This is a genomic window from Holophagaceae bacterium (assembly GCA_016720465.1).
In the GTDB taxonomy this organism is placed as follows: Bacteria; Acidobacteriota; Holophagae; order Holophagales; family Holophagaceae; genus JANXPB01.
Map to the genome: position 1 here is coordinate 1,432,163 of JADKKO010000004.1, position 56,896 is coordinate 1,489,058.

Below are 56,896 nucleotides of genomic sequence, written 5' to 3' on the forward strand. Positions count from 1 at the left end.
GGCACCATGCGGACCTTTGAACCCGCCGTGCGCGAGCGGGCCATCGCCCTGATCCACGATACTTTGAAGGGCGTCTGCGCCATCCATGGCGGGAGCTATGAATTCAAGCTGGATGCCGACTCCAACCCGCCCGTGGACAACGATCCCCGCCTGGCTGCCGCAGTCCGTCCTTTGTTAGCCAACCTGGGCAAAGTGGTGGATCAAGCACTCATCATGGGCGCCGAAGACTTCGCCCACTACCAGCGGAAAATCCCCGGCTACTTCCTGTTTCTCGGCACCGGCAATCCCGCCAAAGGCAGCCTCAGCGGCAACCACACCCCCACCATGAACCTGGACGAAGACGCCCTCCAGACCGGCGTCGCCGCATTGGCGGCCATGGCGTGGGGGCACCCGGATATCCGTCCCTAGCATCGGGCTAAAGCATGACTGGTCCCGTATCTCGCATCGGCATCGACCTTGGCGGCTCGAAGATCGAACTCGCAGCTTTCGGGGCGGAGGGGCAGGAACGCTTCCGGAAGCGGGTGCCCACTCCCCAAGGGGACTACCAGGGCACACTCACCACCCTGCACGACCTGGTGCTCGAAGCCGAGCAGGAGCTGGGCCATCCGGCCACGGTTGGCGTCGGCACCCCCGGTTCGCTTTCTCCGCTCACGGGCCTCGTCCGCAACGCCAATTCAACCTGCCTGAATGGCCAGCCCTTCAAACAGGATTTGGAGGCCCTCCTCGGCCGGGAAGTCCGCATCGCCAATGATGCGAACTGCTTCACGGTTTCCGAGGCCAGGGACGGTGCCGGGGCGGGAGCGGATGTCATCTTCGGGGTCATCCTCGGCACGGGTGTCGGAGGAGGCCTCGTCGTGCGGGGCAAGCTGGTGGCGGGAGCCAACGGGATCGCCGGAGAATGGGGGCACAATCCCCTTCCAAACCCCGGAGCAACGGATCATGCGCCGCCGCGCTGCTATTGCGGCCGCGACGGATGCGTGGAGACCTACCTTTCCGGGCCCGGCCTGGCGCGGGATTACCGAGTGGCCACCGGGAGAGTGTCCACCCCGGAGGCCATCGTCCGGGGAGCGGAAGGCGGCGACCAGGCCTGCTCCGCGGCCCTGGACCGCTATGAAGCGAGGCTGGCCCGAAGCCTGGCCTCGGTCATCAATGTGCTGGATCCGGATGTGATTGTCTTGGGCGGGGGGTTGTCCAACATCCGGCGGCTCTACGAGAACGTGCCGCGCCTGTGGATTCCGCATGTGTTTTCCGATGCCGTCGCCACCCGTCTGTTGCTGAACCGGCATGGCGACTCCAGCGGGGTCCGGGGCGCGGCCTGGCTATGGGAATGAGCAGTCCGGATCCTGAGCCTGGACGCCCGGACAGGGTCTAGCGATTCCTGTTTTCTGCACTCGTATGGAAACGGGTTCCATGGGTCATTCAGAGCCCGGCGGGAAGTTTCGCTGGCTCGGGCGCCATCCCCCGCCACCTGGCCCAGCGGAGGCGCAGGCGGTCCATGTAGAGGTAGATCACCGGGGTGGTGTAGAGGGTCAGAAGCTGGCTGAAGAGCAGGCCGCCCACGATGGCGATGCCCAGGGGGCGGCGGAGTTCGGCGCCGGTGCCCATGCCGATGGCCAGGGGCAGGCCGCCCAGCATGGCCGCCATGGTGGTCATGGTGATGGGGCGGAAGCGCAATAGGCAGGCCTGGAAGATGGCTTCTTCGGGGCTCTTGCCTTCGCGGCGTTCCACCTCGATGGCGAAGTCGATCATCAGGATGGCGTTCTTCTTCACGATGCCGATGAGCAGGATGATGCCGATGAAGGCGATGACGCTCAGTTCGGTTCGGAAGGCCAGAAGGGCCAGCAGGGCGCCCACGCCCGCCGAGGGCAGCGTGGTCAGGATAGTGAACGGATGGATCAGGCTTTCGTAGAGGACGCCCAGCACGATGTAGACGATCAGCAGGGCCGCCAGCAGCAGCAGGGGCTGGTTCGCCAGGGAAGCCTTGAAGGCCTGGGCCGTGCCCATGTAGCTTCCGCGGATGGTGCCGGGCAGGCGGATGGATTGTTCGGCCTTGTCGATGGCGGCCACCGCGTCGCCAAGGGCCACGCCTGATGGGAGGTTGAAGGAAAGCGTGACCGAGGGCAGCTGGCCCTGGTGGTTCACGGAGAGGGCGGTGTTGCGCCGTTCCAGCTTGGTGAAGGCGCCCAGGGGCACCAGCTTCCCAGCCGTGGAGCGGACATAGATGCTGCGCAACCCTTCGGGCGTCTGCATGAAGGGATCATCCACCTCCATCACCACGTGGTACTGGTTCAGCTGGGTGTAGGTGGTGGACACGAAGCGCTGGCCGAAGGCGTCGTAAAGCGTATTGTCGATGGCCTGGGTGGAGATGCCCAGGCGGGCCGCGGTGGCGCGGTCGATGACCAGGGAGGCTTCCAGGCCTTTGTTCTGGAGGTCCGAATTCACGTCCGTCAGTTCCGGAAGGGTGCGCAGCTTCTGCATCATCTTCGGCGCCCAGTCGAAGAGCTCACTCGCATCATCGCCTTGGAGCGTGTATTGGTACTGGGTTTTGCCGGGCCGTCCGCCGATGCGCAGATCCTGGACGGGTTGCATGTAGAGTGTGGCGCCGGGGATATGGGCGGTCTTGCCGCGGAGCCGCGCGATGACCGCGTCGGCGTTCTCGCGGCCCTTCCGCTGTTCGAGGGGTTTCAGGGACGAGAACAGACGGCCGGTGTTGCCGCCGCCCACGAAGGCCGTGACATTTTCCACCGAGGGATCTTTTTGAACGATCTCGACGAACTCCGTCATGACGCGTTCCATGCTGCGGAAGGAGATGTCCTGCGCGGCCTCGATGGAGCCCGTGATGCGACCCGTGTCCTGCTGGGGAAAGAAGCCCTTGGGTATCACGATGTAGAGGATGATCGTCGCGACCGCCGTGGCGATGGCGGCGGTCAGCGTGGCGCGTTGATGGCACAGCACCCAGGCCAGGGAGGTCTTGTAGCGCCCCATGATCCATTGGAAGACCCGCTCGCTGGCCTGGAACACCTTCCCGTGGGTCTCGGTGCGTGAGGGCCTGAGCAGCCGCGAACACATCATCGGCGTGGTGGTGAGCGACACCACCATGGAGATTACGATGGCGACCGAGAGTGTCACCGCGAATTCCCGGAAGAGCCGGCCCACGATGCCGCCCATCAGCAGGATGGGGATGAAGACGGCGATAAGGGAGGTGCTGATGGAGATGACGGTGAAGCCGATCTCCTTGGCGCCATGGAGGGCGGCCTCCATGGGTTCCATCCCGGCCTCCATGTGGCGCGTGATGTTCTCCACCACCACGATGGCGTCATCCACCACGAAGCCTGTGGCGACGGTGAGGGCCATGAGCGACAGGTTGTCGATGGTGTAGCCCAGCAGGTACATCGCCCCGAAGGTGCCGATGAGCGAAATGGGCACGACCACGCTGGGGATGAAAGTGGAGCGCACGCTGCGGAGGAAGATGAACACCACGAGGATGACCAGGGTGATGGAGATCATCAGCGCCCGCTGGACATCCCGCACGGATGTGCGGATGGTGCGGGTGGTGTCGATGAGGACCTTGAGTTCCATGGCCGGCGGCAGGAAGGCCTGCATCTCCGGAAGGACGGCCCGCACCCGGTCCACGGTCTCGATGATGTTGGCGTCCGGCTGCCGGAAGATGGGCACGATGATGGCGGGCACGCCGTTGGACAGGGCGGCGTTCTGGATGTTCTCCACGGAATCCGTGACCCGGGCGACATCGGCGAGCCGGAGAGCCGCGCCGCTGCGATAGCGGAGGATGATGTCTTTGTAGGCATTCGCATCCATGAGCTGGTCGGTGGTGTCGAGGGACCAGGTCGAAGCCTTGGTGGAGAGATCGCCAATGGGCCGGTTGATGTTGGCGGCATTGATGGCGAAGCGGACATCCTCCAGCGAGAGGCCGTTGCTGTTGAGCGCGACAGGATTCACATCCACGCGCACCGCGGGAAGGGCGCCGCCCCACACGAACACCTGGCCCACGCCTTTCACCTGGGACAGCTTCTGCTGCAGCACCGACGAGGCGATGTCGTACATGCGCTCGCGGGGAATGATCTTGGAGGTCAGCACCAGCATCAACACAGGTGAGTCCGCCGGGTTGACCTTGCGGTAGGACGGATTGTTCGGCAGGTTGGCGGGCAGATCGCCCCGGGCTGCGTTGATGGCCGCCTGGACGTCGCGGGCGGCGGCGTCGATGCTGCGGCTGAGGTCGAATTGCATGGTGATGTTGGTGCCGCCCAAGGAACTTGCCGAGGTCATTTCGGTCACGCCCGCGATGCGTCCGAACTGGCGCTCCAGCGGCGTGGCCACCGACGATGCCATGGTTTCAGGGCTTGCGCCCGGCAGCCCCGCCTGCACCTGGATGGTGGGGAACTCCACCTGGGGCAGCGGCGATACCGGCAGGAACTGGTAGGCGATGGCGCCCAGCAGCGCCAGCGCGACGGTCAGCAATGTGGTGGCCACCGGGCGGCGGATGAATGGCTCGGAAATGCTCAAAGCAGGGGGCCCGCGATCACGATATCGGTTTCAGCTTCGTCGGTCTCGGCCCTCACGCGCCTCAGGCGTCGCGAGAGCCGGTCGAAGGCCAGGTAGATGACCGGCGTGGTGTATAGGGTGAGCACTTGGCTGAAGATGAGTCCGCCGACGATGCCGATGCCCAGCGGGCGACGCAATTCGGCGCCGACGCCGGAGCCCAGGGCCAGGGGCACGCCGCCCAGCAGCGCCGCCATGGTGGTCATGATGATTGGCCGGAAACGCAGCAGCGAAGCCTGGTAGATGGCTTCCTGCGGGGGCAGGCCGTCCTTGCGTTCAGCTTCCAGCGCGAAGTCGATCATCATGATGGCGTTCTTCTCGACGATGCCGATGAGCAGGATGATGCCGATGAGCGCGATGACGCTGAAATCCGTACGGCACAACATCAGCGACAGCAGCGCCCCGACGCCCGCCGAGGGCAACGTGGAGAGGATCGTGATGGGGTGGATGTAGCTTTCATACAACACGCCCAGCAGGATGTAGACCGTGAGCACCGCCGCGAGGATCAGCAGCGGCGTGTTGACCAGGGAAGCGCGGAAGGCCTGAGCGGTGCCCTGGAAACCGGCCTTGATGCTGGGTGGCAGGTCGACCTCCGTGCGCGCTTTCTGGATGGCCTTTACGGCATCGCCCAAGGAAACCCCGGGCGCCAGATTGAAGGAGATGGTGGCCGTAGGGAACTGGCCTTGATGGTTCACGGCCAGAGGCGCGGTGGCGGTTTCGATCCGGGTAAAAGCGCTGAGAGGAACGGCTCCGCCTGAAGCCGACCGTACGAAGATGTTCGAGAGGTCCTCGGGCCGCTGCTGCAGGCCCGGCGTCGCCTCCAGCACGACGCGGTACTGGTTCAGCTGGGTGAACATGGTGGACACCTGCCGTTGGCCGAAGGCGTCATAGAGCGCGTCGTCGAGCATCTGGGGCGTGATGCCTAAGCGCGATGCGGTGGTGCGGTCCAGGATGATCCGGGCCTGCAATCCCGCGATCTGCTGATCGCTGGCCACATCCCGGAGTTCCGGAATGGCTTGGAGGCGGTCCACGAAGCGCGGCACCCATTCCCCCAGCTCCTTGGCGTCGGCGTCCTCCAACGTGTATTGGTACTGGGTGCGGCTGACGCGGTCTTCCACGGTGAGATCCTGCACCGGCTGCATGTACAGCTTGATCCCATCCACCTTGGCGAGCTCGGGCTGCAATCTCCGGATGATGTCGCTGGCGCTGAGCTTCCGCTCATCCAGAGGCTTGAGGTTGATCTGGATGCGGCCGCTGTTGAGGGTGGTGTTCGTGCCGTCGATACCGATGAAGGAGGACAGGCTTTCCACACCGGGATCCTGGAGGATCACCTTGGCTAAAGTCTGCTGCCGTTCGGCCATTGCGGTGAAGGATACCGACTGCGGCGCCTCGGAGATGCCCAGGATCACACCCGTGTCCTGCACCGGGAAGAAACCCTTGGGAATGGCGAGGTAGAGCAGCACCGTGGAGGCCAGCGTGGCGACGGCCACGACGAGAGTGGCCGTCTGGCGCTTGAGCACCCAGGTGAGGGTGCGGCCATAGAAGGCGATGATGCGTTGGAAGATTCGTTCCGATGATTGATAAAAACGACTCTGTTCGGATGGCGGAATATGATGCAGCAGCTTGGCGCACATCATCGGCGTCAGGGTCAGCGAGACAACGGCGGACACCAGGATGGTGACGCTCAGGGTGATCGCGAATTCCCGGAAGAGCCGGCCCACGATGTCGCCCATGAAAAGCAGCGGGATCAGGACGGCGATGAGCGAGACGGTGAGGGCCAGGATGGTGAAGCCGATCTGGGCGGAGCCCTTCAGCGCCGCCTGGAGCGGCGTTTTCCCATCCTCGATGTAGCGCGAGATGTTTTCGATCATGACGATGGCGTCGTCCACCACGAAGCCCGTGGAGATCGTCAATGCCATGAGTGTGAGGTTGTTCAGGCTGTACCCCAGCAGGTACATCACACCGAAAGTGCCCACGAGCGACAAGGGCACCGCCACGCTGGGGATGATGGTGGCGGCCAGGGTGCGCAGGAACAGGAAGATCACCATCACCACCAGCGCGATAGTCAACAGCAAGGTGAATTCCACGTCCTCCACAGAGGCCCGGATGGTGGTGGTGCGGTCCGTCAGGATGGTGAGCTCGACAGAGGAGGGCAGGGAAGCCCGGAGCTGCGGCAGCAATTCCTTGACCCGGTCCACCACCGCGATGATGTTGGCCCCGGGCTGGCGCTGGATGTTCAGGATCACGGCCGGGGTCGCGTTCTTCCAGGCCGCCAGCCGTGTATTCTCGACATCGTCGATGACCGTGGCCACGTCGGAAAGGATGATGGGCGCGCCGTTCTTGTAGGCCACCACCAGGGGCCGGTACTCCTCGCTGGTGAGGAGCTGGTCGTTGGCGCCGATGGAATAGGCTTGCCGGGCCCCGTTGAAGCTGCCCTTGGCCTGGTTCACATTGCTCTGGCCGACGGCTGCGCGGACATCGCCGAGGGTCAGGCCGTAGGAGGCCAGGGCGCCGGGATTGGCCTGGATGCGGACCGCGGGTTTTTGACCCCCGCTGATACTGACCAATCCGACTCCTGGCAGCTGCGAAATCTTTTGGGCCAGCCGCGTGTCCGCGAAGTCCTCCACCTTCGACAGCGGCAGCGTCTTCGAGGTGAGCGCCAGGGTCAGGATGGGCGCGTCGGCGGGGTTGGTCTTGCTGTAGATGGGCGGATTGGGGAGGTCCCGGGGCAGGTAGGTGCCCGCGGCATTCACGGCCGCCTGGACCTGCTGTTCGGCCACATCGATGTTGAGGTCCAGCACGAACTGCAGCGTGATGATCGAGCTGCCGCCGGAGCTGGTGGAGGACATACGGTTCAGGCCGGGGAGCTGGCCGAACTGGCGCTCCAGCGGAGCGGTGATGGCCGAGGCCATAACGTCGGGGCTGGCACCCGGATAGAAGGTCACCACCTGGATGGTGGGGTAGTCCACTTGGGGCAGGGCCGAGACGGGCAGCTGGCGGAAGGCGAGGATTCCCACCAGCAGCAGCCCCGCCATCAGCAACGAGGTCGCGATGGGCCGCAGGATGAAGGGGCGCGAGGGATTCATGCTCGAGGCCCGCCATGGTTCAGTTTGGAAAGAAAAAAACCACGAAGGGACACGAATAAGACACAAAGGCTTTCGTTCATGCTCTTCCTGTGCCTTCGTGGCTGCCCCTCGTGAACGGTAGTCCCCCCGAAAGCCATGGCTACTTGCCTTTTCCTGGAACCACGCCCTCTGCTTTCGGAAGGCTCACCTTGCTGCCGGGCCTCAGCTTCTCAAGCCCGTCGGTCACCACCAACTCACCTGCTTCCAGGCCGCGCTTCACCGCCGTGTCATCCCCTTCGGTGCCCTGCACTTCGATGGGCCTCATCTCCACGGTGTTGTCGGCCTTGATGACATAGACGAAGGCCCCTTGGGGGCTGCGCTGGACCGCAGCGGTGGGAATGATCACGGTGTCGCGGACCGTGTCCACTTTCAGCCGCGCGTTGACGAACTGGTTGGGAAAGAGAGCTGCGTCCTCGTTGGCGAAGAGCGCTTTGAGTTTTACCGTTCCTGTCGTGGTGTCCACCTGGTTGTCGATGGCGGCAAGCGAACCAGAAGCGAGCCGGGATTTTAGATCCCGGTCCCAGGCCTCCACTGGGAGACGAACTCCCTTGCGGTTTTGCGCCATCACTCTCTGGATGCTGTCGGCCGGAATGGTGAAGACGATGTTGATGGGCTGGATGGGGGCGATGACCGCCAGGCCTGTGGGATCCGAAGCGCGCACCATGTTGCCTGGATCTACGAGCCTCAGGCCCACGCGCCCCGAGATGGGAGCAGTGATGCGGCTGAATGTCAGGTTGAGCTTGGCGCTCTCCACCTGGGCCTTGTCGGATTTCAGGGCGCCCTCCACCTGGTTCACGGTGGAGGTTTGGGCATCCAATTGCTGTTTTGGGAGGATGCCCTGCTGCACCAGGCTGCGGAACCGCTCCTGGTCCATGCTGGCGTTCTTGAAAGCGGCCTCGTCCTTCGCCATCTGTCCCTCGGCTTGCATGAGCTGGACCTGGAAAGGCCGGGGATCGATCTCTGCGAGAAGCTCTCCTTGGCGCACCGCCTGGCCTTCAGTGAAGTGAACCTGGACCAGCTGCCCGTCCACCCGGCTGCGGACCGTGACGGTATTCAAGGCGGTGACGGTGCCAAGTCCCGTGAGGCTCACGGCCATGTCGCCCTTCCGGGCCTTGGCGGCCACCACAGGCACCGCGCGGCCCGCCCCCGTAGCGGCGCTGGCGGCGGTAGTCTTCGTGGAACGAGATAGGAGGATGACTGTGGAAACCACGGCTACGCCCCCCACCAACAGCCAAAGCCGCCATCGTTTCAGGAAGGGAGCGCTCGACTGGCCAGTCTCAAGGGTCGGCGTGGAATTGGGGAACGAAGCGTCCATGGGAATCGTGCCTTTGGATGAGAATGCAACGTGATGGAACAAGGTCGGCAGTGAGGACCATGGAGTAACTATCGTAGCTTGAGGTAGGCCGGGGAACCCGGTATCTATGGATGATTCGGTCCATGGGCCGGCCCGATCCGGCGGAAATGGCCACGGGACCCACGCCTGTGCTGATTCACCGGGCCAGAGCCGGCATGAAACAACGATTCAAGCGCTGATGGGAAATAGAATGCCGGCAGCTACAGTCCCCGAGCCCATTCGGGCCGGAGGGGGACACGGCCTGCGAGGGCCGCGTCGATGGCGGCGAGGATCGCCTCCCGGTCCCGCGGGAGGCGGCCTCCGATGGGCAGGTAGTTCGAAGCGTGGTTGGAGCGGAAGATGGCGGCACTGGGGTGGGCTTCTTCAATGAACCAGCGAAGCTCGGTGAGCAATTCATGGATATCCGGAAGCTCGAAGCGGCCTTGATCCGCCAGCTTCGAGATGGGCGTGCCAGGCACCACCGTCAGCGTCAGGCTCGAGAGGAAGCGGGGGTCCATGGCCGTGGCCAGGCGCCCGGAAGCGCGCGCATGTTCTTCGCTCCGCTCCCGCCCGCCCGCGCCGAGCAGGAAGATCAGCGACTGCTCCATTCCGGCTTCCTTGGCCTTGCGGGCGGCCTCGACGTGTTCAGCCGCGCTGGCACCCTTCGCGATGCGCCGGAGGGTCAGGTCGTCGCCAGATTCGGGGCCGATGTAGAGCAGCGACAGCCCCAGGCTCCGCAACCGCAGCAATTCCTCCGGCGTTTTCTCCAGCAGGTTGCGGGCCGTGGCGTAGGTGCTGATGCGCCGGAGGCGGGGGAATGAGGAGCCCAGGGCGCGCAGGATGGGTTCCCACTGCCCGAGGCCCATGCCCAGTGGATCGCCGTCGGCAACGAAGACGTGCCGCACATCTTCCGCAAACCGGGCGCTGGCTTCGGCGATTTCGGCGAGGACCTCCTCGGTCGGTCTCGCCTCATACCGCTTGCTCCGGTACATCGCGCAGTACGTACAAGCGTTCCAGGAGCATCCGAGGGTCGCCTGGAGGATGAATGAGCCGGCTTCGCTCGGAGGCCGGAAGAGGGGTTCGTCGTAATGCATGAGGGAATTCTCGCGTATCGCGCCAGCTTAAGTGCCAATGATTCATTCAAGCCAATGCCCGCCTCGTCCACGCCCGGGTTGGAGTCTGGGGACCCGATGGTAGACTCCCGTGATCCTTCTGGGGTGAGGGCATGCGTGCTTCGCATTGGGTATGGATGCTGGCATTGGCCATGGGGCTGCCTGGGCTGGAAGGTCAGAGCGTCAAGGCCTCCTCGGCTCCGAGGACAGCCAGCGCATCCACGGAGATGGAACGGCAGGTGATCGCGGAAATGACCTTGGCCCGCACCCACCCGAAACATTTCGCGGTCTTTCTACATCAGCTCCGAGGCTGCTACGAAGGCGCCCTCTTCAGGGAGCCCGGCCGCATCCCCAAACGCACCATCGAGGGCGTCCATGCCCTGGACCAGGCCATCGCCTTTTTGGAGTCTGCGACTCCCGTCGGCCCCTTGGCGTGGGATGAGGCGCTTTTCCTCGCAGCCCGGGACCACGCCCGGGATCAGAGCCGCACCGGGGAAACGGGGCATGTTGGTTCCGATGGCAGCACCATGTCCCAGCGCATCGAACGTCACGGAAGCTGGACGGGCAGAATTGCGGAGAACATCGACTACGGCGATTCCGAGGCCCGCCGCATCATCATCAACCTCATCGTGGACGATGGGGTGGCCAACCGGGGCCACCGCCGCAACATCTTCAATCACGACCTCAAGGTGGCTGGAGCGGCCATCGCCCCCCACCGCACCTACCGCCACATGTGCGTCATTGATTTCGCGGCGGCCATCCTACCCGAAGGAGGGCGGCGCTGAGGGATTCCTCCGCGCCAACGTGTCTCCCGCTGTTGGCCCTGCCGGGTTCATCTCCAGGCTAGCGAAGTAAACCTTGACATTTCCATCTATAGAATTAAATTATTGATATATAAGATATTATTATTTGGATATCAATATGAAAATCGCGACGCGGAACCAAGCCAGATCCGAGATCGCCCAGAAGATCCGCGCCTTGCGGGTGGGCCGGCACTGGACCCAGGCGGAGCTGTCCAAAAAGCTGGGATTGTCGCAAGGGCGCTTCTCTGAAATCGAGCGGGGGCAGGGGTCTTTCACCGCGGAGCAGTTCCTGGAGATGTTGCGGCTCTTCAATGTCCCGATCTCCCATTTCGCGGCAAAGCAGAGCGGAGCCGGCTCCGGGATCGGGAATGCGTTGGCGCGCCTCGGGGCGGCCCACCTTCAGGAACTCCCGGATGTCCTCCCAAGCGAGCGCCTTGAAGAAGCTGGAGACGTGGTCAAGGAGGCGCTGCTCGGCGTGGAGTCGCCTGATCTCATCACTTCGCTCGCACCGGTCCTGGTCCGCAACATCGACTGCATCAACCTGCACAAGCTCAGTGCCCAATTCCGTGAATACGGTCTGGAACGGCGCTTGGCATGGCTACTCGAGAACACCCTTGCGGCCCTGCGGCAGGAGTTGTCCGGTGGACCTCCTCACACCGCGTCGAGCTTCTACCGGAGGGCGGAATTGATCCTCAGCGCCTCCTTGGGGAATTCGCCCTTCAACTGGCCGCAGATGAATGCCGATGAGGCGCTGGACCTCGTGGATGCAGGGATCCTCGATGAGAAAAGACTCAGTGAAGTCCAGAAATCAATGTCCGCCATCTCCCGCCGCTGGGGCATCGCGACCGCCCTCCAGCCGGATGATTTCATCACCGCGCTGAAAGCGAGCCGTGCCGCCGGTTCGGGATCTCCCATGTCGCCCGAACCGCGCCTTCGGAGTGTCACTACAAGGAAAGCGCGGGCCCTGGCGCATCGACCCGGCAAAGCCCAAACTCCCGATGCGGTTCCAACGGTGATCGAAGGCCACCTCATGCCGAAGCAGGTCGAGATGGATTGGGACTGACAAGTGTGGAATCCCTTTCGAAACCCAAATTTCCCAAACCAAGACCCTCAACCTCGACGAGGGCATCATCGCCGAAGCTGGCGGAGGCGCGCCCTGGCAAAATCTTTCACCTCCCAGTTCTCATTCCCTTCGGCGATTTTTTCCAGCAGCGCCAAATCCGTGAGTTTCATCATGGCCAGCTTACGGAGCGGCCACCAGCGCTCCTCTACAACGATTTTCGCCAGAACCGACTGGTCGGTGAGGGTTCGGACGGCCGCCTCGCGGGGCACCATGTTCGGATGGCCTAGGGCGATGCGGGCGAGCACGGCCTGATCCGTCAACCGCTCGATCGCGGGTGTGAATCCAGTCCGTTCGGCGATGGTGACCAGAAGGCCCTGATCGCGAATTCCCCTGATGGCCGCATAGCGAACCCCCCATTCCTTGTCCTCGATGACGATCTTCGCGAGCTGGGCCTGGTCGGTCAGCCTCGCGGCCGCGGCGATCCGAGCAGGCACCGCGGAGTTTTCGAAGGCGATCTTCGCCAGCGCCGCCTGGTCGGTAAGGTTCTCGACGGCAGCGCGGCGCACCACGGGTTCTTCGTCCTCCCAGGCGATCTTCAGTAAAAGGGCCTGATCCGTAATTTTGCCCACGGCATCTGCGCGGGAGGCGGCGAGATTTCTGGCGGCGGTGTCCCGCAAATCGGCAAGCCTGTCAGCGGCGGCGGTCTGCAAGAGCGGGTTCTTCTCCGAAGCCACAAGTTCCGACAGCGCGGTTTCATCGGTGATGTTCTTGATTTCGGCCCGGCGTTTCAGAGTCCAGTCGTGTTCAGCGGCTTTTTCACCCAAGGCGATCTTTTCCAACAGAGCCGGGTCGGTGACCACGGGCATCTCCAACCGAAGGCCCACCTTCCGCACGGTCTTATCTTTGCCGCTTGAGAAATCCAGGGGAAATGCGATTTCGTAACCTGCCACCAGATTCGGGAGCAGCCAGATGTAAGCCACTTGTCCCGTCCCTGACGCGCCGACGAATCCTTCCATCCCCGCCGTCCGGCTGGACTGGGCGTAGATGCCCTGATTCAAGTTCTGGAATCCGCTCAAGGCGAAAGCGAAGGGGCTTATGCCTTCCGCTTGCCACCGCCGAACAACCCTGGGTAGGTAGGTACACCCGGAAAGCCTGGGTAGCACGATCTTTTCGTTGGGTGCGTAGCTGTAGGTGCACACCAACGCAATCGTATCTTTGAGAGATCCGAGCTCCTTCAGGATCTCCCCGCTGGTTCTCCAGGAATAGGTGCTGTCCTTTTGATAGACCTTGATGCTGTCTAGCGGAAGCGCCTTCGCCGTGACGGGGAGTCCATCCGGGTTGGCGGGAATCGTGACGGCCGCGACAACGGCTTGCGGTATTCGTCCTTCCACGCCGGAAAGGTCATCGTAGTATTTCAGGTTCTGCGAAGTCGCCTTTTTTTCGGGCGCGCCCTGCTTGGGTGGCCCGGAACCGAATCCGAGAAGTTCGGTTGCGGCCAGGAGGCAGATAAAGGAGGGGAGAATTTTCCTTCTCATCTTGTTCTCCAAGGGCATTGCAATATGGAACCTCCAGTGGTCCCCCGAGGACGATATTGGACTTCGGATTCACTTAACCCAATAGGCAATCGTTCGAGTCTTGATTGGAGTCAGACTTACAGTCGGCTTTTTTGATTGGTAGCGGGGGCAGGATTTGAACCTGGTTTTGCCCTTCTGGCAAAACCCGCGGGCTGGCTGCGCACGGGGATCCGCTTCGCGGACCGGCTGCGGTCGCTCCCGCGCCCTACGCCTTCCCATGCGCGCCATCGCGACGCAGGCGCGCCCCGCCCGCCCGGGGCCGGGGGGGGGGGGCCCCCCGGGCGCCCCCCCCGGCGGCCCGGGGGGGGTTCAAATCCTGCCCTGACGTTTTCGGGCTCGCGGAGAATAGGAAGGACCCGGCGATCACCGGGTCCTTTGTTGGTAGCGGGGGAACATCGGGATTTGAACCTGGTTTTGCCCTTCTGGCAAAACCCGCGGGCTGGCTGCGCACGGGGATCCGCTGCGCGGACCGGCTGCGGTCGCTCGCGCGCCCTTCGCCTTCCCCTACCTGCGCGCCATCCCGATCGCAGGTCCAAATCCTGCCATGGACTTTTTCGGCGGCACGGAAAAACGAAGGACCCAGCGATCACTGGGCCCTTTGATTGGTAGCGGGGGCAGGATTTGAACCTGGTTTTGCCCTTCTGGCAAAACCCGCGGGCTGGCTGCGCACGGGGATCCGCTGCGCGGACCGGCTGCGGTCGCTCGCGCGCCCTACGCCTTCCCCTAACTGCGCGCCATCCCGATCGCAGGTCCAAATCCTGCCATGGAAATTTTCGGCGGGCTAGCTAAGGACAGGCTCCTTTTTTGGGCCAATGAAGCAGTGGGATTTGAACCTGGTTTTGCCTTCTGGCAAAACCCGCGGGCTGGCTGCGCACGGGGATCCGCTCCGCGGACCGGCTGCGGTCGCTCGCGCGCCCTTCGCCTTCCCCTACCTGCGCGCCATCTCGATCGCAGGTTCAAATCCTGCCGAGACGTTTTCGGTTGCTGGGAAAAGGAAAGGACCCGGCGATCACCGGGTCCTGTGTTGGTAGCGGGGGCAGGATTTGAACCTGCGACCTTTGGGTTATGAGCCCAACGAGCTACCGGACTGCTCCACCCCGCGCCGGAATGATCAGTGTATCAGCCGCGTGGGATTAGGCAAGGCGGGACATTGGGGGATGGATGAAGAGTGGGACGCTGACTTCGGGCGGTTGCGCTAGATTGGTGCGATGGCTTGGTTGGATTCCGGAGTTTTCATGCGCCGATTGCTGCTGCTGATCTGTACGGCTTGGGCCCCGCTTTCCGCGTGGACTCCGGACAAATGGTTCGATCAGCCCTTGTCGCCGCGCATCGCGAACTACCGCATCGAAGGCACGCTGAACTGGCCGGAGAAGACCCTTGAAGCGAAGGAAGTGATCTCCTGGCGGAATGCGGGAACCAAGGCGACCCGGGACTTCCCGCTTCACCTCTACCTGAACGCTTTCAAGGGGCCCCAGAGCCTTTTCGTGAAAGAGAGCGGCGGGAAACTGCGGGGCGACACGCTGCGCTCCCAGGACGAACAGCAATCCTGGGGCTATTGCAAACTGCGTTCGGTGCGCATGGAGGGGCGCGATCTCCAGGGCCACTACGGCAAGGACGAGACCGTCTACTGGGTGAAGCTGCCCCGCGAGGTGCAGCCGGGCGAAAGCATCGAGGTGGAAGTCGCCTGGGAGAACCGCTACCCGCGGGTCTTCGCCCGGAGCGGGTGGGCGGGGCATTTCCTCATGTCGGGGCAGTGGTTCCCCAAGGTGGGCGTCTACCAGGGCGAGCAGTGGAGCTGCGAGGCCTACCATGCCTTCACCGAGTTCTTCTCGGATTTCGGAACCTACGATGTGGAACTGTCCATGCCGAACCTGCTCAGGCTCGCGCACACCGGCACCGCCATTCCATACGTGGATCCCAACGGCAAGGCCTTCGATGCGCGGCCCGATCCGGACCGCAAGCTCCACAACATCTGGAAGCTCCACGCCGAGGATGTGCATGACTTCGCCTGGGCCGTGATGCCGAAGGGCAGTTGGGCCGTGGAGCGGAAGGACTACCGGAAGGTGCAGGTGTTCTACTTCTTCCAGCCAAACCACCTGAACACCCTGAAGCGACAGAAGGAGGCCGTGGAGGCAGCCTTGCGGCTTTCCGAAGACTGGTACTTCAGCTATCCCTACCCGACGCTCACGGTGGTCGACACGCCGGAGGGCGCGAGCGGCGCCGACGGCATGGAGTACCCGACCTTCATCACCGCCAGCTCGGTCACCTTCGATCCTTTCCGGCAGCGGATCCTTCCGGAGACGGTCAGCATCCATGAGTTCGGCCACCAGTATTTCTACGGGATGCTGGCCTCCAACGAATTCGAGGAACCCTGGATGGATGAAGGGTTCACGAGCTGGTTCACCTACAAGGCCACGGAACACCGCTATCAATCGCTGTTCGGCAGCCGCCGTTTCCATGTGCCGGCGGATTTCCTGGAGTGGGGCGGCTATTGGAGGGCTCCCTCGGTGGATCCCCTCGTCCAGCCCGGCTACAAGGACCGGGATTGGGAGAGCTACGGCACCACCGCCTACTCGAAGGCCACCCAGATCCTGAAGCAATTGGAAGCGCAACTGGGGCGCCCGCTCATGGAGGAGGTGATGCGCGCCTACGCCACGGAGATGCGATTCAAGCATCCCACCCGCGAGGATTTCCGGCGCATCGCCGAACGGGTCTCCGGCCGGGACCTGGCCCAGTTCTGGCATGACTTTGTGGAGGGCACGGACACCCTGGATTACGCGATCTCGAAAGTGGGCAAGGTGGAAATCACCGCCGGAGGATGGATGGACGGCCCCAAGGGGCCCGTGTTTTCGCCGCCCCAGCCCACCTCCCTGGGCCACCGGGGATTCATCACCTTGACGAGGCGGGGCAGCCTGGTCCGGCCCCTCAAGCTGCGGATCTGGCTGGAGAACAAGAAGGAACTGAACCTCGTGTGGGATGGCAAGGAGCGCTGGAAGACCTTCGATGAATCCGACGGCATCGACAGCCCCATCGCCTCCGCGGTGCTGGATCCAGATGGCAACTACCCGATCCTGAAGGACCGCCTCCACGCCACCTACACCGCCAAGCCCGCCCGGCGTGGATTCCACTATTGGAGCCAAATGGTCTGGGGAACCATCACGGGCCTGCTGCAGGGCTGCGGGATCGGCTAGGGCTTTGGCGGCGCTGCGTCGCCCATGCGGATGCCCTGGATGGCGCCCTTCGGGTCCAGTTCGATGAGGATCGGGAAGAAGACCAGGCCCAACGTTTCGAAGTCCGTGCGGCTAGGCGCGAAGTAGGCCTGGCGCTGAGCGATGGTCAAGGTCGCCGAGAGCGAGGTTCCGCTCGCCTGCTCGGCTGGGTTCAGGCTGGTCTCGTTGGATCTGTTGGTGGCCGTGGCGCTGGGCACGATCCAGGCCGTGCCCGCGGGCAGGTGCTGCCAGGAGCCGATATCGGGTGAGATCCAGATGCGCCGCGTCCTGCTCCCGTCGGCGGCAAGCAGCAGGTCCAGGCGCCGGTCCTGGTATTCCAGGCCAGGCAGCCGCCACAGCCGCAGCTCCGGAGATATTGCGCCGAACCAGCCGAACAGGCCTTGGAAGGATGCGAAAAGCGAGGGGGATTCCTGCGCCCAGGCCGCTTTCAGGGCCGCGAAGCGCGCTTCATCCTGCTCGGCCAGGGCCCAGCAAAGGGCGTGTCGCAGGGCATAGCCGTTCAGCATCGAGGGCACCCCCTTGGCCAGGAGCTTGTCCTCCCACGACCGCCGTGTCGCGGGATTCCATGGCTGGAGCCGCTCCTGGCGCCTCGCCCACCGCCAGAGCGCCATGGCGGTACCCGGCTCCTGGATCTTGAGCTTCTGCAGCAGCGGGTCGACGGTCCCTGCTTGGGACCGATCGGAATTCAGCAGCGCCAGCAGGATTTCCGCTTCCGCGGAGGAGCGCGTGCCCTTGCGGAACGGGTTGCGGGGAAGGTCTGACAGGGCCGCGGCGCGGAGCCACTGGAGCGAAGGCCGGTCCGCGCGCCGGACGGCCGGATCGCGCAAGGGGACAGCCGGATCCTCGGCATCGAAATCCTGCAGCACCTGTTCCACGGCCTCGTTCAGAGGCAGCACGCGGCTGGGCGCTTGGATCACCGGCGGGGGGAAAGGGAAGGGGATCATCGGGAGCCTGTATCAGAATGGGCGGAGTCGCGCGGCGGAAGCTTTCTGGGAGAATGTTATTCGATCCGGGAGTGCCAGATGCAGAGTTCGAGCCGAGAGCGTTTGGTGGTGGCCTTGGATCTGCCATCAGCGCGGGAGGCGCTTGCGATGGCGCGGCGGCTGGAAGGCAAGGTGGGCATGCTCAAGGTGGGCCTGGAACTTTTCTGCGCCGAGGGCCCGGCCTTCGTGAAAGAGTTGCAGGCTTACGCGCCAATCTTTCTGGATCTGAAATTCCACGACATTCCCAACACCGTCCGGCGCGCCCTGGAGGCGGTGCTGGTGCTGGATCCGCGCCTGGTGAACATCCATGCTTCGGGGGGCGCCCAGATGATGGAGAGCGCTGTGGAAGCGGTGCGGGTCCACCGCGCCGCCGGAGGGCGGACGGAACTGCTGGCGGTGACGGTCCTCACGAGCCTGGACCGGGAGGCCCTGGTCCGGATGGGTTCCCTGGAGGACCCCGGGGACCTCGCGCTCCACCTGGCGAAACTAGCGAAGGCATGCGGCTGCGATGGCGTGGTCTGTTCAGCCAAGGAAGCCGGGGCCGTGAGGGAGGCCTGCGGTGAATCCTTCCACCGCCTGACGCCGGGCATCCGTCCCCGCGGTGAACAGGCCCTGGACCAGGCCCGGGTGATGGACCCCGCCCAGGCCCTGAGGAACGGCGCGACCTGGCTGGTGGTGGGCCGGCCGATCACCCAGGCGAAGGACCCGGCCGCGGCTGCCCTGGCGATCCTAGGGGAAATGGAGGAGGCCCTTTGAGCACGGCCACCCCGCTGGTCTTCCGGCCCAGCCCGCTGCAACGCACACTGGCCCTGCTGCTCTGCGCGGGGTCCTGGTTGGTGGGCGCGCGGGCCCTGGCTTCGCTGCTGGAGCAGATGCCGATCCTGCACAAGGTGATCGTCGAGGCCCGGGCGGTGGGGGACGATCCGTGGATGGCCTGGCTGCTCATGACCCTGGCGATCGCGGCGGTGCTGGTGGCCGGCATCCTGCTGCTGGCCTCCATCCTGGCGCTGGTGCTCATCGAAGGCACCCAGGTGTTCGTGGATGAGCTCGGCATCGCCGTGGAACTGGCCTTCCTGCCGAGGCGGTTCGCGCGGTGGCTCGGGGCCGGGCGCATCTCCTGGAAGCAGGTCGGCACCCTGAGGCGTTCCGGACCGCTGTTCGTGATCCTGGGCCATGGCAGGGACCCGGAGGGGGCATCCCTCGATCCGCCCTCCCCGATCCGCTTCCTGGTCGTGGATGAGATCGAGCGCCTGGTGAACTTGATTCTTGATCGAAGCCCCAATATCTCTTTCAGGGATTGAAAGGACTGGAATGTTTCCTGAATTCGGCGAATCCGGAGTGCACAGGCGCCGGCGGTGGTTCTACGGCCTTTGGGTGCTGTTGCTCGGCCTCTCCGGGGGGGCGCTCTTCCTCTGGGGGAAACCCAGCTCCGTGGATCAGGCCAAGGTCAGGCTCACCCTGGCGGTGGGGGATCTCCCGCCCGGCACGCAGCTCCGGCTGTGGGCCGGGCCGATCCAAACCCTCCGGAAAACCGATCCGGAAACCCTGCTGAAGGCTGCGCCGGACCTTCCGGGTTCCAACCAGACCCTGCTTCCGGATGTTCCGGTGTCCATCGCCCGCCGGCGCTGGGTCCATGCCACGATTCCCGGCGCCACCACGGAAGCGCTGGTCGTGCGGTTTGCCGCGCCCGGCCAAACTCCCCGATATTTTTTCTATGATTTGCGCGAGGATATTGAGAGCGGATTGCTGATCAACCACCGCGTGGTCACGCTTTCCTGTTCCCTGGCTTGGAATCGTCTGAACCCTGATCCTGGAGCCTTTTCCCGTGTACGCTAGTGGGTTCAACTAGGAGATTCGAATGAAGGCGATTTTTCTCATCCCAGCTCTGGTTTCCGCCGCCGCAGCCCAGGATCCGGCACCGACCCTGGCGCAGCGGTTCAAGGCGGAGAGTCCCGCCATCAACCAATTGATGGCCGACTTCGACAGCAAACAGGCCCTCGCCAAGGCCGAGGCCCTGATTCCCGTCAATAAGCCGGCATTCGATAAATCCTCCCCGGCCAAGGGCATCGCCAGCTCCTCGGAATTCGGCGCGTTGATGAGCGTCTACACCCTGGCCGGAAAGGCCGCGGTGATGGTCGGTGATTGGAACAAGGCTGTCGGATACTTCAACACGGCCAAGGAAATCGCCAAGGAAAACTCCATCGGCACCACCGAGGCCCTGGCGCCGGCCATGGAGATGTGGAAGAAGGCCGAGAGCACCGGCAAGACCTACCTCGAAGAAGGGGCGGCCCGCCGGAAGGAACTGCAGGAAAAGGCCGCACGCAGCGAGTCCGAGGAAGTGGAATTGAAGAACTTCAAGACCCATGAAGACAACGTGAGGAAGGGCCCCACGGCGGTCGTCCAGCTCCAGGGCATCCTGGACGGATTGAAGGAGGATGCAGAGCATTTCGACGGACCCATCAGCGGCATCGAGAAGAGCATCAAGGCGGAGAAGGACCAGATCGATTCCCCCCAGTTCAAGGGCGACAAGATCAAGTATGTGAACGCGGTGATGAACCCGACGAACCTGGACACCCGGACTTCCAAGGCGGACAAGATCAGTTTCGTGAACCGCCTCCTGTTCCTGGATCCGGCCAACAAGAAATCCATGAAGCAATTGGATGTGCTGCTTGGCAAAGCGCCTGCGGAACCCGTGAAGAAGGCCCCCGCCAAGAGCAAGAAAAAGAAGGGAAACTGAGTCCATGAAACGCTTTGCCCCGGCGGTGATGGCGCTGGCAGTCCTGCCGGCCTTTTCCCAGACCTTGACGGATCGCCTCGTGACGCTGCGGCCCCAATGGGAAGCGGCCTTGGAACGGGGCGATGCCGCGCCGGTGCGCCAGGCGGTGGATGCGCTGCTCCAGAAGGAAGCCCAGTCCGTGAACGCTTCGGACTACAACGAGATGTACGCGCTCACCTCGGTGCGGAATTTCGGAGCCAAGGCCTGCGTCCTCGAGGGGGAATGGGAGGTGGCTCTGGCCATGCTGCAGGCGGCCGGGAAATCGGCCGCCGAAAACGCCAGCCGGGCCCATGCGACGCTGGATCCCATCCAGAAGCAGCATGAGGAGCGACTGGCGCAGTGGAAAAAGGAGATAGCGGACCAGGAGCAGCGCCTCAAGGGACTGGAAGCCCAGGCGGGGATGACCGAAGCCCAGCTCAAGACCCGCCAGCAGCTCAAGGTCGCTTTGGAGGAGCGGAAGAAAGCCATCCAGCACAGCGAAACTTCGCTCCGGACGATTGAAGGGATTCTTTCCCGGCTTGGCGAAGACAAGCTGCTGTTCGATAAATCCGCGGCGGAATGGAACGGGTTCATCGCCAAGGAGAAACTGGAGATCGCCCAGGCCGGTTCCGTGGGCAAGTTCGTGGCGGACAAGCTGGAGCAGGTGAAATCCGATGATGCGAAACCGCGCTTCGACCGGTTGTCCTACGGGCGGCGCCTCCGGAAGCTGGATGCCTCCAACGAAGACTGCCAGCGATTCGTGAACGGGTTGATGGGCATCGAGGACCCGCCCGAGAACCAGGACAAACCCGTGCCGGCACCCAAGCGGCGGAAAAAGAAATCAGCATGAAAAAAGCCCCGCGGATGCGGGGCTTTTTTTAGGGCATGAAATTCTAGAACACCCAACCGAAGCTGACTTTCATGAAGTCCGCCGAGGGCGGCTCTTTTTTCATGATGTCGTTGCCGGTCAGGGTCTTGTGGAAGGTCACTTCCAGGCTGAACCGGGTGCCGCCGCCATAGCCGAAGCTGTGTCCGATGCCCGCGGTTCCGGCCAGGCGGCTCTTGCGGGTGGTGTCGGTCGGCGTGTCGCTCCACCAGTCCCAGTTGGAGCCCTCGCTGCGGTCGAAGCGTTCGAAGTCCGCCGAGGCCCCTAGGAGCAGGTAGGTGCCCCGGTGCCTCAGCGCCCCGCCGTTGAGGAAGAACTGCATGTCCCCGCCGATCCCGAACAGTTCGTGTTTCAGCGTCAGATCGTTGTACCCAGCGGCGGTGTTGGTGCCGTTGGTGGACATGATGTTGAAATTCATCCGGATGGCGAAGGTCGGATCGACGGGAAAGCTGATGGTCATCTGCCCGCCGATTCCAACGTCATGGCCATCGGTCTGCTCCGCCTGGACCTCCGCGTTGGGGGGGTAGGTCTTGCTCCTGAAATCCCCCGTCGGGAACCCCAGGTTGATGCCGAATCCCAGGTGGGGATCCTGGGCCATGAGGCCCGAGGTGGAGCCGAGGACAAGTGCCAAGGCGGAAAGTCTCAAAATTCGCATGGTTACCTCCTTCTCTGTGCATAGCCAGGGCCATGCCAATAAATATTAAAATAATTAACGACAATATTTAAGCAATCCTTCTCTGCGTGTTCTATGGCACTTTTTGCCGCGGGCCGTTGCGTGGATGCAACGGCATTGAAACGTGCCGAGGGTCAGCTTGTGGATTAAACTGGACCCAAAGCGAGATGAAAAAATGGTCTGGAAACAGGATTTAGCACAGCTAAAACACCAATTGAAGCCGGATCCGGGACCTGTCGGTCCCCCGCCCAAACCGCCTCCGCCGCTCCCTTCGAGCCAATCGCTTGAAGATGCGGATCTGCTGTTCCTGCAAGCGATGGGCGGAGTCGCGGTGCCCCCGGCGCCCCCCGTTCCAAGCCTTCCGGGCCCAGGGACGGGCTCCGGCTCCGCTCCCGACCCAGGTTTGTCCGCTGCTTCGAACAAGACGATGAAATCCCCCGCCATCGAGGCATCGGGCAGCGATTTCAACCAGGCCATCGGAGACCTGAAGGGCCTGCGTCCTTTTGCCGGAAATCCGGTGATTTCGGCCCCGGTTCGGCCCGCGGATCCGGTGCCGGCCGTGGCGGACCCGCCCCTGCCTCAGGAGAGCCAGACTCGCTCCCCGGCAGCCCAGCCACCCCTCGAAGAACCCCAGCCGCCTGCTCCCAAACCTGGGGATGGCGATCCCGGCAACGCCTTTGTGGCCCCGGAGGAGCCCCACCCCCGGTCGGCCCCGATCCTCATCCATCTCGCCGCCGGCATGGCCATCGAGGTGGACGGGACGCTGGATCTCCGGCGGCACAGCCTGAACGATGCGAAAGAACGGCTCAAGGAGCGCATCCGCGACGGTCTGGCCCTGCGCTGGCGGACCCTGCTGGTGATGCTCGGGCCCAACGAGGCGCTCAAACAAGGGTTCCTGGCTTTCCTGACCACTCCCCAGGCCCAATTCATCAGCCGCTATGCCCAGGCCCCGATCCCCATGGGTGGAGCCCAGGCCTGGATCCTCTATTTGAGCCAGGCTTCCGACCCTCCGCATAAGCCATTGCGACCAAACAACCCGGACCTTGATAATGGCGGATCGGCCTAAGGGACCGTGCCAAAACACCAGGAATGCGAAGGTATTTTGAGACGGTTCTGGAAGCGGAATACTGATCCCCATTCAGACCTGTGTGGAGCTGCGATGAGCCTGTTGGCTGTTGGAAGTGTTGCTTTTGATGATCTTGAAACTCCAGCGGGGAGCAGGAAAAACCTGCTGGGGGGATCCGCGACTTACTTCACCCTGAGCGCCAGCCTATTCACCTCGACGCAATTGGTGGCGGTGGTGGGAACGGATTTCTCGCCCAGCCACCGGGCGGTATTCGAAGGCCGTTCCATCGACTTGGCCGGGTTGGAACAGACGCCGGGCCGTAGTTTCCGCTGGAAGGGCTCCTATGGCGATGAATTGAATGAGGCTACGACCCTGGATACGCAACTCAACGTATTCGCTGAATTCCATCCCCAGTTGCCGCCGTCCTTCAGGGAATCCCCGTATCTGTTTCTTGGAAATATAGAACCCAGTCTTCAACTGGATGTGGTCCACCAGATGGTGGAACGGCCCCGGTGGGTGGCCCTCGACACCATGAATTATTGGATCCGGGGTTCCCGCAAGGAATTGGCGGAAGTCCTCAAAGAGGTAGATATCTTGCTAGTGAATGAGATGGAGGTCCGCGAATTGACGCTCGAACACAATCTGTTGAAGGCCTATCGGCGGGTCCTGAGTTTCGGGCCGAAGATCCTGGTCATCAAACGGGGCGAATACGGTTCTGTGCTCATGACCGAAGACTGTGTTTTTTCGGCTCCTGCCTACCCGCTCGAGGACATTCAGGATCCCACCGGCGCGGGGGATACTTTTGCGGGCGGATTTCTTGGGAAACTCGCCCAACTCGGCAGAATGGACCTTCCAGCCCTGAAACACGCGGTTCTCACCGGTACCGTCATGGCCAGTTTCACCGTGGAGCAATTTGGGACCGGCCGTCTGGAAACGGTCCAAAAAAAGGACCTGGACGACAGGTCAAAAGCTTTTTCCGACATGATTCGATTGGACGATCTATAATCTTTGTAACCTAACCCTAGGGAGAATGTGATGGTTTTACACAAGTGGCTGCGCCCCCTTGCCGTAGCGCCTTGGCTGACGGTGTTAACCCTCGGTCTTGCCGCCCAAGATGCCCCCAAACCCGAGGCCCCGGCCGCCACGCCAGCCCCTGCCCAGGAAGCCCCCCAGACAGGTGCGGTAAAAGTGGCCGAACATCAATCCAGGTGGAGTTATCCCAAAGAAATCAACGTTCCCGAAGGCCAGCGTCTGCACATCGTGCAGAAGGGCGACACCTTCTGGGGGCTCGCCGGGCGTTATTTGGGCAATGCCCGCGCCTGGCCGCAAATCTGGGAATTGAATCAATGGGTGAAGGACTCGCATTGGATCTATCCCGGCGATCCGCTGCTCGTGGATGGCTCCAAGAAGCCCATCAGCACGGCCGGTAAAGCGGATGTGCCCCCCGAGGTGCAGGATGTGGCCCCGGGCACGCCGCCGCCGCGCGAGACGCCTGAAGTCGCCGCGCCCCAGGACGTGGCCCAACTGCCTCCGGATCGGCGCAGGATCGAGAGCCATCACCGGGATGAACTGGGATTTGGTTTCCAGGATTTCATCCAGATGCCCTACCTGGCGCCGAAAGGCTCCGATGCCCTGTTCCGCGAATTGGGCGCGCTCCGCATCACGGGCACGAAACATCCGGAACGCAACACCCTGGGGGACGGTGAAACCGTCTACTTGAATGGTGGACAGGACAAGGGCCTCAAGGCCGGGGATCGCTTCCTGATCCTGCAGGTGCGGGCCAAGCAGTTGTTCCATCCCACCGATCTCCAGCGCCGCCACCCCCTTGGCGACGTGGTCCAGCAGGTCGGGGTGCTTCGCGTGACGATCGCATTGCCCAAGGGATCTGTCGCTATCCTGGAGCGCTGCATGGATGGCGTCCTGATCGGGGATCGGGTGGCCCCCTACATGGAACCCGCGAATATCCCAGTGAAACTCCGTACGGATCTCACCGAACCCATGCCGATCAAGGACCTGGGCATGGTTGTTTATGCCCGCGACAACCATGGCCTTACGGCCCAGGGCGAATTGATCATCATCGACAAAGGCAGCGCCGATGGCCTTCAAGCCGGCGACATGATGGTCGCCCTCCGGAAGAAGACCTTCCCGGTGACCGAATCCCGCACCACCCGGGACGCCGTGACGGAAACCACCAACTATGTGCTGGGGCAGGTGCTGGTGGTACGGGTGGGAGAGACCACTTCCACGTGCCGCATCGTCCGGTCCTCGGAGGAAATCGTCATCGGCGATCTCGTCACGCGCTGAGACCCCGTAAATCTGTCTACATGCCCTGGTCCAGTGCTCCTGGATCAGGGCATGTACATTTCCAGGATCTGCCTTTGTCCCCTGGAAGGAAGCCGGTAGGGATGCAGGGTGTAGGCCCAGCCTTCCGGGATGGGCTCTGATTCCACGGTGGGACCCTTCAGGGCCCAAAGCGGGGCGCCCTTCTGCCCATGCCGCAGCCACCAGGCCGCCAACAGGGTTGGTGAGCCCGCGGCCTTGGCCGTGCCCGCCCCTGCTTCCTGGGGCGGGATCTCCTCGGCCCGGCCCTCCAGCACCGTTAGATTCTCCAGGTCCAGTTCCATCACGACTTGACGAAGGAAAGCCATTTTTTTCCTGGCCTTGTCCATGGCACGGATGTCCAGGTCCGGACGGAAAAGAGCCAAGGGCACCGCCGGTATCCCCATCCCGGACCCGAAATCCACCACGCGGGTGCCTGGCGGCAATTGCATCGCCAGCGGAAAGAGCGCCGCTGAATCCAGGATCAGCTCCTCCATCCGATCTGCCGGCGCCAGGGAGGTCAGCGCGTAGGTTTGATTCCAACGGTCCAGCAGATCCAGGTAGACCTGGATCTTCGGGAGCAGTTCTACCGGCAGATTGGGACCCATGTGAAACAATACCCCGATCAGGCCGTCTGCGTGATGGAGGGGCTCCGCGCTCGGTCCACCCCCTTTTTTATTATTTGATCGCCATTGCGGGGCTCCGCACTCACGGCCAAGTTATTTCGCCTTGGTGGCCGACAGGAAGCAAAATTTTCAATGAGTTTCAGTCTATGCTCTAAGATTATTGTTAATAGTGTTTAAAAAATAATTAAGAAGAAAAATAATTAAAACAGCAAAAAATAATGACCTCAATAATCAACACGAGATATTGACAAACCTATGTATAACTGCGATTTTTGTTAATGCCTTTCAAAGGTAAAGGGAGGATGGCATGGAAGGAAGCACGATACCTTTCAAGATTGACTGGTCCAGTAAAAGTAAATTCCGCGGCCCCGGCGAACAATCTTTAGGTCTCCTCCTGCGCAAGTTGAGGGACCGCTTGGCATCGAAAGCTCAAGGCATTTCCATAAGTTACGTGGATGACCGCCACATGCGTAGGCTCAATAGGGAGCATCGTGGAATCAATCTCACAACTGATGTATTAAGCTTTCCGGCCGAACCGGAAGCCGGAGCTTATCCCCATCTGGGAGACCTCGTTATCTGTTTACCCGTGGCGGAAAAGATGGCCCGGAAGCTCGGGGTTTCACGGCGTCGGGAAGTCGAGACGCTCGTGATCCATGGTTTTCTCCACTTGTGCGGCCACGACCATGAAAAGGACAAAGGGGAAATGCTCGCCCTGCAGGCCCAACTGGAGCGGGAATTCCTGGAGGTGGAGCCGCTTCCCATGAGCCTGAAGCGTGGGCGGAAACCGGGCAGCAAAGTCAAGGTCCTGAAGGATGGCACCCGGGTGGTGGTCACTGGCCGGGCCGCCGGCGCGCTCAAGCGCATGGTCAAACCCAGGAAGGCCAAGGCGCAAAAGGTGAAGGCCAAGCAGGCCGATCCCTCCAAACCGAAGCGCGGGCCGGGACGGCCCCGCAAGGATCCCAGCCTGAGCGCGGCGCCGGCGCCCCTGCGCAAGGCCGCGCGCCGCAAACGCGCGCCTAAACCGAGGAGCGGCGTGATTTCCTGAGCTGCCAGGCAGGCATCCGTGATGGCCCCTTTCGCGCCATCGCGATACCATGGCTCTTTGGCCTGAATCAGGCCTCCTGCCGGAGCCTTCGTGATCAATCTGCTTTTGAGCCTTGGCGCCGCCGCGGTCCTGGTGGCACTCACGAAGCTGCTCGGCATCACCTCCTGGATCGGCGCGCCCCTGGGCCTGGTGGCAGGCGTGGCCCTCTTCATCTACCTGGGCAGGAAGGTTCAGCAGGAGCTTGAAAAAGTTTTCGGCCGGGCGAGCGAGCTGCTGAAGAAACAGAAATTCGACGCGGCCATCGAGGTGATGAAGGAAGGCTACAAATTTTCCGCCCGGCAGTTCATGGTCAAGGGCTCCATCGACGGCCAGATCGGCGTGGTGCAATACCTCCGCCAGAAGAACGACGAAGCCGAACCCCTGCTGCGCTCGGCTTCCATGCAGCACTACATCGCCAAGGCCATGCTGGGGATCATCCAATGGAAGCGCGGCGAAAAAAAGAAGGCCCGGGAGACCTTCGAATTGGCCCTGAAGACCGGCAAGAAGGAAAGCCTGCTCTATGCGGTCTATGCGTTCGTCCTGGGGGAAATGGGCGACCGCACCAAGGCCATCGAAGTGTTGAACAAGGGGCTCAGCATCTGCAAGGGAGACGAGCGCCTCCTGAGCAACCGCACCCTGCTGCAGAACAACAAGGCCATGAAGATGAAAGTCTATGGCGAGCAGTGGTACCAGTTCATGCTGGAGCGTCCCATGGTCCGCGTGGAGCCACCGCCCTACGCCCGCGTATCCCGCCGTTCGGTCCGGGGCTGACCCTGGAGCTCCCGGCCATGAATCACCACGACCCGCATTGACCCGCTGATCAAACCACGCTTCATTCGAGACCGAAAATAAAAAGGAGTTCCGATGTCCGGCCACAGCAAATGGTCCACCATCAAGCACAAGAAGGGCGCCGCCGATGCCAAGCGCGGCAAGGTCTTCACCCGCATCCTCAAGGAGATCACCGTGGCTGCGCGGCTGGGCGGCGGAGATGTCGGAAGCAACCCGCGCCTGCGCCTGGCGGTGGATACCGCCAAGGGTGCCAACATGCCCAAGGACAACTGGGAGCGCGCCATCAAGAAGGGCACCGGCGAACTGGAAGGCGTGACCTACGAAGAAGTCCAATACGAAGGCTACGGCCCCGGCGGCGTGGCCATCATCATCGAGGCCGTCACCGACAACAAGAACCGCACCACGCCCGAGATCCGAAGCTGCTTCACCAAGTTCGGCAGCGAACTTGGCGCCATGAATTCCGTGGCCTACCTCTTCTCAAAGCAGGGCCAGATCGCGGTGGATCCCGAAGTCTCCGAGGACAAGGTCATGGAAGTGGCCCTGGAAGCCGGCGCCGACGATGTGCAGGACCAGGGCGGCGCCTGGGTCATCACCACATCTCCTGAGGCTTACCAGGCGGTCAAGGACGCCGTGGATGCAGCCAAGCTGCCTGTGCTCGAAGCCCAGATCATCAAGGCCGCCGCCAACGAAATCCATCTCGAAGGCCCCAAACTCGCAAGCTTCCTGAAACTGCTGGACGCCCTCGAAGACAACGACGACACCCAGAACGTCTGGCACAACGCCGACTACGAGGAAGAGGATTAGGCGCAGTTACGCCTTGGCCAACGCTTTTTTGGCCAAGGCGTTACTGCGACTTATGTCGGCCGCAGGCCGACGCGATGGGTGGTGGACCGAGGAAAGTCGAAGGGTTTCGGCGCCTCCGGCTATCGCACGCAGTGCGCCCTCCTGCTCGCTACGTTCGCAGAGCCGGAGCCTTATGTCGGCCGCAGGCCGACGCGATGGGTGGTGGACCGAGGAAAGTCGAAGGGTTTCGGCGCCTCCGGCTATCGCACGCAGTGCGTGCTCCCACTCGCTGTGCTCTTGGACGCGGAGCCTCCCTGCTCGCAACGTTCGCAGAGCCGGAGCCTCTATGTCGGCCGCAGGCCGACGCGATGGGTGGTGCTCCGAAGCAGGTCGAAGGCGTTACTGCACCGTAGGTCGGCCGCAGGCCCGTGCTTGTCTCATGCCCTGCCGGCCTTTGCGCGGATCCAATCCAGGTTCCGGCCCGCCTGCTTGCCCAGCTCCCGGCTGCGCTCCAGCAGGCGGCGGCGAAGGGGTGGACCCGACACCACATGGGAACGGGCCTCGGCCACAATGGCTTCGATCTGCGCGTCCAGCCGCAGTGCGTCGAAAACGGGGGATTCCAGCCCCAGCAGCTTCATCAGGCTATGGACCTTGTGGGTATTGGCGCTCAGGGTCACCAAGGGCGTGCCGCCGGTCGCGGCGAAGATGCCTGGGTGCCAGCGCCCACCCACGTGGACTGCCGCGTTTCCGATGACATCGATGGCCTGGCGCACCGGCAGGTTTAGTCCGAGCAGAGGGAACTTGGTCTCGGCCTGGACCCGCCGCATGATCCATGCGTCGACGTCACAGGGCGCCGCCAGGACCACCGGTCCGACCTCCTCGTTCAGCCGGCGGCAAAGCCGGGTGAAGGCCGGAACCACATCCAGTCGCTGGTGCTGAGGCAAGGCATAGATTGAGCTGGCGCAAACCGTCACATAGGGCACCCGCGGATCGAACCCCGCGGCGCTATCGGGCCATGCGGAAAAGTGGTCCGCGCGGCAGCCCAGGGCGCTCCATTCCGGAAGGGGCGCCGCGGGGACCGCGAAGGCGACATCCGGAATCACCTTCCAGGATCCCGGGCGCATCCAGGAAGCACAGGCTTCCACCGAGGTGTCCTCCCGGAAGTTGATCTCATCCAGCAGGGGATAGACCTCCTTCACGATCTCGGCCAGGGCGGGCTCATCCAAGTCCACGGAGTGGTTGGTGAGGAGGCATGGCTTCCCGAACACCTGCTTGGCCAGATAGGCGAGGAACAGCAGCATCCTGCCCTTGTGGGCCCCCGGCCTGATGAAGTTCTCCCCATTCAGCAGCACCGCGTCGCATTGCCGGAGGACCTCGGCGATATCCGGGAGGATCCTGCCCGCCTGGACTTCCCGCGCGCAGCGGTGGAGATCCGCCATGGTGACTAGCTCCGGCAGCGCGGGATGCTGCTGCATGAACCAGCTGCTGGGGGCCACCCAGGAGGTGGAGAACCCGTTGTCGAGCAAGGCCGTCTTGAACCACGCACCCATCACCCGGCAGCCCCAGTTCGGATGATCGGAGGTGTCGGGCGCGAACAAGAGTTTCATGGGGGGTCCTGATGCGTGGCGTGGGAAGGGTGCGGCCAGCCTAGTCGAAGCGCCTGATCAATGAGGTGTGGGGCGGGGCCTGGTGCCGTGCCAAAATGACCTCTGCGGTTCAGGTCAACTTGTCGCGGCCTCTTGGGCCGATGCCCCATCAGAATGACCAGGTTATTAGACTGCGGCGGCTTAGACTGTTTGTTTTGCAAAGGGCCCGGCCATCCATGACGTCCCACTGGTTTTCAGGCCCCATGCAGTCCTTGATTCCCGCCGCGGCGGAGGGGAAGCGGAGGTATTCGGAGGGCCTGGGCCTGCTGGACCGCGGGTGCTGCGTGGAGGCCGTGCAGACCCTGTCCCGGGCCTCAGAACTGCTGAAAGACGATGCCGATGTCTGGGCCCACCTGGGCGTGGCGCTGGTGGGGATCGACCAGAGCCTGAGGGCCCGGTCCTGCCTCGAACGCAGCCTGGCCCTGTCACCCGGCCGGCCCTTTGTCTGGAACAAGCTGGGCGTGCTTCTGCTCCACGCCGGGGAAATAGACGGCGCGTTGAACGCCTTCCAGCGGGCCCTGGCGCTTCATCCAGAGTTGATGCCGGCCCGGCAAAATACCGCCTTGGCGCTCTTTGCCCTCGGGCGGGAGCGGGAGGCCGAAGCCCTGCTCCCAGCCTCGTCCGGACGGTTTGTCCTTCAGGGCCAGGCCTTGAAGGAGGCGGGGGATCTGGAGGGGGCCACCGAAGCCTTCCGGCAGGCCATCAGCCGGTTGGAGAAGGAGGGTTTTCCAGCCCCGGAAACCACCCGGAAAGCCTTCACTCAGGATCGCGCCCGCAGGGCTTTGCTGGCCGCGAAAGCCCGGCTGGACGCCGCAGGCATGGCTTTCTGCCTGCTCGCGGGAACCCTGCTGGGAGTGGTCCGTGATGGCGATCTCCTGCCCAACGACAAGGACCTGGACCTGGGCATGGCCTGGGACGTGGACCGTTCGCATCTGGTCGAGACCCTTTGCGCCGGCGGCGAATTCACCGTGCCTTGGGTCCAGGGTTCCTTGCCTTCGGACCGCCCCTGGTATCGGAGCTTCACCCATGTGGATTCGGACTTCTCCCTGGATGTTTTTTTCTTGAAGAGAGAAGGGGAAAGCCTCCTTTGTGGATCGGACAACCGCCCTTTGCCCATTCTTTGCCGGCTGAAAGCCTTCGACCTGCGGGACTGGTGCTGGGGGGGGCAGGACTGGAAGGTCCCGGATCCGCCGGAGCAGTACCTGGCTGAAATTTACGGGCCTGGTTGGCGGGTTCCGGATGCCCACTACGATACGATCCTGTCCAATCCCGCGCGGACTCCGGAGTCCATCCCCGAGGTCCTCTGCATGAGCTATTTCAGGTTGTTCGAGGCCCTCGCCGAAGGCAGGGCCGCCCGGGCCAGAGCCTTGATCGGACAAATCCGCCTGCGCAAGGAAGACCCCTTCCTGATGGACCTCCAGGCGCGGCTCGATACGAGGCTCGATACGAGGCTCGATACGCGGTTCGATACGCGGTTCGATACGCGTGCCCACGGCGTTCAGACTCCCGGCCAGTCCCAATGACGGTGCGGGGGGACGTGAAAGCTTCTGCATACTCTGACCTGAGCATCCTGATCCCCGCGGCGGGTCGCGGCGATCGCCTGGGCCGGGGACCCAAGGCCTTCCTTGAATTGGACGGCAGGCCCCTGGTGGGCTGGCTGGCCGCCAAGGCCCGGGAGGTGGGCTCCGAGGTGATCATCGCCGTGCCGCCGGAGCATCTCGAGCGGCTCGCATCCCTTTGTCCCGGTTGCCGTGGCATCGCCGGGGGGGCCACGCGCCAGGAAACCATCGCGCTGCTGGCGCAGGCCTCCACCAAACCCTGGTTGCTGTTGCAGGATGCCGCCCGGCCCTTCGCCACCGCAGCCCTCATGCGGGCCGTGGTGGCCGCCGCGCGGGAAACGGGAGCCGCGGGGGCCTTCCTGCGGCCCGATGTCCCCGTCGCGCGGATCGAGGGCGGCATCGTCCGCGAGCATTTCCGGCCCGACCAGGTCGGCGTGTTCCAGGCGCCGCAGGCCTTCGAGCGCAGCCTGCTTTTGAGGGTCTTGGCGGAGGCCGAAGCGCAGGGCTGGTCGGAACAATCCACCGTGCAGCTCGTCCTCCGGGCGGGCCTCCTCGTGCGTGCGGTTCCAGGCGAGAAGACCAACCTCAAGCTGACCACCGAAGCAGATTGGGCAATGGCGACATCATTGAAGGAGTGGCTGGCATGAGTTCCGGAAACCTCGGTCGATCAACCCACCCGGAGCTGTTCGCCTGGTCCCCGGATCTGGACCCGGCGGACTATCTCTCCGTGACCTACCGGGTCTCGGCGGCCTGCGATCCCCAGGTGGCCGCCGTCGGAATGGCGATGGAGCAGAGCGCGGCCACCGTGAGCATTCCAGGCTTCGTCTCGCCGGAACCCCTGAAGGGCTGGACCATCCGCGTGCGCTCCGTCCGCCGGGCGGATGTGGCTTCCGAAGGGAGGCTCCCCGGCTATTCCCTCTCCACGGAGGTCTATCCCGAGCAGGAAGCGGGGTCCGAGTCCTGCGCGACCTGGGACATCGAGCTGGCCTTCCCGCTCCGCCTCCTGACGGGACGCCCTAGCCAGGTCCTGAACATCGTGGTCGGCGAACTGCCCCGCTTGGGATTCCTCACCAGCTTCCGGCTCATCGATGCCACCTTGCCGCCTTCCTTCGGCCCCGGCCCGGCTTTTGGTGTGCAAGGCATCCAGGCGAAGCTCGGGAATCCCCGAGGCCCTTTGCTCTGCCGCTCCATGCGCCCCGGCGTGGGTCTCGACACAAGCACCATGGCCCTGCTCAACCGGGAGGTGCTGATCGGCGGTTTCCACCTGGTCAAGGATGACGAACTGGCCTGCTTCCCCGACGATGCCGCCTTCCGCGGCCACGTGCAGGCCATGCTCCGCGCGCGGGACGAGGCCCGCGACCAGAGCGGGGAGCCCAAGCTCTATATCGCGAACCTGATTTGCGAGCCCGAGGAACTGGAGCCCCGCTGGGATCTGGCCTGCGAACTCGGCGTGGACGCGGTGCTGGTGGCCCCCTTCATCCAGGGCCCGGGCCTGCTTCCCCGCCTGGCCAGGGAGGCCCGAGTCCCGATCCTGGCGCACAACACCTTCTCGGATCTGCTCACCCGGCACGGGGGCTGGGGGATTTCGGATGCCGTGCTGTGCGGCTGGCTCCGCCAGTTGGGCGCGGACTGGTTCGTGACGCCTGGCCCCTTTTCAACGGCTGACTATCCCGCCAACGCCACCCGCGAGCTCATGCAGGCGGCCACCCGCCCCCTGGCGGGAGCCAGGCCCATCATGCCCATCCTCCAGGGCGGCAAGCACCCCGCAGGCCTGGCCGACTACCTCGCCACCGTGGGATCCAGCGATTTCATGCTCATCGTCGCCAGCTGGGTCGACAGCCATCCCGATGGACTGGCCGCCGGAGCCAGGCGATTCAGGGAGGCGGTGGACGCGTAAAGCCGTTCCCATGGAATTCCACCAGACCTTCCCTGAAGGTCCACCCGCCCAGGCTCTGAGCCATTTTCAGGGCCGGAATCCGCTCCGGCTGCTTTGCCTGTGCCTTGTCCTGGTCCTCGCTTCCTGCGACCGGCGGCGATCCGAAAAACCTATTCCGGCCCCGGCCCCATCCAGTCACGCACCTGTTAAGCCGAAGGCTGGCCCACGTTTCCGCAGCTACCGGATCACCACGACGAAGGAACTGCTGAAACTCCGGGATTCCATGGGGGCGCAACGGTTCGATGAAGCGCTGAAGCTCAACCGCATCGACCTCCGCCACGCAAGGGAAGGGGACAACCTGGTGCTGCCTGAGTCAGCCGAAGATTGGCTCGCCCTCGCGCCCTTTCCCTCCACCTGGAAAGCGCTGGAGGACCAGCCCAAGCTGATCACGGTCTCCCTGCGCCTCCAGGCCTGGGCTGCCTACGAAGCGGGCCGGATGGTCCGCTGGGGGCCCGTGTCCTCGGGGCGCAAAGCCAGCCCCACGTTCACCGGCCTCTACCACACCAACTGGTGCCAGAAGGAACGCCGCAGCACCTTCAACGATGAGTGGCAGTTGAAGTGGTACATCAACCTGCACAACTGGAACGGGATCTCCTTCCACCAGTACGAGCTGCCCGGCTACCCCGACAGCCACGCCTGCCTGCGCCTGGCCGCCGATGACAGCGAGTGGATCTACCGCTGGTGCCAGTCCTGGATCCTGGCGCCGGACGAACGCACGGTGCTTCGCGAAGGCACGCCCGTGGTGGTGTTCGGCGATTACGCCTGGGGCGCGCCGGGCCCCTGGAAACGGATCATGGATGAACCAGAGGCCGGTGGCTTGAAGCCAGAGGAACTCGCTCAAGCCTTCAGGATTTTCCAGGGCAAGGTGGCGCCCCTTCAAGCTATTGAATGAGCCCTGGCGGAAAGCCGCAGCCCAGGCGGAACCGGGCGATGCTGGGGTGGACGCTGCCATCGGCGCGGCGGATGATGAGCGGCGCTTCGAATCCGGGCAGCTCGGGATGGCCGCGCAGGCCCTCCGGCAGATCCGCCGCGCGGCTTCCGGCGAAAAGGCCGACGCCGTAGGGATCGCCCTGCTTGAAGATCACATCCTGCCGGTGCAGCAGCGTCATGCCCGCTTCCTGGTAGGCGGCTTCGGCGCGCTGGACCTGGTCCAGCGGAAACACGCAGGCGAAGACGCCGCCCGGCGCCAGCAGCTTCACCGCGGCTTTCGCGTAATCGCCGATGTCGCCGCGCACCTCCAGGCGCGCGGGCACGGCCTGCGGATGGTCCGCCTGCACGCGCGTGCCCACGGGCCAGTAGGGCGGTGATCCCAGCACGAGATCGAAGGGGGCGAATTCCAGCAGCGCATCCTCCCGAAGATCGCCCAGGTGGATGTGGTAGCGGTCTTCCAGCCCGTTGTAGCGCGCGCTTTTGCGCGCGAGGCGGATGCTGATCTCCTGGGCTTCCACGGTGTGGATCGTGGCGCCAGGGCAGCGCCAGGCCGCCACCATGCCCACGCTGCCGATGCCCGAACCCAGGTCCGCGATGCGCTCGGGCCTTGGGCACCATCTCGTTCCGAACCAGCCCGTCAGCAGATCATCCACGGAAAAGCGGTGCCCCTTCTCGTACTGGAACATGCGGAAATGCCCGCAAAGGTAATCCAGCGTTTCGCCGGGTTCGATAGCCACGCCGCCCGGCGGCAGGGGACCTGGCCGCGCCCAGCCCTTGTAGGTCGCTTCACTCATCGGCGGAATCAAGGCCTTCTTCTGGATCTTCCATGGGCGGGATGGGCGGGATCTCGTCCAGCTCGTGTCCGCCGTCGAACAGCGAACCTTCGGGCATGGGTTGTTCAAGCTGGCTCAATGCCATCGCCTCCAGATTGCCCTCGCCGAAATCGCCCAGGTGGGGAAGGTCCGAAAGGCTTTGCAGGCCGAAGTGGAGCAGGAATTTCCGGGTGGTGACATACATCATCGGACGGCCCACCACCGCCTTGCGCCCGGCAATTTCCACCAGCTCGCGTTCCAGCAAAGTCCTGAGCTGGTTGCCCGAGGCCGTGATGCCGCGGATCTCATTGATTTCCGGGCCCGTGACGGGCTGGCGGTAGGCGATGATGGCCAGCGTCTCGATCTGGGCGGGCGTCAGCTTCCCGCTGCGGATGGTGGTGACGAGCTTGCCCACCAGTTCTGAATATTCGGGCGCCGTGGCGAGCCGCCAGCCGCCCCCGACTTCCAGCAGGCGCGATCCCCGGGGCGGTTGCAGCCGGCCGTCCAGCGCTTCCAGCCCCTGGCGGATGGCGCCTTCGCCCAGGCCCATCAGCTCGCGCAGCCGGGCCAGTTCCAGCACCTCGCCGCTGGCCAGCAGCAGCGCCTCCAGCGCGCCGGCGAGGTCGCCCCCGCTCTCGAAGAGAGGTTCCTGATCGAAAAGGTCGTCCGTCATTCAAATGCTCCAAGCCGCTGTCCGACTTTCACGTCCCCATCCGTCCGTCCCGGCTTCCAGGCATGGGCCTTTGGCCCGGCGACGAGCAGCACCACCGTGCTTCCAAAGGCGAAACAGCCCAGATCCTGGCCCGGCTCGCAGGGCAGATCCGGCACCGGGAGCGCCCCGTCCTTGGGCAATCCACGGCCCTGCCGCCAGGCCTCGTCGATGAGCACGCCGCCCACATGGGTGGCCCCCACGAGCACCGCGGCCACTTCGAGGCCCTCATCGGCGCCGGTTCCGGAGGCGACCCAGGTGGCGCGCCGGTTGCGCTCGTAGAGGCTCGCGACATTCAGGGTGGAAGCCTCGTTCACGGGCCACAGCTCGCCCTCCACGCGGCCCACGGCGCTGACGCAGCCCCGGAAGGGCACATGGATGCGGTGGTAGTCCTTGGGCGCGAGATAGAGCGTCAGATAGTGGCCGCCTTCAAACCGCTTAGCATCCATGTCGTGCTTGAGCAGTTCGGTGATCCGGTAGGGCAGGCCCTTGGCCTGGATCGCCCTATCCTTCTCGATGCGTCCGCAGGCGATGATGCGGCCGTCCACAGGGCTGTTGACGGCTCCGGGGATGATCGGGTCCTGCGGCCGCCGGCCCGGCTTCAGGCGCCGCGTGAAGAGCGCCTGGAGGCTTTCGTAGTCCTGCAAGGGCAATTCCGCCTCCGCGAGGTCCAATCCATAGCTGTGCGCGAAATGCCCCAGCAGCGGTTGGCGCAGGAAGACCGGCAGGGTCCGGTTGGCGGCCCATCCCACCAGGGCTGACCCCATTTTTTTGGGATAGACGCGCAGCAGCCGCAGGGAAAAGGGGCCGCGCCCCGGCCCCATCACCAGCAGCAAGAAGAAGGCAGCCGCATACACCGCGGCGAGCCTGGGGGAGGGGGGCCAAAACGTCATGATTCAAAGGTATCAGGAGGGCGGTTCCAGTGCTTTCAGGTGGCGGGGCAGGTGGATTCACTCCGCGCTACGCGCTCCGTTCCGCGGCACTGGCTGCGCACGGGCCTCCGCCTTCGGCGGACCAGCTACGAGCGCTCCCGCGCTCTCCGCTTGGCCCGACCTGCGCGCCATTGCCGTTCGAATCCCCCACTCTCCGCCAAAAAAGCCGCTTGGGACACGATCGAGATCTCGACCCACACTAGCCTTGGGGATTCACTCCGCGCTGCGCGCGCCGTTCCGCGGCACTGGCTGCGCACGGGCCTCCGCCTTCGGCGGACCAGCTACGAGCGCTCCCGCGCTCTCCGCTTGGCCCTACCTGCGCGCCATTGCCGTTCGAATCCCCCACTCTCCGCCAAAAAGCCGCTTGGGACACGATCGGGATCTCGACCCATGCTAGCCGTGGGGATTCACTCCGCGCTGCGCGCTCCGTTCCGCGGCACTGGCTGCGCACGGGCCTCCGCCTTCGGCGGACCAGCTACGAGCGCTCTCGCGCTCTCCGCTTGGCCCTACCTGCGCGCCATTGCCGTTCGAATCCCCCCCTCTCCGCCAAAAAAGCCGCCATTTGGCGGCCTTTTTGGCGGAGAGTGGGGGATTCGAACCCCCGAAAGGCTTGCACCTTTACACGCTTTCCAGGCGTGCTCCTTAAACCACTCGGACAACTCTCCAGGTCGTGGCTCCCCTTGGGCATAGGGAATATCGAAGTTAACACGGGGGCGGGGCGGGGCCAAGGAGGGGTTTTCGGAGGGACTCGGGGGGCAGGCGAGCCCAGGCCGGGTGATCCCAGTCACATCAGGCCTTGGAGGCGACTGAAAAGGTGTGAATCGGTCACAACCATCGTTCGCCCTTGGCGAAAAGACCTGATTCTGAGTCCACTGAAGGTGTATGAAACCTTCCGGACATGGGCCACCATGTCCAGCAGGCAGGATGGGGGCGCCATGAAGGCCAAGTTCGAGTGGAAGAGCCAGTACGAGACGGGGATCCCCATCATCGACGAGCAGCACAAGCGCCTGTTCACGGCGCTGGACCGGATCCAGGATGCGGTCGTCCACGAAGTCGCCAAGGATGAAATCCGGGGGCTGGTCCAGACCCTGATGGAGGACACCCAGGAGCACTTCTGCACCGAAGAAGCGATCATGTCCCACCACGGCTTTCCGGACCTGCTCGCCCACATCCGCGAGCACCAACTGCTGATGGAAAAGCTCGAAGAACTGGGCCAGCGCTTCGAGGAGAACGACCATTCCATGGCCATGCTGGTCAGCACCTTCATGGGCGGTTGGCTGCGCCACCACATCAGCGAAGGGGACCTCCGCTACGTGCAATACATGAAATCCGGCCAGGCCGACACGGGTTCGGCCGATCTGCTGCTGGCCCTGTGGGACAAGGGCGCCATCACCTTCCTCTAGTCCGGTTTCCCATTCCGCTTCCGCTCCTATCCGGCACCTGGGAAGCCTCTTTCCCTCCACCCGAATCCAGCCAATCCTCTCCTCTACCTCGCCATTTGATATGAATTTGCACACGACAATGCCCAGTTCTCCAAACTGCTAGACTGAGGCCCTCACCCCTCCGTCCCCAACTCCCATCCGGAAAAATTTAGGCCGTGTTTGCTTTTCCTAACTCCACAGGATTGTCAACATTTACGTTTCCAAAAACCCGAATAGGCGTACCGCCGACCGTGTTCTCCGGTTCGCCTAATACTTAGTTAGGCCTCGAGGAGGAAACTCGGATGTCTTTTAATACACCGCGCAGCAACAGAGTGTGGCTCTACGTCACACTGACGCTGGTTCTTCTTGCCTGTCTCTGGGCTGGGTGGCGCGACTTTGACCCGTGGACTCCTCAAGACCAAATCCGTGAGAATATCCGGTCAAGTATTCGCTTGGTGATACAGGTTCTTGTTCAATACGTAATCCCTGGAGCCATCATCATCTTCCTCGGGAAGGAAGCCATTGCGAAATTTCGCGACAAGAAGCGCGTCTTTTGAAACGAGGCCTAACCTTGTTCGATAGGCTTTGAGCTTTCTCATTTCTGCGGCCACGTCAGGGCCAATGTTTTGCGGCGTCCCACTGGCATCGGTCGGCAGTTGGTATTTTGGTCGTATCATGCGGCACGGCCTTCATTCTTTGCAGCGCGATCATTCGTTCTCCCACGGTCTCGCAGAAATTTCTACGAGTCGGTACATGGATCGATCAATGTTCATTCCTCGGCCTAACCTCTCGTTCAACCCGGACCCAACCGTGGGTTGCTGCCATCATGCTTTAAACCTTCGGCTCACGGTCGGGCCGGTTAACTTTGTTCGTTAGGGCTCCCGATGCATTTGGCCAACAAAGCTATGAAAATCGGCCTGTTCGTCTTCGTGGCGGCCTGCTCAATCACTGGATGGCTACGCTTCGGTATCTATCGAGGGCGAGAATGGGGAGATCTTCACTTTTTTCGAAAATATCGCGTGTCACCGATTTTTTATTTCTCATCACCGTTAGGCGAGAGAGATTGGCCCACTTCTGGGCCAACACCTAAACAGGCAAAACAAGAGGCCGAGTACATTGAATTTGTTGAAACAGGTGCAAGGAACAAGCGGATTCTTTCATCCTCGCCCTAACCTCTCGTTCAACCCGGACCCAACCGTGCGCGACAACTGTCATGCTTTAAACATTCGGTCCACGGTCGGGCCGGTTAACTTTGTTCGTTAGGCCTCATTTGAGGAGAAGTCATATGGATCTCGCGTTTGTTGATCAAGTTGTTGAAACCACTGTTGAGGACGAGGTCAACGATTACCTGGGAAAGGGTTGGGTTCTTATTGCCATCGCTCATGGAATGTCGAGTGCTGGTGACGGAGATCGCCCAATAATTCTGTATTCTCTCGGTCAGCTTTGCCCGTGCCCTTCTCAATGGAAGCCTCTATTTAAAACGGCTGAGGGAGTGGAAGCCTTGGCGCAAGAGTTTGGACTGAGCGAGTTAAATATCCGGCTCCTGGCACGTGGAGCGTTTCAACCACGCGATTCTGTCGTTCAGCTTTGTCGCCAGTTCTGCGAGCGTCACGACTTATCATCTCCACTTTAAGCCCGTCCTCTGCCTAACCTCTCGTTCAACCCGGACCCAACCGTGGGTTGCTGCCATCATGTTTTAAACCTTCGGCTCACGGTCGGGCCGGTTAACTTTGTCCGTTAGGCGGCACGCGGGCGGTTCTCTGGCAATGCGTTTCGGTTGGTAACGTCCAAAATCAAAATCTGCTCCTTTGATCTTTCTAATTTCGGCGGCCACGTCAGGGCCAATGTTTTGCGGCGTCGCGCTGGCATCATTCGGCAGTTGGTATTTTGGTGGTGACACGGGGCAGGGGCTTCATTCAAGCCAGCCTTCATTCGTTCTCCCGTCATCGCTCAAATACTTCAGCGGTAACGTCCAAATTTCAAAATCTCCTCCTTTGATCTTTCACGTTCAGCGGCCACGTCGGGGCCAAATGTTTTGCGGTGTCTCACTGGCATCGGTCGGGAGTTGGTATTTTGTCCGTATCATGTGGGCACGACCTTCCTTTAAATCGGCCATCATTCGTTCTCCCGCAGTCGCGTCATCAATTCCAGCGAGTCGGTACATGCTTCAAAACCAGTTCAGTACCCAGCCTAACCTCTCGTTCAACCCGGACCCAACCGTGCGCGACTTCCGTCATGCTTTAGATTTCCGGCTCTCGGTTGGGCCGGTTAACTTTGTTCGTTAGGCTTGCTGTAAGTGGTTCTCTGGCAATACGGTCAAGGCGGGGCATAACGTCCAAATTTTTAAAGCTGCTCCTCTGATCTGTCTAATTTCGGCGGCCACGTCGCGGCCAACTTCATCGGTCGTCCCACTGGCATCGGTCGGCATTCGCTGCTTGCGCGATATCATGCGGCACGGCCTTCATTCTTTGCCGTGCCATCATTCGTTCTCCCACGGTCGAGCAGAAATTTCTACGAGTCGGTACATGAATCAACCCCAGTCCATTCCTCGGCCTAACCTCTCGTTCAACCCGGACCCAACCGTGGGTTGCTGCCATCATGCTTTAAACCTTCGGCTCACGGTCGGGCCGGTTAACTTTGTTCGTTAGGCGCTCCGAATGATCCGATATCTCCGTGACTACTATTCCTGCTTTTACTGGATCTACTGCAGACAAATTTCAGGTGCAGAACCTAGCGGTTTTGGGATCGGTCACTTTAAAGCAGAAGGCGCGACACAAGTTCTCACGGCACTTATCTTTTTCCCTTCAATATTTCGTATTGGAAAATTCAATATCATTTCACCTCATTACGAAACACTTTATCTAATTACTATGTTTATTATCAGCTTTGTGATTGTTCATTCTCTGATCACACCTAGAGCCTCATGCCTGGCTCGTGGGAAATCAATTATTTCTAAAATGACAACCCAACAATCTTGGCTGTACATGCTGCTGCCACCATCTATTCTCCTAGTCATCCAACTCAACGCTGTTGCTCTCTTCCCGGCCTAACCTCTCGTTCAACCCGGACCCAACCGTGCTCGATTACCGTCATGCTTTAAACATTCGGCTCACGGTCGGGCCGGTTAACTTTGTTCGTTAGGCGTCACCACATGCGTATCGTTCATGCCAAAAGCTTCTATCACGACGGGCGCGGACCAACTCTTCTCAATGTTCACATCGCGCCGGGGAGTTCCCAACTTCTGGCAGTCGATTTCGCATTGCCAGATGCTGGGCGGGAAGATCCCAATCATCACTTGAGGTTTGTTGGAGCACAGGCATTTCTATTTACCCCCGAAGAGGTTGAGAACTACGAAACCGCACAGGTAGATTGGAGCGCAACGGGCAAGGGAGCACTCGTTTCCTTAGGGGAATCGAGTTGGCTCAAGAGTTTTTCGCCACGACATCTCAGCAAAAGCGAGCACTTCAAGCTCATGTTCTACGATGAGTTCTTGGACGTAATCTGCGAGCAAATACTCATTGAATCTGGAGTATTTTCATCTGCTCAAATTCCTACTGCTCTCCCGTGAGGCCTAACCTCTCGTTCAACCCGGACCCAACCGTGGGTTGCTGCTGTCATGCTTTAAACAGTCGGCTCACGGTCGGGCCGGTTAACTTTGTTCGTTAGGCGCCCGCCAATGCCAAACAAACGCCGATTACTTTCCCTGATTTTCTTCTTGTCGGTCATCGCTCAAATTGGCTGTCAGGAACCGTACCTCGGTGTATACGAAGCGAAGATAGAACACAAAGAGGTCGATGTTGTTCCAGATGAAAGGACGGCTATCGAGGTTGCGCTGGTAATCCTAAAGCGGATCTATGGCGATCAGCAGATGGAGAGTCAGAAGCCATTCAAGGCAACCCTCGACCGCGGGGTTTGGGTTATCGAAGGCTTCTTCCCAAATGATGGCAAATCCCTTGGTGGTGCAGCCTACATTGGCATCCGAAAAAGTGATGGCAAGGTTGTCTTCTGGAACCATGCTGTTTGATCTGCCTAACCTCTCGTTCAACCCGGACCCAACCGTGGGTTGCTGCTGTCATGCTTTAAGTATTCGGCTCACGGTCGGGCCGGTTAACTTTGTTCGTTAGGCGGCCATGAATCGATACCGAGTATCACAGGTGATCTTCCACTCGGCCGGCCACCTTCTCGTCGTCTGGGTGGCTACCCAATTCATCTGGTTTGGAGGATTGTTCTTCCCTCCTCGGCACTATCGGCGCGTAGAGGTGACAGCAAATGTTGGTCCATCTCCAGGGGGTTGGTGGTTGATTGAGTGCCGAACATCTTCGGAAACCCAACCTAAGATTATTCCGATTTCGACAATCGACGGGCCGTCGATCGACCCAGGTGAAAAAGTCCTCCTCATGACTGCCGACTGGAATATCAATGGGCTGGTAGAGCAACGCGTCACAATCTGGAGACTAATGAGCGCTTACCAACATTGGATTGCGGTCTCATACCTCATCTTGGTGGCTGGCCTCCTAACCTCTCGTTCAACCCGGACCCAACCGTGGGTTGCTGCCATCATGCTTTAACCAGTCGGCCCACGGTTGGGCCGGTTAACTTTGTTCGTTAGGGCTCTCTGTGAACATTTCGAAAATCATACTTGCTGGTTGCTTGGTCTTTGGCCCAATGTGTATGGCCGAGATCGAAAAGACAGGCGTTCCATCGGACACAGGAATCAATCTTTACTGGTGGCCCAAAGTTAGCTCTCCCAAGGGGTTTGAGTTCCAAGCTGAAGTATCGCGGCGATTCGGCGCCAAGATGTTTGTGCAGCATGGAGCAACTTTCTCCAACTCAGAATCGGTGATCTACGCAAAGGCCATCTACAAACCACGTATGCCAGAGATCAAATCTCTCAGTGCCTTGATTGATCACGATATTGCTGAGTTCAAGGGCCGCGACCCAAAGCTTAAAATTGTTCGCGCTCCATTTCTGCCTGATGGCGATGGGAAACTACTCCAGGTGCTTTCCTTTTCACCTTCAGGGCAGGGCAACTGGGAGTCTGTTGCATACGGCGAGGAGGGTGAGTTCTACCTCATTTTCACGATCAGCTCACAGACCAGCAAAGGTCATGAGATTTCCTTCCCAGCCTTCAAAGCAATGCTTCAGGGCTATCGCGAGAAGCCCTAACCTCTCGTTCAACCCGGACCCAACCGTGGGTTGCTGCCATCATGTTTTACACAGTCGGCTCACGGTCGGGCCGGTTAACTTTGTTCGTTAGGGCTTTCTACCATCATGACTAACTGGTCCAAGAAAAACACAAGCTGCTTGAAATGCGGGACCATTAGGTATCCACACAAAGCGAAAGAACTTTGCACCCGCTGTTATCCGTTGTCCCAAAAAATTCAGGCAATCGAGGCATGGGACCTAAATGTTCCAAATACTTTGCGGTACTGCCCTAGAGAATACATTCTGCGAAATCGAGCCACCTTATTGAGAATTCAGTCGGGAATGCTAAAACAGCTTCATAACCGTCTTCAAGAAATTTACACAAGGGAATATCCCATTCTTAGCGGGGCAGATGGTTCAACCATTGAATATATTCTCGAACACATTGCGGCGCTTTGTTCATCAACACCGCACCAAATGTTCCACCAAGCATCACTTGTCTTCGATCACAGATTTACTCCAGATCAACGCAGCACACTTTATTGCTATCTTCTAGAGATTCTTGAGTCATCCAAATGGAGAGGTATCAATTTGTACGAAGTCTTTGATCCTCAGGCCAGAAAGTCCTAACCTCTCGTTCAACCCGGACCCAACCGTGCGCGACTACCTTCATGCTTTAAACATTCGGCTCTCGGTTGGGCCGGTTAACTTTGTTCGTTAGGCATCTCGTTAATCTCTAGTCAGGTCGCCTATTTCCTTGGATCACGCAATGACCTCTGATCTGAAATTTCGCCTTGTCGGCCTCGTGATCGGAATAGTAGGTGTAGGTTCATTCTTTGCTCTTTCGTATTTCTATAATTTCGATCCGGATAAATATTGGTGGGGCCTATTCCTGGGACTTGCCGTAATTGGGTTCTTGGTATTTCTCTGGTGGAACCGCGGGAAGAATATTGCTCTTATCAGGGCTCTCTCTGGCGCTGATCCAATGATCATTCAACATGCCGATGGCCACCTATCTGGGAAATGCCTCCGATGTGGTCATAAGATTCTTACTGAACCAGCCACGGGACCACTGTCTGAATTCAAGTGCCCCGCTTGCTCAATTGTTATTCAAATCCAAGGTGGTCGGTTCGATGCCTAACCTCTCGTTCAACCCGGACCCAACCGTGGGTTGCTGCTGTCATGCTTTAAACAGTCGGCTCACGGTCGGGCCGGTTAACTTTGTTCGTTAGGCGGCCAAATTATGCGACCATATTTCCATAAACACCTTTTGTCCATCGGCGTAGCTTCGGTCGGTTTACTTTCTGGCTGTGGCAAGCACCCTGTTAACCAAAATACTCACTTTCAAGCTGCCCTTGAATTGACTAAATTGGAGAATGGCCCTGCACGTACGGATTTAATTATTCGTCTTTCAACTGATGAATTGGTTAAGAGCGGTAGCATTAAACCTGAAGAAGAATCTTTGTATAAAGGTTGGTATAAAGAAGTATTTTCAGATGAATCATTTTTAAAAGAAATAACAACCATCAATATGTCAAATTACAGCGAAAAAGAAATGCGCGATATAATTTCTTTCTACAATACTCCGTCCGGGCGCCGGATGCTGCAAATTCAGCCCTTAATCGCAAAACAGGCCAATAGTATTTATGATAAAAACATTAAAAAACATCTTCCATCTCTTACCCAAAAATTTTCACATTCCATTGAAAAGAAATCTGATTCAAATTGATTTCATACCTGGCCGCCTAACCTCTCGTTCAACCCGGACCCAACCGTGCGCGACTACCTTCATGCTTTAGATTTCCGGCTCTCGGTTGGGCCGGTTAACTTTGTTCGTTAGGCGCCCTTCGAGATGAAAAATACTTGGCGGAGTTTCAACCGAATGACATCCGATGTGACGCAACCTTGGCCAACCTTTGGACAATGCTTCAATCGGGTTCTCGTTGTGTCCTGCATTGCCATTGCAATTTATTGCCTCTTGGATCTAGCTGGCCTTTATGGGCCCAAATGGTTTCAACATCTGTTAGAAACTCGACTCACCTTTTCAGTATTCTTGTTTATAGGGCTTTTACCAGTTCCGGTAGCTTTTTCTTTTTCACTATTCCCGTATTTTTGGGCCCACAACTACCGAGTTACCGCAATTGTCAAAGCGGTGTTTACGGGCTTGCTCCTCACAGTCCCATGGTTCTTTTTTGCACTATGGACTGTAGGGCTCTTTCATTTTTTTATCGGGGGCACTAAGTGAGCAGTGTCATGAGCGGCCCCAGCGCGCTTCAAAGTTCTCCCACGGTCCCGCAAAAATTTCAGCGGGTCGGTACATAAATCAACACAAGCCCAGCCCCCTGCCTAACCTCTCGTTCAACCCGGACCCAACCGTGGGTTGCTGCTGTCATGCTTTAAACCTTCGGCTCACGGTCGGGCCGGTTAACTTTGTTCGTTAGGTCGACTCAATGAGATTTGAATGAATATAGAAAAGCGCTATTTTCAAAACCCACCAAATCACCAAATTATTGATATCGATGACCCGTCGACTTGGCCGTGTTCCATCAAGGATAGAGTCAATCAATGGGCTGAAAAATATCGAGGCTCAACCAGCTATGCTTCAGACCTCCCAATACCGCTTGAACTTGAAAGCGAATTTCGCGAACACCTTGGGGATCACCTTCTAAGGGCGTATCACTGCACACGACTTCTCTCACATGAAGTCCGAATGATAAAAGCAAATGGCCTTAAAACACTCAATACGGATTTAATCCAGGATCGCATTCAAGCCGCACAAGAAGCCAATGAGATTTCAGAGGAAGAGGCTCAACTCATTTCCCAATCGAATGTATTTTTCACTGGCGAACAGGATCATCGAGAAAACCAAGTTTGTCTAATCCTATCAAAAACTGTATTCCAAAATCATCCAAGCGGCTGTGAACCACTACTTGCGAATTGGGGTGGTGAAGGAATTTATAATACGTCGAGTTCGAAGCTACTTACGGATCGACTGCGTTCACTGGGTAAACCGGCTATTGTAGTTGCCCTTATCAGTCCTAACCAACCACTACATGCGTTTCCGTCATTACACAAAGTCTTTGTTGGCGCAGCCTTAGGGTTTAATGATGTCGGAGCTGATATCTTTTATCAAGCGAATATCCCACCCAATCATATTGAACAAGTCCTGCAACCTGGCGATCATTCATATCGCTCACTTGGCCAATTGCCCCAATGTTGAACAGCGCATTTGTCCTCCCCGTCGGCCTAACCTCTCGTTCAACCCGGACCCAACCGTGGGTTGCTGCTGTCATGCTTTAAATATTCGGCCCACGGTCGGGCCGGTTAACTTTGTTCGTTAGGCATCATGCGCCATTCAGACGACAACCCAATAACGCTCTCCAGCACATTCGTTGTCGGGGTAGTCGGGAGTTTCGGCGCTGCTCTTCTCTTCATTTGGTTGCTTTGGCTTACGCTGCAACCCAGCGATTGGGCTTTTGGAACAAGGTTCACCCAGGTCATATTCAATCCAATGGTGCTCATGATTTTATTGCCCACAGCCCTTATCGCTGGCTTGCTGGTTTCTCCGATTATTCATTATTCAATTGCGGGGCGGCATCACCGTCGTTGTATGGCCATCGTTTTTGGTGGGGTTTATGGCTGGATCGCTTTAATCACACCCTTCTCACCGAAAGTAGCGCTTTTGGGTATAGCCCTTGTTCTGGCTCTTGCATTGTTGATCTGTCGTTATTCCTCGTTCACTCAGCTTGCAGGCAAAACGCCCTCCGTCTGATCTGCCTAACCTCTCGTTCAACCCGGACCCAACCGTGGGTTGCTGCTGTCATGCTTTAAACATCCGGTTCACGGTCGGGCCGGTTAACTTTGTTCGTTAGGCTGCAAGCGGGCGGATCTCTGGCAATACGATTCATGCGGTGGGTAACGTCCAAATTTCAATAGCTGCACCTTTGATCTTTCCAATTTCGGCGGACACGCCGCGGCCAACTTCATCGGTCGTCCCACTGGCATCGGTCGGCATTTGGTATTTTGGTCGTATCATGCGGCACGGTCTTCATTCTTTACTGCGCCATCATTCGTTCTCCCACGGTCGCGCAGAAAATTCTACGAGTCGGTACATGAATCAAACCCAGTCCATTCCTCGGCCTAACCTCTCGTTCAACCCGGACCCAACCGTGGGTTGCTGCCATCATGCTTTAAACCTTCGGCTCACGGTCGGGCCGGTTAACTTTGTTCGTTAGGCGCCCCCCATGCATCTTCAAAAAATATGTGACTCAACAATTGATGAGACTGTCGAGGTCAACTTTCGCCTGGCTCAACTCACCGGAGTTGTCCGGAAGCAAATGTGGATAGGGCTTGCCGTGTGGGGTTCAATATTATTTGTGGTTCCTGCAGCGCTTTTCCCATATGACTTAGCCGGGAAAATGGGAGTAGGTGGTTTGTTCTCATTAGTATTCATCGTTGTTCATCTATTGACTTTTAAAAAGACAATGAAAAAAAATTATAGAAAGCACATTGTTAAACTTCTTGGTACCGATAAACCGATCCCTTGTGAATATGAGCTAACAGACACTAAAATCGGATTTCATAAACTGGGAATTAGTTTATACTTTGATCTAAATAAAGTGATTAAAATAAGCAATACCGCAGAATCGATTGAAATTAATTTAATGCCATCTGGCCTCATGTTTCTTCCCAAAAGAGTTTTTTCTGAGTCCGAATGCGACGAATGGGTTGAATACATTAAGTCGCAAATCGTCACCGATGTCTCTGCCTAACCTCTCGTTCAACCCGGACCCAACCGTGCGCGACAACTGTCATGCTTTAGGTCTTCGGCTCACGGTCGGGCCGGTTAACTTTGTTCGTTAGGGCTCCATGTCAGCTGCCTGGCTTCTATCCATCTTCATAACCGTTAGCCTTCCGGCACAGGACTGGCAACTTTATTTTGAGCGTGAAGGAGAGAAGTTCTTTGTCGATTACACCCCAGAGCTGATTTCAATTAACGGAATCATGGTTGCCGTTTCACGAGAAAAGATTCACCACGGTATCGAATACGACATCATTACCTGGTATTACCGGGTAGTAGACAAACGTTTACAAATAGCCAGGAAATCCCAAATAGGCTATTTCAAAAATGGATCTATCAATTTTTCAGCCATCACCATTGATACCGAACTTGACTGGAGTTTCTACCAATACCAGAATAATCCCCACGAAACCAAAGTCCTGAAAAGTGTTTTCAAAGTTCTCAAATTCCAAGGTCCTCCTCTGAAGCCCTAACCTCTCGTTCAACCCGGACCCAACCGTGGGTTGCTGCTGTCATGCTTTAAACGGTCGGCTCACGGTCGGGCCGGTTAACTTTGTTCGTTAGGAGTCCCGTGAATCTGGTGTTGTGGCTCCTGGCGCTCACGCTGACTGCCCCATTCGCAGCGTTCCTTGGTATGGCGGGGTGCATCATCTTCACGGGCAATCGACTGGTCGGTATGGCCGTCGGCATTCCCTTGGGATTCATTGCGAACTGGTGCGTATTTCCTTACAAATTTTGGCGTCCACTCGGCCTTAAGAAATACCTTTTCATTGCTCTTGCATTTATCGTCACCTATTTAATCGCAGTCATTTTCGAGTCGCTGAATCTTCGCCCATTTCATGACTCGTACAATGAGAAAAACCTTCTGTTCTCGCTGTCATTTGGCCCGCCCCTATCTTTCTGGCTCATTTCTCGTTTCCTTATCAAAATGAGTCCTCTCCCCGCGGGCTCCTAACCTCTCGTTCAACCCGGACCCAACCGTGGGTTGCTGCTGTCATGCTTTAAACAGTCGGCTCACGGTCGGGCCGGTTAACTTTGTTCGTTAGGCTGCAAGCGGGCGGTTCTCTGGCAATACGATTCATTCGGTTGGGCACGTCCATATTTCAAAAGCTGCTCCTCTGATCTTTCCAATTTCGGCAGCCACGTCATGGCCAACGTCGTGCAACGTCTCACTGGCATCGATCGGCATTCGCTGATTGCGCGATATCATGCTGCACAATCTTCATTCTTTGCCGCGCCATCCTTCGATCTCCCTCGGTCGCGCAGAAATTTCTACGAGTCGGTACATGAATCAAACCCAGTCCAGTCCTCGGCCTAACCTCTCGTTCAACCCGGACCCAACCGTGGGTTGCTGCCATCATGCTTTAAACCTTCGGCTCTCGGTTGGGCCGGTTAACTTTGTTCGTTAGGAGCTTCACATTGCGAGCGTACACACTTGCCTTCGCATTCGGTTTTGCCTTGATCGGGACCGCTTGTGCCCCCCTGGTTCGTACTTCCTCGGAACCTCGTGGGATTCTTATTTTTGGAGAATGTTCGATAGATGGCGATCAGGCAAAGATCAGTATTCATATCCCATTGACTAGCGCTAATACTCCATGGAATGCCGAATTTATTGGTGAAACACCAAACGGTATTACTGTGGAAAATAATTCGGCATTTACTAATATTTCATGGTTTTCTGAAAAGAAACGATTCAAAATGTTCCGAACAAAACCATACGAAATAAAGTTATCAACTGGGGCTACCATTTTGACCACTCGGGTAAGCTTTAATACAACATCAGAACAAATAATCGTCGCCATTATTTCAAGTCTCCACTGAGAATTCGTTCTACGCTCCTAACCTCTCGTTCAACCCGGACCCAACCGTGGGTTGCTGCCATCATGCTTTAAACCTTCGGCTCACGGTCGGGCCGGTTAACTTTGTTCGTTAGGCGTCACCAGAGACAAGGTTTCTATGAAATTCAGCTCAATGATTTTCTTCCTCATTTGCGTACCTTTGCCTTCAAGGCAGGTCCACGTAGTCCCGGCGTTAAGAGAAATCGTTTTAAGCAAAGATGAGCAAGAAGTCTATGAAGTGTTATTCCAAAAATATTCATATTTAGAAAAGGTAGTGGTCTGCCCGAACCTAACATTCTGCTGGGGACTTGACGGCCATGAAGGGCCAGAAGGATATTGGAAATTCTTTTGCTCTTCGGATTCATTAAGATCGGACGGTGTTGTGATTGCGCAATATCGTAAGGCTTTTGAAAACATAGTAATAAAGTCAAAACAGAGTGGTCGTATAAGACAGTGGAATCAAAAAATTCAAATTCGAAATACCGATATTTGCGTAGAATCTCCAGAATTTACAACTATTTCCTTTAGCCCTATAGGCTTTGATATAAAGAACGGTTTGGCCATAGTTTTTGCTGAGGGCTCGGACAGCCTAAGAGGTGGCAGTGGTTCATATTATTTCCTTAAAAAGATTGGGGGACATTGGCATATCGAAAGTTCCATGCTTGCCTGGATCACATAAGGTCTATTCATAAAATTTGCCTAACCTCTCGTTCAACCCGGACCCAACCGTGCGCGACAACTGTCATGCTTTAAACATTCGGCTCACGGTCGGGCCGGTTAACTTTGTTCGTTAGGCTGCCCGGTATGAATCAGGTTCAGTTTCGAGTGTTAAGGCCAAACCGCCTCAAGACCATCGCTACTGCCGGTGGGTCGACACTCTTCGCCTTGGTTGGTGTCTGGATGGTGTCTGCCGGTGAATCCATTGGATGGGGCCTCGCCATTTTCTTCGGTTTAATGGCCATAGTGTTCGCAGTAACGGCACTACCCAACAGCGCCTATCTTGAACTCCGCCCTGAAGGTTTCAGGGTCTGTTCTCTTTTCAGATCGCACAGATATCTCTGGTCTGAGGTCGAGTCATTTGCAGTCGGCAGAGTTGGCCTTCACCCTATGGTCGTGTTCAATTTCTCTGGCGATTACGATCAGTCACCTCGGCTCCGAAAGGTGGCCTCCGACCTAACAGGTTTCGAGGGTGCTTTACCAGATTCTTACGGCCTACCATTGGCCGAATTGGCCCAGCTTCTAAACGAATACCGAAATGACCATCTCGCAGCCTAACCTCTCGTTCAACCCGGACCCAACCGTGGGTTGCTGCCATCATGCTTTAAACCTTCGGCTCACGGTCGGGCCGGTTAACTTTGTTCGTTAGGCGCCTCGATGAACAGTAAACCAACCCTCATTGCCACCTTTCTACTTCTCTTTTCTTGGATGCCAATCTTTGCCCAAAATGCCCCCCTGGCATTTGTCGCGAAGGAAGGAATCTACAAATGGGTCAAAGACTCTTCTTATCCTGGTGCCGAGATTCGTGAGTACAAACACAATGGCAAGTCCCTGCTTGTGGTGGTTAGAAACATGTCCACCGACTCGTTCTCATCAGAAGTGTGGGCGTTCGTGTATGACCTTCACGAAGGTTGGACAGAGGCTCTCCGGGTTCAACGCCTTCAAGGGGTCAGGCCTTCGTTAAAACAAGATGGCGATTTAATTCACATTACTAATGCCCCTTCTGGCCCAGAAATCCTAACCATCTCCATTTCCCAAATCCAAGCGGCATCCTTTTAGTGCACCATTCCCCGCCTAACCTCTCGTTCAACCCGGACCCAACCGTGGGTTGCTGCTGTCATGCTTTAAACAGTCGGCTCACGGTCGGGCCGGTTAACTTTGTTCGTTAGGCTGCAAGCGGGCGGATCTCTGGCAATGCGATTCATGCGGTTGGTAACGTCCAAATTTCAAAAGCTGCACCTTTGATCTTTCCACTTTCGGCGGCCACGTCAGGGCCAACTTCATCGGTCGTACCACTGGCAGCGGTCGGTATTCGCTGGTTGCGCGATATCATGCGGCACAATCTTCATTCATTCCTGCGCCATCATTCGTTCTCCCACGGTCGCGCAGAAATTTCTACGAGTCGGTACATGAATCAAACCCAGTCCAGTCCTCGGCCTAACCTCTCGTTCAACCCGGACCCAACCGTGGGTTGGTGCCATCATGCTTTAAACAGTCGGCTCACGGTTGGGCCGGTTAACTTTGTTCGTTAGGCATCCTACAACCTGCTATGGACAACTTCCTCCTCAACGCACCTGGCTTAGTAATGTTCCTCGCAGGATTCGGCATCGCCATAGGCATTGAATCGGTTAAACCTGGCCTCTCAGAAGGAATACTCACAGTTATCGGTGGGGCCTTAATTGTTGTTGCCGATATCGTGTACAGATTGATCAAGAAACCACGCCGCATGTTTCACCATTCTGGTGGCGGCAGCATGCTTTTCCTTCCCATTTGGGAATGGGGCGTTTTCTGGATTCTATTGGGCTGCTTTTATATCCTCAGGCCGTCTGCCTAACCTCTCGTTCAACTCGGACCCAACCGTGCGCGACTACTGTCATGCTGTAAACATTCGGCTCACGGTTGGGCCGGTTAACTTTGTTCGTTAGGCTGCACGCGGGCGGTTCTCCGGTAAAGCGATTCGGGCGGTGGGTAACGTCCAAAGTTCAAAAACTGCTCCTCTGATCTTTCTGATTCAGCGGCCACGTCGGGGCCAACGTTTTGCGGCGTCTCACTGGCATCGGTCGGCAGTTGGTATTTTGGCCGTATCATGTGGGCACGACCTTCTTTCAAATCGGCCATCATTCGTTCTCCCGCAGTCGCGTCATAAATTCAGCGAGTCGGTACATGCTTCAAAACCAGTTCAGTACCCAGCCTAACCTCTCGTTCAACCCGGACCCAACCGTGGGTTGCTGCTGTCATGCTTTAAACATTCGGCTCACGGTCGGGCCGGTTAACTTTGTTCGTTAGGCGCTCCCGTGAAGATGGTGTTAATGATTGCGGCCATTGTGAGTCTCCCAATCATGCTTGGGACTGTGTTCATGTCCCTTGGTTCGATGGGGGAACTGCTAGCAGCTCTCTATACCAACGACCGCGATTCTTGGGCCAAGGAGGGATCACCTACAACGTTTGGCTGGAACCCGCCCAATGGGGATCCCCTTCAAGGCCAGATTCCGGGGACGATACTGGCCATCAAACTCCTCTTCACCACGCCTCCTTGGATTAAAAGTATCCCCAACGGGCCTAGGATTTTAAGTCGCCTTCGAATCTCAACGGTGCTCGGCTACTTGTCCATGGCAGCACTGTTCATCCTTTTGCTAAATATAGCTTTTCTCCCGAGTGCCTAACCTCTCGTTCAACCCGGACCCAACCGTGGGTTGCTGCCATCATGCTTTAAACCTTCGGCTCACGGTCGGGCCGGTTAACTTTGTTCGTTAGGCGCCGCTGGAAGGACACGAATGCTCGAAGAAATTCGAATAGACCCAACAAAGAACAACCAATGTTGGCTTGCCTATTTGGATCTCCTAGGCGCAGGTAGATTAATTGAATCAGAACAGTGGGAAGATGTTTTCTGCATCTACGCAGAGTCGCTAAAACACTTCAAACGAGATGGATTCGATGAGCACCTCGTTTTCAAGAAGTCCTTTTCCGACTCGTTTGTTTTATACACTGCGGATGCAACGAATCTTTCGTATCGTGCACTCGATTCGTTTGTCCGTTACTTCATTATTTCGCTAATCAACAGGGAAATACCCATTCGTGGGGCTATGTCATTTGGACAAATGTACTCGGATCCAGAACACGATCTGTTTTTCGGCCAGGCCCTCCTTGAGGCATACCGTATTGGTGAAAGCCAAGATTGGATTGGGTTCGTTCTATGTCCCTCAGCTGTATCCCAGCTCACAGTGGTCGGGTTGCCCGCCAATGAACGGCTAAATTACGCAACCTGGCCAATCCCTACAAAACCTTGTCATTCGAGCGCCGAGAAGGAAAGCCACACACTTCCCGCATTCATAATGGAATCCGGTCAAGGGCTATGCTTAGGAGCGTTGCAGCGAATGCATGCCGGCGCATCTATCCCTACAATCAAACGAAAATACGCGAACACTCTTGAATTTTTATCCAAAAGCCAACGCAAACTGGTGTCGCCTTGAGGTGTGTCACGCTGGCGGTGCCTAACCTCTCGTTCAACCCGGACCCAACCGTGGGTTACTGCTGTCATGCTTTAAACAGTCGGCTCACGGTCGGGCCGGTTAACTTTGTTCGTTAGGTTCTCCATGTCACATCGAATCAGACTATTTCTCGTTGCATTGCTGATGGCATGCATACATATTTCCGCGTTTGCCGGAATGCATATGACATTGGTTGCCGTTGATTCCAAACAATACGCACGACTTAAAAGTGATCAGGTCTTTCTCGAAAAAACACTATTTGAATCCGCCGGGCCAAAGGTTCTTGATCTGGATAAAGCGTGGCACGGTATCCATTTCCTCCTCACTGGGAGTTCACGAGAGACAACAGGGCTTTCCAGTTCGGTTATTTTGGGGGGCGAAAAGATCGGTAAGGATATTGGATATGGTTCGGCTGCGTATCATTCTCCAGAAACGGTTAAACAAATTGCTAAATTACTTAAATCCATTCCTCTGAGTGAGCTGTCAAAGAGATTTAACCCGATAAAAATGGATAAGGAACAGGTCTACCCCGACATCTGGAAAGAGGAGGGCGACCAGGCTCTCGCGTATTTACTGGAATACTATAAAGAACTAGTCGCCTTCTATTCAAAGGCTGCTAAATCCGGAAAAGCGGTGCTTTTTGCGGTCACATGAACCTAACCTCTCGTTCAACCCGGACCCAACCGTGGGTTGCTGCCATCATGCTTTAAACAGTCGGCTCACGGTCGGGCCGGTTAACTTTGTTCGTTAGGCCGCTCAATGATCCCCAAATCTATCCGCATCCGCGCAATTGGTAAGTTCCTCATTGGAGCATTGGCTTTTGCTTTGCTCCTTTGGTGGGCCGCTAGTAACACCTCCAATGGCGGTGAGAGACCTGTCGGTACCTTGATTTTTGCATTCCCTGGTGCCTTCGCCATGCTTGCCATAGTTGAAATGTGCACTGGTGCCCCGTTTTCTAAAACTGCGAGTGCATGGGATTCACTTAAAGGTTGGCAACGACTCATACTCGGGTTGGTCGTTGTTTTCTGCTTCTTGGCCATGATTGGGGGCGGTCTATTTTTCTATCTTTCCCACGCGGCCTAACCTCTCGTTCAACCCGGACCCAACCGTGGGCTGCTGCTGTCATGCTTTAAACAGTCGGCTCACAGTCGGGCCGGTTAACTTTGTTCGTTAGGTCGCCTCAACCTGGAGTTCTTTATGCCTGCAACCTGGAAATTTGTCTTGAGCATTTCCGGGGTGATGACCATTCTCTCGGGGATCGCAAGCTTGGTTATGTTGGTCCATGGGAATAAAGGCGACAGTTTGGCCGATACCCTGTTCCTCATTGTTGTCCTTGGCTACATCCTTTGGCTTGTGGTTGCCCTGATGGCAGCCGTCAAGTTCAATCTGGTCAAATGGCCGGTTTGGCTATTCCTTATCCATCCCGTCGTTTCTGCAATTACATTTTTCTCGGTTAATTGGACTTCGATCTTTCCACCAAAGTCCATCAGCGCGAAATAATCAATGATCACTCATCCCGTCGGCCTAACCTCTCGTTCAACCCGGACCCAACCGTGGGTTGCTGCTGTCATGATTTAAACAGTCGGCTCACGGTCGGGCCGGTTAACTTTGTTCGTTAGGCCTCCTCGATGCGTTGGCGATTTTGGCTCCTCTGGCTAGCAGGTAACACGCTCTGGCTCTTCGGAGTCCCAATCCTCTTTGGATTCTTGGTCCACCATCAAGTCCAATCCGAATACGCGTCCGGTGCTCGCGTTTCCACTGATGGCGATTCGATTGGAATCCCGATTGCTGGCTTCATATTTCTCAATACGATCTTCACCTTTGCCGTCAACCTTATCTGGGGTGCCTATGCCCTCTTCAAAAAATGGCGATCGGCCTAACCTCTCGTTCAACCCGGACCCAACCGTGGGTTGCTGCCATCATGCTTTAAACCTTCGGCTCACGGTCGGGCCGGTTAACTTTGTTCGTTAGGCTGCACCCGGATAACTGAGGAAATAATGAATTCATCCAACGGTTCAACGCTGCTCATCGCAACCTCGGTCATCGTCGGGATTCCAGTTCTTTTTGGCTGGCTTGCTCTCATTGTCCAGTGCGCAAATGCCGAATTCAAAACCGACGGGGACAAAGTTGCTTGGACTTTGATACTCCTGTTTCTTGGGCCGCTCGGAGCATTGCTATATCTCGTTGGTGGCCGCACACGC

At 59.0% G+C, this 56,896-nt stretch carries 53 protein-coding genes and 2 tRNA genes (2 of these 55 cut by a window edge); 39 read left to right on the forward strand and 16 right to left on the reverse strand.

Features of this window, described 5'->3' with window-relative positions:
- Together IPQ13_13575 and IPQ13_13580 are read left to right on the forward strand one after the other, a co-directional pair.
- A protein-coding gene (locus IPQ13_13575; protein MBL0211921.1) for an amidohydrolase crosses the window boundary here: on the forward strand, positions 1-408 show its 3' end. It extends 831 nt beyond the left edge of the window; 408 of the gene's 1,239 nt are visible here — the last part of the coding sequence; its start codon lies beyond the left edge, outside the window; it ends in the stop codon at positions 406-408.
- 14 nt (positions 409-422) lie between these two features.
- Positions 423-1,331 carry an ROK family protein gene (locus tag IPQ13_13580; protein ID MBL0211922.1) on the forward strand — a complete coding sequence of 303 codons (909 nt, stop codon included), beginning with the start codon at positions 423-425 and terminating at the stop codon, positions 1,329-1,331.
- 88 nt (positions 1,332-1,419) lie between these two features.
- Here the strand turns inward: IPQ13_13580 and IPQ13_13585 are convergent, their stop codons facing one another.
- The 4 genes from IPQ13_13585 to IPQ13_13600 form a co-directional block, all read right to left on the reverse strand.
- Positions 1,420-4,521 carry a multidrug efflux RND transporter permease subunit gene (locus tag IPQ13_13585; GenBank protein ID MBL0211923.1) on the reverse strand — a complete coding sequence of 1,034 codons (3,102 nt, stop codon included), beginning with the start codon at positions 4,519-4,521 and terminating at the stop codon, positions 1,420-1,422.
- Complete coding sequence (locus tag IPQ13_13590; GenBank protein ID MBL0211924.1) at positions 4,518-7,643, reverse strand: MdtB/MuxB family multidrug efflux RND transporter permease subunit; 3,126 nt, start codon at positions 7,641-7,643, stop codon at positions 4,518-4,520. The genes IPQ13_13585 and IPQ13_13590 overlap by 4 nt, the downstream gene beginning before the upstream one ends.
- Positions 7,644-7,782: 139 nt before the next feature.
- The gene (locus IPQ13_13595; protein MBL0211925.1) at positions 7,783-8,997 is read right to left on the reverse strand and encodes an MdtA/MuxA family multidrug efflux RND transporter periplasmic adaptor subunit; all 1,215 of its coding nucleotides are present in this window, start codon (positions 8,995-8,997) and stop codon (positions 7,783-7,785) included.
- A gap of 239 nt (positions 8,998-9,236) precedes the next feature.
- Positions 9,237-10,109 (reverse strand): radical SAM protein, encoded by an 873-nt coding sequence (locus tag IPQ13_13600; protein ID MBL0211926.1) that lies wholly within the window; start codon positions 10,107-10,109, stop codon positions 9,237-9,239.
- Positions 10,110-10,240: 131 nt separating this feature from the next.
- Here IPQ13_13600 and IPQ13_13605 point away from each other — a divergent pair, with 131 nt between their 5' ends.
- Both IPQ13_13605 and IPQ13_13610 read left to right on the forward strand, forming a co-directional pair.
- Complete coding sequence (locus tag IPQ13_13605) at positions 10,241-10,912, forward strand: CAP domain-containing protein (protein ID MBL0211927.1); 672 nt, start codon at positions 10,241-10,243, stop codon at positions 10,910-10,912.
- 136 nt (positions 10,913-11,048) lie between these two features.
- Positions 11,049-11,993 carry a helix-turn-helix transcriptional regulator gene (locus IPQ13_13610; GenBank protein ID MBL0211928.1) on the forward strand — a complete coding sequence of 315 codons (945 nt, stop codon included), beginning with the start codon at positions 11,049-11,051 and terminating at the stop codon, positions 11,991-11,993.
- 65 nt (positions 11,994-12,058) lie between these two features.
- On the opposite strand, the gene IPQ13_13615 is transcribed toward IPQ13_13610, so the two are convergent.
- Together IPQ13_13615 and IPQ13_13620 are read right to left on the reverse strand one after the other, a co-directional pair.
- Positions 12,059-12,853 (reverse strand): hypothetical protein, encoded by a 795-nt coding sequence (locus IPQ13_13615; GenBank protein ID MBL0211929.1) that lies wholly within the window; start codon positions 12,851-12,853, stop codon positions 12,059-12,061.
- Positions 12,854-14,592: 1,739 nt separating this feature from the next.
- Positions 14,593-14,669: transfer RNA gene (locus IPQ13_13620), tRNA-Met, on the reverse strand.
- Positions 14,670-14,802: 133 nt separating this feature from the next.
- Between IPQ13_13620 and IPQ13_13625 the strand changes: the two genes are divergently transcribed.
- Positions 14,803-16,758: a M1 family metallopeptidase gene (locus tag IPQ13_13625; GenBank protein ID MBL0211930.1), complete on the forward strand. Its 1,956-nt coding sequence runs from the start codon at positions 14,803-14,805 to the stop codon at positions 16,756-16,758.
- On the opposite strand, the gene IPQ13_13630 is transcribed toward IPQ13_13625, so the two are convergent.
- Complete coding sequence (locus tag IPQ13_13630; GenBank protein ID MBL0211931.1) at positions 16,755-17,741, reverse strand: hypothetical protein; 987 nt, start codon at positions 17,739-17,741, stop codon at positions 16,755-16,757. The genes IPQ13_13625 and IPQ13_13630 overlap by 4 nt on opposite strands.
- 78 nt (positions 17,742-17,819) lie before the next feature.
- Here IPQ13_13630 and pyrF point away from each other — a divergent pair, with 78 nt between their 5' ends.
- The 5 genes from pyrF to IPQ13_13655 are packed head-to-tail and all read left to right on the forward strand — an operon-like array spanning position 17,820 to position 21,385.
- Positions 17,820-18,536 (forward strand): orotidine-5'-phosphate decarboxylase, encoded by a 717-nt coding sequence (gene pyrF, locus IPQ13_13635; GenBank protein MBL0211932.1) that lies wholly within the window; start codon positions 17,820-17,822, stop codon positions 18,534-18,536.
- Entirely contained in the window at positions 18,533-19,081 is a 549-nt protein-coding gene (locus IPQ13_13640; protein MBL0211933.1) for a hypothetical protein, read from the forward strand. Before pyrF ends, IPQ13_13640 begins: the two co-directional genes overlap by 4 nt.
- A gap of 10 nt (positions 19,082-19,091) precedes the next feature.
- On the forward strand, positions 19,092-19,616 hold the full coding sequence (locus tag IPQ13_13645; GenBank protein ID MBL0211934.1) for a hypothetical protein: 525 nt from the start codon (positions 19,092-19,094) through the stop codon (positions 19,614-19,616).
- A gap of 22 nt (positions 19,617-19,638) precedes the next feature.
- On the forward strand, positions 19,639-20,517 hold the full coding sequence (locus IPQ13_13650; protein ID MBL0211935.1) for a hypothetical protein: 879 nt from the start codon (positions 19,639-19,641) through the stop codon (positions 20,515-20,517).
- Positions 20,518-20,521: 4 nt separating this feature from the next.
- Complete coding sequence (locus IPQ13_13655; GenBank protein ID MBL0211936.1) at positions 20,522-21,385, forward strand: hypothetical protein; 864 nt, start codon at positions 20,522-20,524, stop codon at positions 21,383-21,385.
- A 43-nt stretch (positions 21,386-21,428) separates the two neighbouring features.
- On the opposite strand, the gene IPQ13_13660 is transcribed toward IPQ13_13655, so the two are convergent.
- The gene (locus IPQ13_13660; protein ID MBL0211937.1) at positions 21,429-22,076 is read right to left on the reverse strand and encodes a hypothetical protein; all 648 of its coding nucleotides are present in this window, start codon (positions 22,074-22,076) and stop codon (positions 21,429-21,431) included.
- A 445-nt stretch (positions 22,077-22,521) separates the two neighbouring features.
- Between IPQ13_13660 and IPQ13_13665 the strand changes: the two genes are divergently transcribed.
- From IPQ13_13665 to IPQ13_13675, 3 genes are all read left to right on the forward strand, one after another.
- The gene (locus IPQ13_13665; protein MBL0211938.1) at positions 22,522-23,160 is read left to right on the forward strand and encodes a Smr/MutS family protein; all 639 of its coding nucleotides are present in this window, start codon (positions 22,522-22,524) and stop codon (positions 23,158-23,160) included.
- Between the two features lie 93 nt (positions 23,161-23,253).
- Complete coding sequence (locus IPQ13_13670; GenBank protein MBL0211939.1) at positions 23,254-24,165, forward strand: sugar kinase; 912 nt, start codon at positions 23,254-23,256, stop codon at positions 24,163-24,165.
- Positions 24,166-24,195: 30 nt separating this feature from the next.
- A complete protein-coding gene (locus IPQ13_13675; protein ID MBL0211940.1) occupies positions 24,196-25,464 on the forward strand; it encodes a LysM peptidoglycan-binding domain-containing protein in 1,269 nt (422 codons plus the stop codon).
- A gap of 44 nt (positions 25,465-25,508) precedes the next feature.
- Here the strand turns inward: IPQ13_13675 and IPQ13_13680 are convergent, their stop codons facing one another.
- On the reverse strand, positions 25,509-26,087 hold the full coding sequence (locus IPQ13_13680; protein MBL0211941.1) for a class I SAM-dependent methyltransferase: 579 nt from the start codon (positions 26,085-26,087) through the stop codon (positions 25,509-25,511).
- A 325-nt stretch (positions 26,088-26,412) separates the two neighbouring features.
- Between IPQ13_13680 and ybeY the strand changes: the two genes are divergently transcribed.
- The 3 genes from ybeY to IPQ13_13695 all read left to right on the forward strand — a co-directional run bounded on the left by ybeY (position 26,413) and on the right by IPQ13_13695 (position 28,782).
- Positions 26,413-27,150: an rRNA maturation RNase YbeY gene (ybeY, locus tag IPQ13_13685; GenBank protein ID MBL0211942.1), complete on the forward strand. Its 738-nt coding sequence runs from the start codon at positions 26,413-26,415 to the stop codon at positions 27,148-27,150.
- A 90-nt stretch (positions 27,151-27,240) separates the two neighbouring features.
- Entirely contained in the window at positions 27,241-27,960 is a 720-nt protein-coding gene (locus tag IPQ13_13690) for a hypothetical protein (protein ID MBL0211943.1), read from the forward strand.
- Positions 27,961-28,053: 93 nt separating this feature from the next.
- Complete coding sequence (locus tag IPQ13_13695; GenBank protein MBL0211944.1) at positions 28,054-28,782, forward strand: YebC/PmpR family DNA-binding transcriptional regulator; 729 nt, start codon at positions 28,054-28,056, stop codon at positions 28,780-28,782.
- Between the two features lie 416 nt (positions 28,783-29,198).
- On the opposite strand, the gene IPQ13_13700 is transcribed toward IPQ13_13695, so the two are convergent.
- A complete protein-coding gene (locus IPQ13_13700) occupies positions 29,199-30,368 on the reverse strand; it encodes a polysaccharide pyruvyl transferase family protein (protein MBL0211945.1) in 1,170 nt (389 codons plus the stop codon).
- Between the two features lie 242 nt (positions 30,369-30,610).
- Here IPQ13_13700 and IPQ13_13705 point away from each other — a divergent pair, with 242 nt between their 5' ends.
- From IPQ13_13705 to IPQ13_13720, 4 genes are read left to right on the forward strand one after another with little or no spacing between them, the layout of a single operon-like run.
- A complete protein-coding gene (locus IPQ13_13705) occupies positions 30,611-31,930 on the forward strand; it encodes a tetratricopeptide repeat protein (protein ID MBL0211946.1) in 1,320 nt (439 codons plus the stop codon).
- 14 nt (positions 31,931-31,944) lie between these two features.
- The gene (locus tag IPQ13_13710) at positions 31,945-32,613 is read left to right on the forward strand and encodes a 2-C-methyl-D-erythritol 4-phosphate cytidylyltransferase (protein ID MBL0211947.1); all 669 of its coding nucleotides are present in this window, start codon (positions 31,945-31,947) and stop codon (positions 32,611-32,613) included.
- Positions 32,610-33,863 carry a hypothetical protein gene (locus tag IPQ13_13715; protein MBL0211948.1) on the forward strand — a complete coding sequence of 418 codons (1,254 nt, stop codon included), beginning with the start codon at positions 32,610-32,612 and terminating at the stop codon, positions 33,861-33,863. The genes IPQ13_13710 and IPQ13_13715 overlap by 4 nt, the downstream gene beginning before the upstream one ends.
- A 10-nt stretch (positions 33,864-33,873) precedes the next feature.
- On the forward strand, positions 33,874-34,794 hold the full coding sequence (locus IPQ13_13720) for a L,D-transpeptidase (GenBank protein ID MBL0211949.1): 921 nt from the start codon (positions 33,874-33,876) through the stop codon (positions 34,792-34,794).
- On the opposite strand, the gene IPQ13_13725 is transcribed toward IPQ13_13720, so the two are convergent.
- From IPQ13_13725 to IPQ13_13740, 4 genes are all read right to left on the reverse strand, one after another.
- Positions 34,784-35,626, reverse strand: coding sequence for a methyltransferase (locus IPQ13_13725; protein ID MBL0211950.1), 843 nt, complete (start codon positions 35,624-35,626; stop codon positions 34,784-34,786). The genes IPQ13_13720 and IPQ13_13725 overlap by 11 nt on opposite strands.
- Positions 35,619-36,317 (reverse strand): SMC-Scp complex subunit ScpB, encoded by a 699-nt coding sequence (gene scpB, locus IPQ13_13730; protein MBL0211951.1) that lies wholly within the window; start codon positions 36,315-36,317, stop codon positions 35,619-35,621. Before scpB ends, IPQ13_13725 begins: the two co-directional genes overlap by 8 nt.
- Entirely contained in the window at positions 36,314-37,246 is a 933-nt protein-coding gene (gene psd, locus IPQ13_13735; protein ID MBL0211952.1) for a phosphatidylserine decarboxylase, read from the reverse strand. Before psd ends, scpB begins: the two co-directional genes overlap by 4 nt.
- Positions 37,247-37,860: 614 nt before the next feature.
- A tRNA-Ser gene (locus IPQ13_13740) sits at positions 37,861-37,950 on the reverse strand.
- Between the two features lie 243 nt (positions 37,951-38,193).
- Between IPQ13_13740 and IPQ13_13745 the strand changes: the two genes are divergently transcribed.
- Positions 38,194-38,688, forward strand: a complete 495-nt coding sequence (locus tag IPQ13_13745; protein MBL0211953.1) for a hemerythrin family protein — start codon at positions 38,194-38,196, stop codon at positions 38,686-38,688.
- Between the two features lie 458 nt (positions 38,689-39,146).
- Here the strand turns inward: IPQ13_13745 and IPQ13_13750 are convergent, their stop codons facing one another.
- Complete coding sequence (locus IPQ13_13750; protein MBL0211954.1) at positions 39,147-39,383, reverse strand: hypothetical protein; 237 nt, start codon at positions 39,381-39,383, stop codon at positions 39,147-39,149.
- 608 nt (positions 39,384-39,991) lie between these two features.
- Between IPQ13_13750 and IPQ13_13755 the strand changes: the two genes are divergently transcribed.
- The 14 genes from IPQ13_13755 to IPQ13_13820 all read left to right on the forward strand — a co-directional run bounded on the left by IPQ13_13755 (position 39,992) and on the right by IPQ13_13820 (position 53,041).
- Positions 39,992-40,339 (forward strand): hypothetical protein, encoded by a 348-nt coding sequence (locus IPQ13_13755; protein ID MBL0211955.1) that lies wholly within the window; start codon positions 39,992-39,994, stop codon positions 40,337-40,339.
- Between the two features lie 1,024 nt (positions 40,340-41,363).
- Positions 41,364-41,756, forward strand: coding sequence for a hypothetical protein (locus IPQ13_13760; protein ID MBL0211956.1), 393 nt, complete (start codon positions 41,364-41,366; stop codon positions 41,754-41,756).
- Positions 41,757-41,857: 101 nt separating this feature from the next.
- Positions 41,858-42,274 carry a hypothetical protein gene (locus tag IPQ13_13765; GenBank protein ID MBL0211957.1) on the forward strand — a complete coding sequence of 139 codons (417 nt, stop codon included), beginning with the start codon at positions 41,858-41,860 and terminating at the stop codon, positions 42,272-42,274.
- A gap of 108 nt (positions 42,275-42,382) precedes the next feature.
- Positions 42,383-42,730 (forward strand): hypothetical protein, encoded by a 348-nt coding sequence (locus tag IPQ13_13770; protein ID MBL0211958.1) that lies wholly within the window; start codon positions 42,383-42,385, stop codon positions 42,728-42,730.
- A 647-nt stretch (positions 42,731-43,377) separates the two neighbouring features.
- A complete protein-coding gene (locus IPQ13_13775) occupies positions 43,378-43,872 on the forward strand; it encodes a hypothetical protein (GenBank protein MBL0211959.1) in 495 nt (164 codons plus the stop codon).
- Positions 43,873-45,121: 1,249 nt separating this feature from the next.
- On the forward strand, positions 45,122-45,580 hold the full coding sequence (locus IPQ13_13780; GenBank protein MBL0211960.1) for a DUF2059 domain-containing protein: 459 nt from the start codon (positions 45,122-45,124) through the stop codon (positions 45,578-45,580).
- Positions 45,581-46,312: 732 nt separating this feature from the next.
- Positions 46,313-47,071, forward strand: coding sequence for a hypothetical protein (locus IPQ13_13785; GenBank protein ID MBL0211961.1), 759 nt, complete (start codon positions 46,313-46,315; stop codon positions 47,069-47,071).
- A gap of 126 nt (positions 47,072-47,197) precedes the next feature.
- The gene (locus IPQ13_13790) at positions 47,198-47,623 is read left to right on the forward strand and encodes a hypothetical protein (protein ID MBL0211962.1); all 426 of its coding nucleotides are present in this window, start codon (positions 47,198-47,200) and stop codon (positions 47,621-47,623) included.
- A 472-nt stretch (positions 47,624-48,095) separates the two neighbouring features.
- Positions 48,096-48,623 (forward strand): hypothetical protein, encoded by a 528-nt coding sequence (locus IPQ13_13795; protein ID MBL0211963.1) that lies wholly within the window; start codon positions 48,096-48,098, stop codon positions 48,621-48,623.
- Between the two features lie 97 nt (positions 48,624-48,720).
- Positions 48,721-49,125, forward strand: a complete 405-nt coding sequence (locus IPQ13_13800; GenBank protein ID MBL0211964.1) for a hypothetical protein — start codon at positions 48,721-48,723, stop codon at positions 49,123-49,125.
- Positions 49,126-49,223: 98 nt separating this feature from the next.
- Positions 49,224-49,607: a hypothetical protein gene (locus IPQ13_13805; protein ID MBL0211965.1), complete on the forward strand. Its 384-nt coding sequence runs from the start codon at positions 49,224-49,226 to the stop codon at positions 49,605-49,607.
- A gap of 1,001 nt (positions 49,608-50,608) precedes the next feature.
- Positions 50,609-51,169: a hypothetical protein gene (locus IPQ13_13810; protein ID MBL0211966.1), complete on the forward strand. Its 561-nt coding sequence runs from the start codon at positions 50,609-50,611 to the stop codon at positions 51,167-51,169.
- A 695-nt stretch (positions 51,170-51,864) separates the two neighbouring features.
- Positions 51,865-52,266 (forward strand): hypothetical protein, encoded by a 402-nt coding sequence (locus IPQ13_13815; GenBank protein MBL0211967.1) that lies wholly within the window; start codon positions 51,865-51,867, stop codon positions 52,264-52,266.
- A gap of 490 nt (positions 52,267-52,756) precedes the next feature.
- On the forward strand, positions 52,757-53,041 hold the full coding sequence (locus tag IPQ13_13820) for a hypothetical protein (protein MBL0211968.1): 285 nt from the start codon (positions 52,757-52,759) through the stop codon (positions 53,039-53,041).
- 74 nt (positions 53,042-53,115) lie between these two features.
- On the opposite strand, the gene IPQ13_13825 is transcribed toward IPQ13_13820, so the two are convergent.
- Entirely contained in the window at positions 53,116-53,328 is a 213-nt protein-coding gene (locus IPQ13_13825) for a hypothetical protein (protein ID MBL0211969.1), read from the reverse strand.
- A 653-nt stretch (positions 53,329-53,981) separates the two neighbouring features.
- On the opposite strand from IPQ13_13825, the gene IPQ13_13830 reads away from it, so the two are divergent.
- From IPQ13_13830 to IPQ13_13845, 4 genes are all read left to right on the forward strand, one after another.
- Entirely contained in the window at positions 53,982-54,677 is a 696-nt protein-coding gene (locus IPQ13_13830; GenBank protein ID MBL0211970.1) for a hypothetical protein, read from the forward strand.
- Positions 54,678-54,878: 201 nt separating this feature from the next.
- Entirely contained in the window at positions 54,879-55,349 is a 471-nt protein-coding gene (locus tag IPQ13_13835) for a YfbM family protein (protein MBL0211971.1), read from the forward strand.
- Positions 55,350-55,892: 543 nt separating this feature from the next.
- Positions 55,893-56,195: a hypothetical protein gene (locus IPQ13_13840; GenBank protein MBL0211972.1), complete on the forward strand. Its 303-nt coding sequence runs from the start codon at positions 55,893-55,895 to the stop codon at positions 56,193-56,195.
- Positions 56,196-56,692: 497 nt separating this feature from the next.
- Positions 56,693-56,896 carry the 5' portion of a PLDc N-terminal domain-containing protein gene (locus IPQ13_13845; protein MBL0211973.1) on the forward strand. The gene runs 39 nt beyond the window's last position, so 204 of the gene's 243 nt are visible here — the first part of the coding sequence; the start codon lies at positions 56,693-56,695; its stop codon lies beyond the right edge, outside the window.

What these genes read in the sequence shown, in the direction of transcription:
- IPQ13_13795 (MBL0211963.1), top strand. Translation starts at nt 48,096, where the DNA reads ATGCATCTTCAAAAAATATGTGACTCAACAATTGATGAGACTGTCGAG.
- IPQ13_13770 (MBL0211958.1), top strand. Translation starts at nt 42,383, where the DNA reads ATGCCAAACAAACGCCGATTACTTTCCCTGATTTTCTTCTTGTCGGTC.
- IPQ13_13680 (MBL0211941.1), bottom strand. Translation starts at nt 26,087, where the DNA reads ATGGGTCCCAATCTGCCGGTAGAACTGCTCCCGAAGATCCAGGTCTAC.
- scpB (MBL0211951.1), bottom strand. Translation starts at nt 36,317, where the DNA reads ATGACGGACGACCTTTTCGATCAGGAACCTCTCTTCGAGAGCGGGGGC.
- IPQ13_13595 (MBL0211925.1), bottom strand. Translation starts at nt 8,997, where the DNA reads ATGGACGCTTCGTTCCCCAATTCCACGCCGACCCTTGAGACTGGCCAG.
- IPQ13_13750 (MBL0211954.1), bottom strand. Translation starts at nt 39,383, where the DNA reads ATGATACGACCAAAATACCAACTGCCGACCGATGCCAGTGGGACGCCG.
- IPQ13_13775 (MBL0211959.1), top strand. Translation starts at nt 43,378, where the DNA reads ATGGCCGAGATCGAAAAGACAGGCGTTCCATCGGACACAGGAATCAAT.
- IPQ13_13665 (MBL0211938.1), top strand. Translation starts at nt 22,522, where the DNA reads ATGAAATCCCCCGCCATCGAGGCATCGGGCAGCGATTTCAACCAGGCC.
- IPQ13_13830 (MBL0211970.1), top strand. Translation starts at nt 53,982, where the DNA reads ATGCTCGAAGAAATTCGAATAGACCCAACAAAGAACAACCAATGTTGG.
- IPQ13_13800 (MBL0211964.1), top strand. Translation starts at nt 48,721, where the DNA reads ATGTCAGCTGCCTGGCTTCTATCCATCTTCATAACCGTTAGCCTTCCG.
- IPQ13_13715 (MBL0211948.1), top strand. Translation starts at nt 32,610, where the DNA reads ATGAGTTCCGGAAACCTCGGTCGATCAACCCACCCGGAGCTGTTCGCC.
- IPQ13_13590 (MBL0211924.1), bottom strand. Translation starts at nt 7,643, where the DNA reads ATGAATCCCTCGCGCCCCTTCATCCTGCGGCCCATCGCGACCTCGTTG.
- IPQ13_13720 (MBL0211949.1), top strand. Translation starts at nt 33,874, where the DNA reads ATGGAATTCCACCAGACCTTCCCTGAAGGTCCACCCGCCCAGGCTCTG.
- IPQ13_13820 (MBL0211968.1), top strand. Translation starts at nt 52,757, where the DNA reads ATGGACAACTTCCTCCTCAACGCACCTGGCTTAGTAATGTTCCTCGCA.
- IPQ13_13675 (MBL0211940.1), top strand. Translation starts at nt 24,196, where the DNA reads ATGGTTTTACACAAGTGGCTGCGCCCCCTTGCCGTAGCGCCTTGGCTG.
- IPQ13_13700 (MBL0211945.1), bottom strand. Translation starts at nt 30,368, where the DNA reads ATGAAACTCTTGTTCGCGCCCGACACCTCCGATCATCCGAACTGGGGC.
- IPQ13_13725 (MBL0211950.1), bottom strand. Translation starts at nt 35,626, where the DNA reads ATGAGTGAAGCGACCTACAAGGGCTGGGCGCGGCCAGGTCCCCTGCCG.
- IPQ13_13755 (MBL0211955.1), top strand. Translation starts at nt 39,992, where the DNA reads ATGGATCTCGCGTTTGTTGATCAAGTTGTTGAAACCACTGTTGAGGAC.
- IPQ13_13645 (MBL0211934.1), top strand. Translation starts at nt 19,092, where the DNA reads ATGTTTCCTGAATTCGGCGAATCCGGAGTGCACAGGCGCCGGCGGTGG.
- IPQ13_13835 (MBL0211971.1), top strand. Translation starts at nt 54,879, where the DNA reads ATGACATTGGTTGCCGTTGATTCCAAACAATACGCACGACTTAAAAGT.
- IPQ13_13745 (MBL0211953.1), top strand. Translation starts at nt 38,194, where the DNA reads ATGTCCAGCAGGCAGGATGGGGGCGCCATGAAGGCCAAGTTCGAGTGG.
- IPQ13_13655 (MBL0211936.1), top strand. Translation starts at nt 20,522, where the DNA reads ATGAAACGCTTTGCCCCGGCGGTGATGGCGCTGGCAGTCCTGCCGGCC.
- IPQ13_13840 (MBL0211972.1), top strand. Translation starts at nt 55,893, where the DNA reads ATGCCTGCAACCTGGAAATTTGTCTTGAGCATTTCCGGGGTGATGACC.
- IPQ13_13580 (MBL0211922.1), top strand. Translation starts at nt 423, where the DNA reads ATGACTGGTCCCGTATCTCGCATCGGCATCGACCTTGGCGGCTCGAAG.
- IPQ13_13630 (MBL0211931.1), bottom strand. Translation starts at nt 17,741, where the DNA reads ATGATCCCCTTCCCTTTCCCCCCGCCGGTGATCCAAGCGCCCAGCCGC.
- IPQ13_13600 (MBL0211926.1), bottom strand. Translation starts at nt 10,109, where the DNA reads ATGCATTACGACGAACCCCTCTTCCGGCCTCCGAGCGAAGCCGGCTCA.
- IPQ13_13650 (MBL0211935.1), top strand. Translation starts at nt 19,639, where the DNA reads ATGAAGGCGATTTTTCTCATCCCAGCTCTGGTTTCCGCCGCCGCAGCC.
- IPQ13_13695 (MBL0211944.1), top strand. Translation starts at nt 28,054, where the DNA reads ATGTCCGGCCACAGCAAATGGTCCACCATCAAGCACAAGAAGGGCGCC.
- pyrF (MBL0211932.1), top strand. Translation starts at nt 17,820, where the DNA reads ATGCAGAGTTCGAGCCGAGAGCGTTTGGTGGTGGCCTTGGATCTGCCA.
- IPQ13_13760 (MBL0211956.1), top strand. Translation starts at nt 41,364, where the DNA reads ATGATCCGATATCTCCGTGACTACTATTCCTGCTTTTACTGGATCTAC.
- IPQ13_13660 (MBL0211937.1), bottom strand. Translation starts at nt 22,076, where the DNA reads ATGCGAATTTTGAGACTTTCCGCCTTGGCACTTGTCCTCGGCTCCACC.
- IPQ13_13815 (MBL0211967.1), top strand. Translation starts at nt 51,865, where the DNA reads ATGAACAGTAAACCAACCCTCATTGCCACCTTTCTACTTCTCTTTTCT.
- IPQ13_13705 (MBL0211946.1), top strand. Translation starts at nt 30,611, where the DNA reads ATGCAGTCCTTGATTCCCGCCGCGGCGGAGGGGAAGCGGAGGTATTCG.
- IPQ13_13825 (MBL0211969.1), bottom strand. Translation starts at nt 53,328, where the DNA reads ATGATGGCCGATTTGAAAGAAGGTCGTGCCCACATGATACGGCCAAAA.
- IPQ13_13785 (MBL0211961.1), top strand. Translation starts at nt 46,313, where the DNA reads ATGAATATAGAAAAGCGCTATTTTCAAAACCCACCAAATCACCAAATT.
- IPQ13_13610 (MBL0211928.1), top strand. Translation starts at nt 11,049, where the DNA reads ATGAAAATCGCGACGCGGAACCAAGCCAGATCCGAGATCGCCCAGAAG.
- psd (MBL0211952.1), bottom strand. Translation starts at nt 37,246, where the DNA reads ATGACGTTTTGGCCCCCCTCCCCCAGGCTCGCCGCGGTGTATGCGGCT.
- IPQ13_13625 (MBL0211930.1), top strand. Translation starts at nt 14,803, where the DNA reads ATGCGCCGATTGCTGCTGCTGATCTGTACGGCTTGGGCCCCGCTTTCC.
- IPQ13_13765 (MBL0211957.1), top strand. Translation starts at nt 41,858, where the DNA reads ATGCGTATCGTTCATGCCAAAAGCTTCTATCACGACGGGCGCGGACCA.
- IPQ13_13790 (MBL0211962.1), top strand. Translation starts at nt 47,198, where the DNA reads ATGCGCCATTCAGACGACAACCCAATAACGCTCTCCAGCACATTCGTT.
- IPQ13_13670 (MBL0211939.1), top strand. Translation starts at nt 23,254, where the DNA reads ATGAGCCTGTTGGCTGTTGGAAGTGTTGCTTTTGATGATCTTGAAACT.
- IPQ13_13810 (MBL0211966.1), top strand. Translation starts at nt 50,609, where the DNA reads ATGAAATTCAGCTCAATGATTTTCTTCCTCATTTGCGTACCTTTGCCT.
- ybeY (MBL0211942.1), top strand. Translation starts at nt 26,413, where the DNA reads ATGGAAGGAAGCACGATACCTTTCAAGATTGACTGGTCCAGTAAAAGT.
- IPQ13_13605 (MBL0211927.1), top strand. Translation starts at nt 10,241, where the DNA reads ATGCGTGCTTCGCATTGGGTATGGATGCTGGCATTGGCCATGGGGCTG.